A 42,869-nucleotide genomic window follows, 5' to 3' on the forward strand; every position below is an offset into this window, starting at 1 on the left:
GCGACCGCGAGATGATCGTGCCCGCCGAAAAGGGTGATCCCGACGCCGATCCCGCCGAGACCGAGTTCGTGACCATCAGCCGGGCCGGACCCCGGGCGGCCTGGATGGCCCTGCGCCCGCACACCGGCCGGACCCACCAACTCCGCGCTCACATGAAGGCCATGGGTCACCCGATCCTGGGGGATCCGAAATATGGCGATGAGCCCTCGGCTCAGCTCTCAGGTCAGTTGAAGTTGCAATTGCACGCCCGGCGGCTGACCCTGCCGCATCCCTCCAGCGGCATGCTGATCCTTGAGGCGCCGCTCAGCCCGGAGATGAAGGCGGGCTTTGCGCGGTTCGGCTTCGACGAGCATGAGGCCGATCCCGAGCCCTTTGGCCGCAAACGCCGTTAGACCATGCCCAAAATGGGCGCCGCGGCGGCGCTGTCTGGGAAGACGGCGGTGTCCAGCGCCCGACGATCCACGCCCATATGCTCGGCCAGGACACCCTTGAACAGGCTGCGCAAATCGGTGGTCGGGGCGAGATCGCGGTTCTCGAACAGGCGCTCGGCGCGGAGGGTCGGCCAGTCCCCGATGATCCCGCCGGGCTTCAGGGCGCCCCCCAGCACGAGTGCTGTGGCGGCGGTTCCATGGTCGGTGCCAAGAGTGCCGTTGATCCGCGCGGTGCGACCGAACTCTGTCACCACCAGGACCACCGTGTCGCGCCAGCCCGCACCGAGACCCTCCTCAAGGCCGCCGACCAGGGCGTCCAGATAGGCCAGCCGCCGAGTCAGGGCGCCTGACTGGTTAGCGTGGGTGTCGAAGCCATCAAGAGATATGGCGACCATGTCCGCGCCACCGGCGCTCTGCATGAATCCCGCCACTGTGGCCCCCAGGCGGCCGGCGGCTTCGCGGCTGTCGCCCATCAGGGTCCGGGTGAGCCGGGCGGTCTCGGCTGGGCTGAGATCGCCGCTTTCGTCCTGCGCGAGACGGGCAAGATTGGCCTGCGCCAAAATCTCGGTCTTCAGGCCGCGGCCCAGCGCGGCGCTCAGCACGGGATCATTGGCATAGAGATCCTGTATCAGCATCGGCAGGCGGGCCTGGGTTTCAACCGCTCGACCAGGCGACCAGGAGGCGGTGGTGAGCGGGCCGCGCATGACCAGGGGCGCCACAGGCCCGACGGAGAGCCCTTCCACCGGAGTCCGGGCCGACAGGCTGGTCATGGCCCGATTGAGCCAGCCAGAGCTCACATCGCCGCCGGCGGCGGCCTCCAGACGGTCCTGGGCCGCGAAATGTGACCGGCTGGCCGCAGGCATGGCGACGGCCGGCGCAATCCGTCCCTGGCCCGCGGCTATCAGGCGGTGGACGGACTTGAGCTCCGGATGCAGGCCGAAGTCGCGATCGATCCTCAGCGCCTCATCAGTGATCGCCAGGTCCCGGCGCAGGCCGACATAGTCGCGATCGCCGATCGGCGGGCTGATCGACAGCCCATCGGCGGCGCCACGCAGAATCACCAGAACGAACTTCCTCTGCGCCTGCGCGGCGAAGGCCGCTGTCCCGATGAACTGCAGGCCCAGACCCAGCCCCGCGCCTGCCCCCAGCAGGCGGCGGCGGGACAGGGCGAGGGGAACGGGGGCATGTGCGCGGGTCATCGGCGTTGAAACTCCGGGCTCATCAATAGAAGGGCGAGGCCTTCGCCCCGGGACTCTGACCCGGCGATCGCCCGCGCGGTGACGGCGGACAACCGCGCGCCCAGGGCCTGGGCGGCGACCTCGGAGGGATCGCGATCGCCGATCGCCCGGGGTGCAAAGGCTTCGGTCCAGACCAGGCGCTTGATCAGCCCGTCGGGGGTGGCCCAGGCCGCCTCGTCCTCCGGCCAGCCCTCCGGGGAGGGGGCGTAGAAGGGCCGCTGGCCCATGGCGGTCAGCATGGAAAGGTCGCCAGGGGTCCGAGGCGCGGCGCCCGCCGCCCGCCAGCTGGAGATCATGAACTCGTAGGGCGTCTTGAACTTGGTCGGCGCCGGCGCCCAGGCCTCTGGAGCCTCGATCAGGGCCAGGGCCACCTGATCCAGGGCGCCGTCGGACCCCAGCCAGGCCTTTTCCAGGCGGGCGACGAGGGCCGGGGGCGGGGTGTCTGCGACGAAATGGCGGGCGATCTTGTGCGAAATGAAGCGCGCGGTCTGCGGCCGCCGGGCCAGGTCGCGTAGGATCGCCATGGCCTGATCTTCGCCCTGGACCTCGTAGCGGACGCCCATCACCGTCCGGGGCCCCGGCTCGTGGGCGATCTGCCGGAAATAGGTTTCGCCCACCTGCTCGGTGGGGGAATTGAACCCCCGAAAGGTCAGGCCGGTGAGGGCGCGGGCGAACTCGATGACATCGGCCTGGGTGTAGCCGCCGTCCACGCCCACCGTATGCAACTCCAGGATTTCCCGGGCCAGGTTCTCATTGAGGCCCGATCGCCCGGTCGCGTCCTTGCGCCGGGCCATCTGTTGGGCGAGGGGGCTGCCTGGCCCCACAGACCCGTTCTGGTCGAGATAGAGCAGCATGGCCGGGTGGGTCTCGGCGGCCACCAGGAGATCGGTGAAGGCGCCAAAGACATGGGGGCGGATGGCGGCCGCCTCATAGGGTCCGATGGTCGCGGTGCGAACGAAATTGCCCGCTCCCACCGTGAAATGGTTGGCCCAGAACAACGCCCACCGCTCGGCGAAGCCGTGATCGGTGGTCGCGCCGTGGGACGCCCGTTGTAGAAGGTCGGCGTTGATCTCCTCCCGCAGAGCTCGCCGCTGGGTGACCACTTCGGGGCGCAAGTCTTGAGCCTCACGGCTCTGACGGCGATTGGCGCGGAGGAAGGCCGACTGCGCCTGCCGGAAGCTCTGCAAGGCCTCGGCCCGCGCCAGGGGCAGGGCGCGGGTTGGGGCGGGCGTCGCCGCGACGGTCTGCTCGGCGAGAAATCCCCGAGGATCGCTGCGCGCTGCGGCGATTTCGCCGGGCCGGGCGCCGAGGCCAAAGCGCGTGGCCGCAATTGCGGCCTGGAGATCACGGTCGGGCAGGGCCATAAGGCGCCTCCTTGCGCGCGGTGGGGTGATCCCCCATTCCACGATTATCCGCCCCATCTCCGTCGCATCCAATGGAGTCTGTTTTGAGACGTGGATTTCAAGAGGCCACCGACCGGCCACGGCGTTTTTACAAGACGGTGTCCATCAGGCAGGCCGAGGACGGCTTTGCGGTCCTGCTGGATGAGCGCCAAGTGCGCGGCCCCCGGGGCGGGCGGCTGGTGACCCCCACACGGGCTCTGGCGGAGATCATCGCCGCCGAGTGGGCCGGGCAGGGCGAGAGCCTCGACATTGTCGGCATGCACGCCACCCGCCTGGCCAACACCGCCATCGAATCCATTCCCCAGGCTCGCGCTGCCACGGCGCAGTCGGTCGCCGACTACGCCAGCTCCGACCTGCTCTGCTATTTCGCCGAAGAGCCCCAGGCTCTGGTGGCGAGACAGACCGCCCAGTGGGAGCCCGTTCTGCAGCGGGCCGAGTCGGAACTGGGCCTTAGCTTCGTCCGCGCAGCCGGGATCATTCATTGCGCCCAACCCGAGGCGACCCTGAGCCAGGTTCGAGACCTGGCCCTCGCGCTCGACGACTTCCGCCTGGCCGGGGTGGCGTTCGGCGCGTCCCTCTATGGCTCTGGCGTGCTGGCGCTCGCCCTTCAGCGGGGGTGGTTGGATGGGGGGCAGGCGCTCGCCCTGTCGCGGCTGGATGAAATCTTCCAGGAGGAGGCCTGGGGGATCGATGAGGAGGCCGCTGAACGGGTCGCCCGCCTGTCGATCGAGTCGGCCATGCTGGACGCCTGGTTTCGCGCCCTGGACGGGGTGTGAGGGCCAATTCTGCTGACGCCGCGTGAACTTGCGCGGCCCTTCGGCGCCCATTACGGCTGAGGCCCTCAGTGGTCGTCAGGGAGGGGTGTCGGCGTGAAGCAGATCCTCAAAGAGCTCGAAGCCAAGCGGGAAACCGCCCGCCAGGGGGGCGGCGCCCGGCGGATCGAAGCCCAGCACGCCAAGGGCAAGCTGACGGCCCGCGAGCGGGTCGACCTGCTGCTCGACGAAGGCTCCTTCGAGGAGTTCGACATGTTCGTCGAGCACCGGGCCACTGACTTCGGCATGGCCGAACAGAAGGTGCCCGGCGACGGGGTGGTCACCGGCTGGGGCACGATCAACGGCCGCACCGTCTTCGTCTTTTCCAAGGATTTCACCGTCTTCGGCGGATCTCTGTCCAGCGCGCATGCGCAGAAGATTCTCAAGGTCCAACGGCAGGCCCTGAAGATGGGCGCCCCGATCATCGGCCTGTTCGACGCCGGCGGCGCCCGGATCCAGGAGGGCGTGGACTCGCTCGCCGGCTATGCCGACATCTTCCTGGAGAACACCCTGGCCTCAGGCGTCATCCCGCAGATCGCCGTGATCATGGGGCCCTGCGCCGGGGGCGACGTCTATTCGCCGGCCATCATGGACTTCATCTTCATGGTGAAGGACACGAGCTACATGTACGTGACCGGCCCCGATGTGGTGAAGACGGTCACCCACGAGGACGTCTCCCATGAGGACCTGGGGGGCTACCGGGTCCACGCCATGAAGTCCGGGGTCGCCGACGGCGCCTTTGAGAATGATCTGGAGGCGATGACCCAGGTCCGCCGGCTGGTGGACTTCCTGCCCACCTCCAACCGCGAGCGCCCGCCGGTGCGGGTGAGCTTCGATGAGGCCGAGCGGGAGGAGCCCAGCCTCGACACCCTGGTCCCGGCCAATCCCAACAAGCCCTACGACATGAAGGAGCTGATCCTTAAGGTCGTGGACGAGGCCGATTTCTTCGAGATTTCCCCGGACTTCGCCAAGAACATCATCTGTGGCTTCGCCCGCATGGACGGTCAGCCCGTGGGCGTCGTCGCCAACCAGCCGCAGGTGCTGGCGGGCGTGCTGGACATCGACGCCAGCCGCAAGGCCGCCCGCTTCGTGCGTTTCTGCGACGCCTTCGAAATCCCGCTGGTGACCTTTGTAGACGTCCCGGGCTTCATGCCGGGCACCCGGCAGGAGCAGGGCGGCCTGATCCGCCACGGCGCCAAGCTTCTGTTCGCCTATGCCGAGGCCACGGTGCCCAAGATCACCATCATCACCCGCAAGGCCTATGGCGGCGCCTACGACGTGATGAGATCCAAGCACATCCGGGGCGACCACAACTATGCCTGGCCCACCGCCGAGATCGCGGTGATGGGCTCCAAGGGCGCGGTGGAGATCATCTTCCGCAACCAGACGGCCGAGGAACTGGTCGCCCGGGAGGCGGAGTACAAGGACCGCTTCGCCAACCCCTTCGTGGCCGCCGCCCGTGGCTATATCGACGACGTGATCATGCCGCACGGCACCCGTCGCCGCATTGTGCGGGGCCTGCGCTCCCTCAAGGGCAAGGTCCTGACCAACCCCTGGAAGAAACACGACAATATCCCCCTCTGAGGCGTCCGCCGCCCGGCGGCGTCTCGGAACAAGGTCGGCCCTAACCTGTTGTCTTTGGAGAGCGCAGACGCGCTCCCAGTCAACAACGGGAGAACGAGCCATGGCCGACAGGTGGACCGAAGATCAGGAATATGAGCGCATCCGCGCCATGCGCGGCGATCAGGACCGACGCGCCGGCGGCTATGGGCAGCGGGACGAAGAGGCCCGCAGCTTTTCCCCGCAGCAGGCTTCTCGCGGCCCCGTGTTCGGGGAGCGCGAGAGCGGCGCCGCCTATGGCCGCGACGCCGAAGGCCGGACAATGTCCCGCGAGGTCAGAGCCCAGCCCGACCGCGACCGGATCTATGGCGAAGGCTATTTCGGTCAGGAAGGCTACGCCATGGAGCAAGGGGGCTTCGGCGGCCCCGCGGCGCCTCCGCGGGCCTCGACCCGCGACGCCTACGCCCGGGTCTATGGCGGCCACGAACGGCGTATCGATCGCGGGGAGGACCGCGGCTTCTGGGACCGGACCACCGACGAGGTCGCGTCCTGGTTCGGGGATGATGAGGCCGAACGCCGCCGTGACCGCGACCACGCCCGCAGCCATCGTGGCCGCGGACCCAAGGGCTATGTCCGCCCCGATGACCGCATCAGCGACGATGTTCACCACCACCTGACCGACGATCCCTGGATCGACGCCTCGGAGATTCAGGTCCAGGTGAAGGACGGCGAAGTGACCCTGAGCGGCACGGTGGATGATCGTCGCGCCAAGCACCGGGCCGAACACTGTGTCGAGGACATCCACGGTGTGAAGCACGTGCAGAACAATCTGCGGGTCCAGCCCCGGGTGGACCAGGCCTTAGCCACGGGCCAACCGGCTCGGATGGCCGCCAACACCACCCTCGCCAAGGTCTCTGACGGCGAGGAATAGACCAGATTGCTCGCGGCGCCGCAGCCAGCCTAGGCTTGGGCGATGGGCGCTGATCTGAACGACTTTGAACCCTGGCTCGCCCTCTGGGACCTCGTCCCGGAGGGCGATGTCATGTCCATGCCCGTGACGCGTTCACGTCTGCTGCCGGTCCGCGCCGGGACCCAAGCGGCCATGCTCAAACTGGCCCATAGCGTCGACGAGCGGCGCGGCGGAACCATCATGGCGTGGTGGAGTGGGGAAGGCGCGGCCCCTGTTCTCGCTGTCCAGGATGAGGCGCTGCTGATGGTCCGCGCGCCGGGCGACAGCCTGGTCCCGATGGTCCGCGAGGGTCGGGATGAGGCGGCCACGGCGATCCTGTGCCAGGTGGTCGCCCGGCTGCATGCGCCGCGGCGACCGCCGCCTCCAGCCGCCCCGCCTCTGAGCAAGCTGTTCTCCGCCCTGAACCAGTCGGCCGACCCGACCCTGGCGCGCGCCCGCCAGGTGGCCTCTGGCCTGCTTGAGAGCCCCCGCGATCAGGTGCTGCTGCACGGAGATATCCACCATGGCAATGTGCTGAACTTCGGCGCCGACGGCTGGCTGGCCATCGATCCATGGGGACTTGTGGGCGAGCGAGCCTATGACTACGCCAACATCTTTCCCAACCCAGACCTGGCCTTTGTCACTGCCGCTCGCTTCGCCGCGCAGCTGGCTCAGGTTGCGCGAGCGGCCGGTCTGGAGCCGGCCAGGCTGCGGGCCTGGGCCCACGCCCATGCCGGTCTCTCCGCCGCCTGGCACGCCCAGGACGGCAGCGACCCGGCCAAGGCCAGGGCGCTGCTCGCCATCCTTGAGGCGGCGGGTTAGCCGGCGCCCCGTTGGGCGTTATCGCCGCGGCCCAGGGGATCGCGCAATGGCTCCCCATGGGGCACGAACTCCAGCGAGACCGAGTTGATGCAATAGCGCAGGCCCGTCGGCGGCGGGCCGTCGGGAAACACGTGACCCTGATGGCTGCCGCAGCGGGCGCAGCGGGTCTCGACCCTAACCATGCCATGGCTGACGTCCCGGACGCCGATCACATGGGCCTCATTCAAGGGGGCGAAGAAGCTGGGCCAGCCGGTGCCGCTCTCAAACTTGGTGTGGGCCCGGAACAGGGGCAGGCCGCAGAGGCGGCAGCAATAGTCCCCGTCCTCCTTGTTATCCAGCAGGCCGCCGCAGAACGGGGCTTCGGTTCCATGTCGCAGCAGGACATCGGCCTCTTCCAGGGTCAGGTGAGCTTCGAGGGCCTTGCGTTCCGCAGGGTCGGGCGGCGACAGATCAAAAGCGGTCGTCGGGGAGTCGGCTGGCTTGGTCATGGTCACCAATCTAAGGTCGCCCCCGACAGATCGGAAGGACCCCCTGTCAACAAGGGGGCGAAGTCGGGAGAGCCCAGGAATGATCACCGCCACCACCCCGAGCATCGCCGAGCGCGAGATCACCAGGACCCTTGGGGTCGTCACCGGCGAGGCGATCATTGGCGCCCATATCTTCCGGGACATCTTCGCTGGCATCACCAACATCATCGGCGGCCGGGCTGGGGGATATGAGAAGGCTCTGGGCGAGGCGCGGACCATCGCCCTGCGCGAAATGTGCGCTGAGGCCAGCGGTCTGGGCGCGGATGCGGTGGTCGGCGTCGACCTCGACTATGAGACCCTGGGGGCCGAGAACGGGATGCTGATGGTCAGCGCCTCGGGTACGGCGGTGAAGCTGCGTTGAGTTCGGTGGCCATGTTTTCCAAGATCCTGATCGCCAATCGCGGCGAAATCGCTGTTCGTATCATCAAGACCTGCCGCCGGATGGGGATCGCCACGGTGGTGGTCTATTCCGAGGCTGACGCCGACTCCATGGCGGTGGAGATGGCCGACGAGGCGGTCTTCATCGGCCCCGCGCCCGCCTCGGAAAGCTATCTGGTGGCCGACAAGATTGTGGCGGCCTGTCGCGAGACCGGGGCGCAAGCCGTGCATCCGGGCTTTGGCTTCCTGTCGGAAAACGCCGGCTTCGCCCGGCGGCTGGCCGAGGAGGGGATCGTTTTCATCGGCCCCAACCCTGAGGCCATCGCGGCCATGGGCGACAAGATCGAGAGCAAGAAGGCCGCCGGCCGGGCCGGCGTCTCCACGGTGCCGGGCCATGTAGGCGAGATCTCCGACACCGCCCACGCTGTCCAGATCGCCGAGGAGATCGGCTATCCGGTGATGATCAAGGCCTCGGCCGGGGGCGGCGGCAAGGGCATCCGGGTGGCCTGGACCCGCCAGGACGTGGAGGAGGGCTTTCCCGCCGTCCAGGCGGAGGCCAAGTCGAGCTTCGGCGATGATCGCATCTTCATCGAGAAGTTCATCGAGAGCCCGCGCCATATCGAGATCCAGGTGCTGGGCGACAAGCACGGCCACGTGGTCCACCTGTTCGAGCGGGAATGCTCGATCCAGCGCCGCAATCAGAAGGTCATCGAGGAGGCGCCCAGCCCGCTGCTGGATGAGGCCACCCGCAAAGCCATGGGCGACCAGGCCATCGCCCTGGCCAAAGCCGTCGGCTATGACAGCGCCGGCACGGTGGAGTTCGTGGCCGGCCAGGACCGCAGCTTCTTTTTCCTGGAGATGAACACCCGCCTGCAGGTGGAGCATCCGGTCACCGAGCTGATCACCGGCGTCGATCTGGTCGAGCAGATGATCCGATCGGCCGCCGGCGAACCCCTGGCGTTTGCGCAAGACGATCTGAAGATCAACGGCTGGGCCATCGAGAGCCGCATCTACGCCGAGGATCCCTATCGTGGCTTCCTGCCCTCGATCGGCCGACTGGTGCGCTACCGGCCGCCGGCTGAGCTCGATAGCGCGTCGTTGCAGGTGCGCAACGACGCCGGCGTTCGCGAGGGCGACGAGATCTCGATGTTCTATGACCCGATGATCTCCAAGCTGTCGACCTGGGCGCCCACGCGCCTGTCCGCCGTCGACGCCATGGGCGAGGCCCTGGAGAATTTTCATATCGAGGGGCTGGGGCACAACATCCCCTTCCTGGCCGCCGTGATGGATCAGGACCGGTTCCGGTCGGGCCAGATCTCCACCAACTACATCAAGGACGAGTTCCCCGAGGGCTTTCACGGAACCGAACCGACGCCGCGCCAGACCGATATCCAGATCGCCGCGGCCTGCGCCATGCATCAGGTGCTGAGCGAGCGGGCCTGGCCCGGGCGGGGGCGTCACGACTGGGTGGTCAATCTGGGCGGCGTCGACCATCCGGTGCGGCTGAGCCTGGACGGGGATGCGGTGAGCGCGGAGCTGACCGAGGCGGGGCGAAGTCTGGTGCTGACCGACATCGACTGGCGGCCGGGCCAGCCGGTGTTCGCCGCCAACCTGGAGGGGGCGAGATTCTCGGTTCAGGTGCGCCCGGCGGCCGAGGGCTTCGTCATCCGCCATCGGGCCGCCGAGGCCCGGGTGCTGGTGCTCACGCCGGTTTCGGCCCTGCTGCACAAGCGCCTGCCGGCCAAACAGGCCGCCGACACCGCCAAGCTGGTGCTGTCGCCCATGCCGGGCCTGGTGGTCAGCCTCAGCGTCGTTGAGGGCCAGGAGGTCAAGGCCGGTGAGATCGTGGCCATCATCGAAGCCATGAAGATGCAGAACATCATCCGCGCCGAGCGGGATGGGACGGTGAAGATGGTCGGCCCGAAGGCCGGTGACTCGGTGGCCGCCGATGAGGTGCTCGCCGAATTCGCCTGATCAGCGATCTCGAGCTTCGCCGTCGGAACGGAGGCGCCTGTGGTGGGTTCCCTTGAGGCAATTCACCCCAAGAGGAGCCTGACATGGCCAACGATCCCGCCGACCGCACCGACATGCGCCTGATCGCCGCCGACAAGGTCGAAGGCGTCAGCGTCTACAACCCCCAGGGCGAAAAGCTGGGCACGGTGGAGAACATCTTCATCGACAAGCGTTCCGGCAAGGCCGAGTTCGCCACCATGGCCTTCGGCGGCCTGCTCGGCATGGGCGAGAAGCACTATCCGCTGCCCTGGTCGGTCCTGACCTATGACACTGAGCAGGACGGCTTTGTGGTCGCCCTCGAGAAGGAAACCCTGGAAGGCGCGCCGGGCTATGACAAGTCCCGCCTCAGCACCACCGACTATGGCTGGCGCGACGAGGTCACGGGCTATTACGGCGCCACCGCCTAGCTGTGAGCTCAGGGGAGGGGCGGGGGTCCAGCCTCCGCGCTCGCCCCGAACACGGATTCGAAGCCGGCGCGCAAAGCCGCGTCGGCTTCATCCATGCTGATGGGCAGGCCGAGGTCCACCAGACTGGTCACCCCGTGCTCAGTGACCCCGCAGGGCACGATGCCCGTGAAATGACTGAGATCCGGCTCCACGTTCAGGGCGATCCCGTGGAATGAGACCCAGCGGCGGAGCTTGACGCCGATGGCGGCGATCTTGTCCTCCTGTGGCGGAACGCCCGGCGCCCTGCGCTCCACCCATACCCCGACCCGCCCAGGTCGGACGGCGCCCTCCACATTGAAGCGCGCAAGGGCCTCGATCACCCAGGCCTCCAAAGCCGCGACAAAGGCCCGCACGTCTCGCCGCCGGGCCGTCAGATCAAGCATCACATAGGCCACCCGCTGGCCGGGGCCATGATAGGTGAACTGTCCGCCGCGCCCGCTCTGAAACACCGGGAAGCGGTCGGGGGTCAGCAGGTCCTGCGGCCGCGCCGAAACCCCTGCGGTATAGAGGGGGGGATGCTCCAGCAGCCAGACCAACTCGCCGGCCCGGCCCTCGGCGATGGCGGCGGCGCGGGCCTCCATGGCGGCGACGGCGGCCTCATAGTCCACCAATCCCCGGGACACCGCCCACCCGACGGGGATCCCGTCGGGGCGATGAAAGTTTGTCCCGGAGGGCTCTGGGTTTAACGCGCGGTCAAGCATGGCAGGCGCAATGTGGGGCTTCGGACCGCCGGCTGCAAAGCCGCAGTTGAGGCGGCGTGTAGGGGTGCGGGTTTGTCCAGTCAGGTCGAGGCGGTCAATGTGGAGATATCGGTCGTGCTTGGCCGAGCCTCCCTGCCGATGCAGCAGCTTCTGCGCATGGGCCGGGGTGCGGTGATTCCCCTCGACGCCACCGTCAACGAAGAAGTCTGGATCCTCGCCAACAACCACCCCGTCGCCCGGGGCGAAATCCAGATCAGCGACGACAAGATCGCCATCGCCGTCACCCGCGGAGCCAATGTGTTCGACTACATGGCCGGCGGCAGCTAAGGCGCAAACTCTCCCTTCACAAAGCAGCGGCGGTTTGCTACGCCCCGCGGCTCACCACGGGCGGTCGTGGCGGAATTGGTAGACGCGCAGCGTTGAGGTCGCTGTGGGGCAACCCGTGGAAGTTCGAGTCTTCTCGACCGCACCAGTGAACCAGGAACAGCAGAGCCGGTAGATTTCGAAACGTAGCGCAGGGGAGGTCGACGTGAGTCGTGAACAGGCCGACCCTGCCGCCGATATCGAGATTGAGCGCGAAGAGGACCTGGAGGATCTCGCCCTAGGCGAGGACTATGCGCTTAATCCGCAATTCGTCTCCATGGTGGTGGACGCCGCCGATCGCGGCGATTCCGACCGCCTCCGGGAGCTGCTGAGCGCCCTTCATCCCGCCGACGTGGCCGACCTGATCGGCTTCCTTGCCGCGGAGGACCGCAAGGAAATCCTCCCTCACCTGAATCCCGAAGCCCTGGCCGAGATCCTGTCGGAGCTGGACTACGAGATTCGTGAGGAAATCCTCGAGGCTGTCGCCCCTGAAACCCTGGCGCGGGCCCTGGGTGAGCTGGACTCCGACGACGCCGCCGACGTGGTCGAGGACCTGGAGATCCACAAGCGCGCCGAGGTGTTGGCCGCTCTGCCGGAGGGCGAACGCGCGGCTATCGAAAGCGCCCTGTCCTATGGCGAGGAGACCGCCGGCCGACTGATGCAGCGCGAGGTGGTCGCCGCCCCGCAGTTCTGGACGGTCGGCCAGGCCATCGACCACTTCCGCCGGGAAGGTGACGACCTGCCCGAGCTGTTCTTCGACGTCTATGTGGTTGACCCCACCTACCGGCCCGTCGGTGCGGTGCCAGTGAGCACCCTGTTGCGAAGCAAGCGGGATGTGCCGCTGGCGCAGATCATGGAGTCCCTGTCCGAAATCCCGGTCGATATGGACCAGGAGGAGGTGGCCTACATCTTCGACAAGTACCACCTGATCTCCGCCCCGGTGGTCGAGCCGGGCGGCCGCCTGGTGGGTCAGATCACCGTCGATGACATTGTCGGCGTCATCCATGAGGAGAGCCGCGAGGATATCCTCGCCTTGGCCGGGGTTTCCGACAGCGGTCGCCATGGGCGGATTTGGGACATGGTCGCCTCGCGTCTGCCCTGGCTGTTGCTCAACACCCTGACCGCCGCCCTGGCCGTCAGCGTGATCCAGGGATTTGAGGCTCAGATCGCCGAGGTTGTGACCCTGGCCGTTCTGATGCCCATCGTCGCCTCCCTGGGGGGCAACGGGGCGACCCAGACCTTGACCGTGGCCGTGCGCGCCTTGGCCAGCCGGGAGCTCTCGGCGGTCAACGCGATGCGGACCGTCAGCCGCGAGATGGTGGTCGGGCTCGTCAATGGCGTGGTCCTGGCCGCGGTGACGGGGGTGGCCATCTATCTGGTGTTCGGCGACGTAAGGCTCTGTATCGCCTTCGCCGCGGCCCTCGTGATCAACATGTTTGTCGCGGCCGCCGCCGGCGCCCTCGTGCCGCTTGCGCTGGAACGCATGGGGCGCGACCCTGCGGTGTCGTCTGCCGTGTTTGTGACCTTCGTCACCGACTTCACAGGATTTTTCGCCTTCCTGGGCATCGCAGCGCTGATCCTGTTGTAACCGGCCCCTATCTTGCGGCTGGAGACCCAGACCCCGTGTTTGTGTCTCAACATGGATCAGGACGGCCATGAAACCGCGTCACCAGATCTCCCGCGCTGCGATCGAACTGATCGAACGCTTCGAAGGCTACCGATCCAAGGCTGCGCGTCTTGCTGATGGGCGCTGGACCATCGGCTATGGCCACACCCTGACGGCCCGCGAGGGGGCGGAGGTCTCGGAAGAGGACGCCGAGGCCCTGCTGCTCTACGACCTGATCGCCGTCGCCCATGTGGTCAATGAGTCCACCTATGCGCCGCTGACCCAGAACCAGTTCGACGCTTTGTGCTGCTTTGCGTTCAATATCGGCATCGACAATTTCCGCCGCTCGACCGTTCTGCGACGGATCAATGAGGGCCAGCTGCTACAGGCCGCCTGCGCCATGGAGCTTTGGCGCAAGGCCGACTTCGAGGGCGAGCGGATCGTCATCGACGCGCTGGTGCGCCGCCGGGCTGCTGAGAAGACCCTGTTCCTGACGCCCATGGACGGCTGGGTGCCCGCGCCGTCCCCGGTGCTGCGGCCCAATATTGACGCCGACATCGCCGGGATTGTGCCGCGCCAGACCCCATTGGCCGTCCGCGCGGTCCTCGATGGCCTGGACGCCGTCGCCGAGCGGGACCCCACCACCGCCACCCTGCAGCCCGCGCCGCCGGAAGAGGACGCAGCGCCCAGTCCGGCCCAGGCCGCCGCGGCGGCCGTAAGCTACCGACTGCAGGCCATCTTCCGCGACCCCGAGCCTTCATCCGAGGTCTCGCCGCAAGAGACCATGGCCGATACGGCCGGGGAGGGCCCCACCGCGGAGTCCGAGGCGGCGCCTGTTGAGCCCGCTGTCGCGGGCGAGCAGGAGGCTTCGCCCGAGTCCGTCCCTGATGAGCGACTTTCACCCTCCGCCGACGACACTTCGTCCTCGCTGACCGACAATCTGCCCTCGCCCCCTGATGGGGCCTCAGAATCCGAGCCGGCGAAGCCTGCGACCTCGACAGCCTCGTGGGCGCCTGCCGTGGGCCTGATGAGCGGCGGCGCTGAGCGCGCCTTTGTCCTGACCCCTTCGGATGAGGACGACGATGAATCTGCGCCCGAGGTCCGTTCCCCTGAGGTTCGCAACCTGCCTGGCCCGATGCTGGCGGCCAATGATCCGCTGGAAGCTCCGGCCGCGCCGCCGGAGGTCGAGGCTCCCGCCGATGATCCGCCGCGGCTGCTGATTGACGATACGGCGCCTGAGCCCTCAACCATGACCTTCGAGCCCATGCCCAAGGCCGTGAACCGGGCGGATCTTGGGGCGCTGCTGACCCTGGCGGGCTTGGGTCTGGCCCTGTTCGCCGGCGGGCTGTTCTGGGCGTTCAACGCCCGGATCACCGAAGGCGGCCTGATCAACCCCCTGACGGTCGGCTGGATCGCGGGCATCACCGGGGTCGGCTTCTTCGGTGTCGCGGCCTATCAGGTCTTGCAGCGCCTCAGCGGCGACGATGGCCTGGAAGACCTGGACGACCATCCGAACTGACGGGCGGCGTCCGATCCTGAGGCAGGGCCTGCCGGTCACGGCGGGAATTTGGGGGTGAATTGTCCCCTCGCGGCGCCGTTTCCCCCGTGATAGGCCCTAGGCATGATGACGACCTCTGGCCCCGCCCTCGAATTTGGCCTTGGCGAGTCCGCCGACGCCATCCGTGAGACCACCGCACGCTTCGCCGCGGGCGAAATCGCCCCCAGGGCGGCGGAGATAGACGCCTCCAACACCTTTCCCCGGGACCTGTGGCGGCCGATGGGCGCCCTTGGCCTGCACGGGATCACCGTCGAGGAAGCCTATGGGGGCCTCGGCCTCGGCTATCTGGAACATGTGGTGGCCATGGAGGAGGTCAGCCGGGCCTCGGCTTCGGTGGGCCTGTCCTACGGCGCCCACTCCAACCTCTGCGTGAACCAGATCCGCCGCTGGGGCTCTGAGGCGCAGAAGCAGCGCTACCTGCCGCGCCTGATCAGCGGCGAGCATGTGGGCGCCCTGGCCATGAGCGAAGCCGGCGCCGGTTCCGACGTGGTGTCCATGCGCCTTCGCGCCGAGCCTCATGGCGATCGATACGTGCTGAACGGGACCAAGTTCTGGATCACCAATGCGCCGCACGCCGATGTGCTGGTGGTCTATGCCAAGACCGATCCGGAGGTCACCGGCCGGGCGATCACCGCCTTCCTGATCGAGAAGGACTTCAAGGGTTTCAGCTGCGCCCAGAAGCTGGACAAGCTGGGCATGCGTGGCTCCGACACCGGCGAGCTGGTGTTTGAGGACTGCGAAGTGCCGCAGGAGAATGTGCTGGGCCCGCTGAACGGCGGGGTTGGCGTCCTGATGAGCGGCCTGGACTATGAGCGCGCCGTGCTGGCCGGCGGACCGTTGGGCATCATGCAGGCCTGCCTGGACGCCGTGCTGCCCTATGTGCGCGAACGCAAGCAATTCGGCGCCCCTATCGGTTCCTTCCAGCTGATGCAGGCCAAGGTCGCCGACATGTATGTCGCCCTCAACTCGGCCCGGGCCTATGTCTATGCCGTGGCCAGGGCCTGTGATGCGGGACTCACCACCCGCTTCGACGCCGCCGGCGCCATCCTGATGGCCTCGGAAAGCGCCGTGAAATGCTCGCTGGAGGCGATCCAGGCCCTGGGCGGCGCGGGCTACACCAAGGACTATCCGGTGGAGCGCCTGCTGCGGGACGCCAAGCTCTACGACATTGGCGCCGGCACCAACGAGATCCGCCGCTTCCTGATCGGCCGGGAGCTGATCGGCGGTTAGGTCCCGTGTTGATATAGTATAACGCCTCGCTATGCTCCGCCCAGCTTGGCGGAGAGACGAAGATGCGGCGCCTGACAGCCCTGGTTTTGATCTCGGTGATGGCGGCCGCAGGGCCGGCCCTGGCGCAACACGGTCATGGCGCCACCGAGCGGTCAGCCGCCATGAACCGGACCTGGAGTGAAGAGGTCGCCTCGGTGGCCGAGACGGCGGCCCGATTCGAATCCCCGGAACGCGAGGTCATCGCCCTGCGGCCGGCCATCGTCGCATCTCTGGACCTGAGGCCGGGGATGGTCGTGGCCGATGTGGGCGCCGGGACGGGGGCCTATCTCAAGCCGCTGGCCGAGGCTGTCGGCGCCGACGGTCACGTCTATGCCGTCGATATCTCAGCGCCCTTCGCCGCCTACATGCGTGATCGGGTGGAACGGGAAGGCCTGGGCAATGTGTCGGTGGTCCTGTCGCGCGTCGACAGCCCGACCCTGCCGCCGAACGCCGTCGACGCCATCCTGGTGGTCAACACCTTCCACCATTTCGAGGCGCCCGAGGCCATGCTGGCCCATTTCAAGGCCGCTCTGAAACCTGGCGGTCAGCTGGCCATCGTGGATTTCGACCTGGCCCACGGCCATGCCGGCCATCAGGAGGTGGTCGCTCTGGACCGGGCCGGCCATGTCGGTCTGATCCAGGCCCACGGTTTTGATCTGGTCGAGGACGTCAGGATCGACGGGATGCGGGAGAACTTCGTCCTGCGATTCGTCCGCCGCTGAAGCGTCGATTCAGGGGAACCCATGGGCGGTCCTACGCCTTCCTTTTTGAGGAAACCCAAGGAGCCCCCCCATGCGTAAGACCCTGATCGTGATGCCCATCGCCTTTTCCGCCCTGGCCCTGGCGGCCTGCGGCACCACTGTGACCGAGCGGGCCGCCACCGGCGCCCTGGGCGGCGCCGCCGTCGGCGGCGCCGTCAGCGGCGACCTCGGCGGGGCTGCGGCCGGCGCAGCGATCGGCGGCGTCGCCGGCGCGGCGACCACCCCCCGCCGTAACTAGACCTTGGCGCGACCTGACCCAGTCGTCAGGCTGCACAAGGCTGGATCGAGATACAAAAAAGGGCCGGCCCATTGTCGGGGCCGGCCCTTCCATTGTCGGACCGCAAGCGCGGCGGCCCGCAACCTTAGCAGCGCTTAAGCGCGAACCTCGTGGGAGGCCCAGGCTACGGTCACCGACTGCGACAAGTGACAATGAGACACTGGATCACCTCCTTTCAGTTGTTGAAGACTGATCTGAATATGGGGCGGGATTCTCAAATTGGCAAACCCAAGTGTTTGTGATCGTCCGGCCTGTCTGAAACCCCCTCAGCGCCAGCCCCGCTTGGGGCCTTCCTCGCTCAGGGGCGTGCGGCGCCGCATTTCGGTGACTGGTGTGGTCATCGCCTCTAGCGCCTGGCCCATGGCCAGGTAGCCCGCGGAAACGGCGGGGTCATAGGCTTCCCAGTTGCGAATCTCCACGCCGGTCATGTCCGGGGTGACCAGCAGGTCGACGCTTTCGCGGGCCGCCCGCAGGTCGCGCCCGGTGGGCACGGTGGCGGCGCGCATCAGAAGCGAGACGATGGGCGGCCCCTGTCGCCAGGCGCCCGACGCGATCCAGCGGAGAACCGATTCCGGACGGGCCACATCCTTGGCGGTGATGCTGCGGCCGCGGGTGACATCCACCCCGACCACCGGCCCCAGGTGCAAGGCGCTCATCACATCGGCCGGGAAATTGTTCAGCACGGCCCCATCGACGAGCACCTCATCCCCCTGGGTGGCCGGCGGCATGACGCCGGGGAGGGCGATGGTGGCGCGCAGGGCGTCGACCAGCCGTCCGCTCCGGTGAATCTGATAGGCGCCGGTGGTCAGGTTCGAGGAGACGGCGAAAAAGGGCAGCCAGAGATCGGAAATGCTGGTGTCGCCAAAATGCTCATAGAGGCGGGCGCGCACCTTCTCCCCCCGGGTCATGGCCACAAGGGGGAAGGCGATGTCGTCCAGGGGGCTGGAGGCGACAAAGGCGTCGCGGATGCGGCGGTCGGCCTCCTCATCGGACCAGCCCATGCCCAGCCCCGCGGCGACAATGGCCCCCATGGAGGCTCCGCCGATGAAGTCGATAGGCACGTCCCGTTCCCGCAGGGCGCGGATCGCCCCCACATGGGCATAGGCCCTGGCGCCGCCGCCGGACAGCACCAGCCCTACCGACTGGCCGGTCAGCACCCGGGCCAGACGGGCGGCGTCGGCCTCATCGTCCCGGCGCATATGGAACAGGCGGGCCGGCTGTGCGGCCTTGACCCAGGCCTCGGAGGTCCGCGGCGCCGGGCTCTGTCGGGGATGCATGAGGATCAGGTCCACCAGCTGGTGAGCCTGAAGAGGTTGGGCCGGATGCAGGATGATATTGGCCGGCGGTGAGGCCGCGGCCTTGCCGATCCGAAACAGTCGGTCGACCTGCCGGGCCACCACGGCGCGCCAGCCCAGATCCTCGCCCTCGGCGGCGTAGAGGACAAAGTCGTGGGTCCGCTCGACCTCGGAATACCACTCCGTCGGCGCCATGGCCGCCTCGGCCCCGACGACGGTGACGCTGTAGCCCTGGCGCATGATGTGGCGGGCGATGCGGTCGACGACGGGACGCACGGCGACCGGCTCGCCCACGGTGACGAACCCATAGACCGACGGTTCGGCGCCGGTGGAGCGGTGAACCTGCCGTCGACTGCGTCGGACCACCAGCTGGGCCAGTTCCAGCATGACCCCGGGATCACTCTCGGCGGCCTCCAGGAACAGATCGCGGGGCAGGGCGAAGACCTCGGAATCCCGGAGCGCCACCACTCGGGCGGTGTGCGGCGTGCCCGACAGCAGGGACATCTCGCCGGCCGGCTCTCCGGGACGGATCACCCCCAGGAACTCCGGCTCCTGCCCCTCGTCGCGACGGAAGGCGCCCAGTCGCCCGGCGCGGAGGAAGTAGAGGTGATCGGCCGCCTCACCGGGCTCGAACAGCACCCCGCCGCCAGGCAGCGAGAACCATGTCGCATCGCCCTCCACCCGTTCATTGAAGAACAGCTGGGCGAGTGCGCTGTCACTGGGGAGTTCCGGCAGGCGAGCCACGTGGGGAGCCTAGCGCGCAACGGCTCGCCCGGCTATGCCATGCATATGACGAGGCTAACTTCCTCCATCGACCCGGCTTCCGAGGCATTTCAGACCCAGGCGCAGCTGAATCGCGGCCTGGTTGACCAACTTCGTGGCCATGTGGCGCAAGCTGGTCTTGGCGGCCCAGAGGCCTCCCGCGTGCGGCACGAATCGCGGGGCAAGCTTCTGCCGCGCGAACGGGTGATGCGGCTGCTTGACCCTGGCGCGCCGTTCCTTGAGGTCGGCGCCCTGGCGGCCCACGGACTCTATGACGATGAGGCGCCCGGCGCCGGTCTGATTACGGGGGTGGGCCGGGTGTCGGGCCGAGAGGTGATGATCGTCGCCAATGACGCGACGGTGAAGGGCGGCGCCTACTTCCCGATGACGGTGAAGAAGCACCTGCGGGCCCAGGAGATCGCCCTGCAGAACCGGCTGCCCTGCGTCTATCTGGTGGACTCCGGCGGCGCCAATCTGCCCCACCAGGCCGAGGTGTTTCCCGATCGCGATCATTTCGGACGCATCTTCTTCAACCAGGCCCAGATGAGCGCGGCGGGCGTCGCCCAGATCGCCTGTGTCATGGGCTCCTGCACCGCCGGCGGCGCCTATGTGCCGGCCATGGCCGACGAGACGGTGATTGTCCGCGATCAGGGCACCATCTTCCTGGGCGGGCCGCCCCTGGTGAAGGCCGCCACCGGCGAGGTGATCAGCGCCGAGGAGCTGGGCGGCGCCGACACCCATGGTCGTCGCTCCGGCGTGGTCGACCATGTGGCCAATGACGACGAACACGCCCTGTCGATCGTCCGCGCCATCGTCGCCAATCTCAACACCACCAAGACCCACGACATGGCCCTGGCCGAGCCGCGGCCGCCGGCCTTTGATCCTGAAGAACTCTACGGCCTCATCCCCGGCGATGTGCGGGCGCCCTATGATGTGCGCGAGGTGATCGCCCGCATTGTCGATGGTTCGGACTTCGACGAGTTTAAGGCGCTGTACGGCACGACCCTGGTCTGTGGCTTCGCCCGCATCTGGGGCTATCCCGTCGCTATTCTGGCCAATAACGGGGTGCTGTTCTCCGAAAGCGCCGTTAAGGGCGCCCACTTCATTGAACTGGCCTGTAAGCGCAGGATTCCCCTGGTCTTCCTGCAGAACATCTCCGGCTTCATGGTCGGCGGACGCTATGAGGCCGGCGGCATCGCCAAGGATGGGGCCAAGCTGGTGATGGCGGTGGCTTGCGCCGAGGTCCCCAAGTTCACCGTCCTGATCGGCGGTTCCTTCGGGGCCGGCAACTACGGCATGTGCGGCCGGGCCTATTCCCCGCGCTTCCTGTGGACCTGGCCCAACAGCCGGATCAGCGTCATGGGCGGCGAGCAGGCCGCCAGCGTGCTGGCCACCATCCGCCGCGATGGTCTCGAGGCCCGCGGCGAAACCTGGCCCCTTGAGGACGAGGCGGCCTTCAAGGCGCCGGTCAAGGCGCGCTATGAGGCCGAGGGCGACCCCTATTTCGCCACCGCACGCCTGTGGGATGATGGGATCATCGATCCGGCCCAGACCCGCGACGTGCTTGGACTGTCGATTTCTGCGGCGCTCAATGCGCCTGTGCCGGAGACGCGCTTTGGCGTCTTCCGAATGTGAGAGAGCCAAGACCATGAGCAACCCGATCGCCGATCCGCTGGTGGAAGGCCTCGACACCGACGCCACCTCGCCCCTGGTGCGCCTGGAGGCCACGGTCGAGGGCGTGGCCATCGTCACCCTCAACCGGCCTGAGCGCCGCAACGCCTTTGACGCTGACCTGATCGCGGCCCTGTCAGAGACCTTCGAGACCCTGCATGGCGCTGAGCATGTGCGGGTGGTCTTCCTGCGCGGGGCCGGCGGAACGTTCAGCGCCGGCGCCGACCTCGACTGGATGCGGGCCGCCGCCCGGCACACCGAGGACGACAATCGCGAAGACGCCATGGCCATGGCCCGGATGCTGAAACTCCTGTGGGATATCCCGGCCCTGACGGTCGCCCTGGTCCAGGGGGGCGCCTATGGCGGCGGGGCGGGTCTGGCGGCGGCCTGCGACATGGCCATCGCCACCGCTGACGCACAGTTCAGCTTCGCCGAGGTCAAGCTGGGCCTCGTGGCCGCCACCATCAGCCCCTATGTGGTCGCCGCCGTTGGCCCCCGCACGGCCCGGGGCCTGTTCGCCACCGGCCGCACCTTTGACGCCGCCCATGCGGAGAAGATCGGCCTGATCACCAAGCTGGTGGAGGATGACGCCGCCCTCGAAGCGGCCATGACCAGCCTCTCCGCTGAGATGATGGCCTGCGGTCCCATGGCGGTCATCGAGTCCAAGAGGATTGTCGAGCACGTGGCCTATCAGGAGATCGACCACGGCCTGATGGAGGACACCGCCAAGGTCATCGCCCGGGTGCGGGTCAGTGAAGAAGGTCAGGAAGGGGTCATCGCCTTCCTGGAGAAGCGTAAGCCCCGCTGGGCCGAATGATCACCACCCTCCTGGTCGCCAATCGTGGGGAGATCGCCCGGCGGATTTTCCGCACCGCCCGGGCGATGGGCCTTGCCACCGTCGCGGTCTACTCCGACGCCGATGCTGACGCCCCCCATGTGCGCGAGGCCGACCAGACCGTGCGCCTGGGGCCGGCCGCGGCCCGGGAGAGCTATCTGAACGTCGAGGCCGTGCTGGCCGCCGCCCGGGCCACGGGCGCCGACGCCATCCATCCCGGCTATGGCTTCCTGTCGGAGAACGTCGCCTTCGCCGAGGCGGTGATAGCTGCGGGCCTGACCTGGGTCGGCCCGCCCCCTGCGGCCATTCGCGCCATGGGCCTCAAGGATGCGGCCAAGGCTTTGATGATCGCGGCCGGCGTGCCGGTGACCCCGGGCTATCACGGCGAGAGCCAGGACCCCGCCCATCTGGCGCGGGAGGCAGGTTCCATCGGCTATCCGATCCTGATCAAGGCGGTGGCCGGCGGCGGCGGCAAGGGCATGCGCAAGGTCGAGCGCCCGGCGGACTTCACCGAGGCCCTGGGCGCGGCCAAGCGGGAGGCGGCCGCGGCCTTCGGCGACGACCGGGTGCTGCTGGAGACCTATGTCGCCAGGCCACGTCATATCGAGGTGCAGGTGTTCGGCGACGCCCACGGCCAGGTGGTTCACCTGTTCGAGCGCGACTGCTCCCTCCAGCGTCGCCATCAGAAGGTGATTGAAGAAGCCCCGGCGCCGGGCATGAGCGACGAGGTCCGCCAGGCGGTCTGCGCCGCCGCCGTCCGCGCCGCCCGGGCGGTGGACTATGTGGGCGCCGGCACGGTGGAGTTCATCGCCGACGCCAGCGACGGCCTGCGGGCCGACCGCATCTGGTTCATGGAGATGAACACCCGCCTGCAGGTGGAGCATCCGGTCACCGAGGCCGTCACCGGCCAGGACCTGGTGGAGTGGCAGCTGCGGGTGGCCGGCGGCGAGCCCCTGCCGCTCACCCAGGGCCAGATCACCCTGAACGGCTGGGCCATGGAGGCCAGGCTCTATGCCGAAAACCCGGCTGCTGGCTTCCTGCCGTCTATCGGCGAGCTGGAGCATTTCGTCCTGCCCGAGTCGGTCCGCGTCGACACGGGCGTGGAGGCCGGCGGCGCCGTCAGCCCGCACTATGATCCAATGATCGCCAAGCTGATCGCCCACGGCCCCAGCCGGCGGGTCGCCGCCCACCGCCTGGCCGCCGCCTGCGCCCAGGTCCAGGTCTGGCCGGTGCGGACCAACGCCGGCTTCCTGGCGCGCTGCCTGGAGGACGCCGACTTCCTGCAGGGCGAGGTCGACACCGGCTTCATCGCCGCCCGCCTGGACGCGCTGGCCGGCGCCCGCGCGCCCAGCGACCAGGTCCTGGCGGCTGCGGCCCAAGGGTTGCTCTCACAGACCCCGGTCCCCGCCGCCGAGCCGCAGGGTCCCTGGAGCGCCTTGACCGGTTTCCGGATCAATGGGCCGCGCCAGGGCCAGGTTCGCCTCTACCGGGATGGCCAGGCCGTCACCGCCCCCCTGGTCGACGGCCCCCTGAGCGCTGACGTCCTGCTGGATCAGGCCGGGGCCATCGTGGTGTTCGAGGCGGGCGAGGCTTTCGCCTTCACCGGGACTCCGCCGCAGGCGATCACCGGGGAGGGGCCGGCCGGCGATGGGGTCGTCATCGCGCCCATGCCAGGCAAGGTGGTCGCCGTCGCCGTGAGCGCTGGCGACAAGGTCCTCAAAGGCCAGACCCTGGTCACCCTGGAGGCCATGAAGATGGAGCACGCCCTGACCGCCGCCTTCGAGGGGGTGGTCGAGACGATTTCGGTCGCCGTCGGTGATCAGCTCAGCGAAGGCGTGGTGCTGGCGCGGCTGACGCCGTCGGCCTAGACCCCCCCCATGACCGTGCATCTGATCAAGCTCGTCGTCGGCTGCGACACCGTGGAGGATCTGCTGGACTGGCGCGCGCCCCAGGCCCAGGCCGGAGAGCCCTGGATTCTGCGGACCCGCCAGACGCCCAAGCGTGCGGCTGAGCTCATCGACGGCGGCTCCCTCTACCGGGTCTATAAGGGCGCCATCCTCACGCGGCAGCGGATCCTGGACGTGACCACGGTGGGCGAGGGGCCCAACGCCCGTTGCGAGATGCGGCTGGACGAGGTCCTGGTGCGGGTCGCCCCGACCCCCCGGAGGGCCTTTCAGGGCTGGCGCTACCTGGAGGCCAGGGACGCTCCGGCCGACCTGGCGGGCGAGGGCGGAGAGGATGTTCCCGTGGAACTCGCCCGGCAATTGCGCGGAGCGGGTCTCTGGTAGGGCCTCAGACCGCCATATTGTCGATCAGCCGGGTCTTGCCCAGAAAGGCCGCCGCCAGCACCCGACCAGGACCGCTCAGAATGTCAGGTCCAGGGTGGGACAGGTCCGAGGCGTTGCGGACCTCGAAATAGTCGATCCGCTCAAAGCCCTGGCGTTCCAGGGCCGCGCGCCCGGTGGCCTCCACCTTGGCGACTGGGTCGCCGGTCTTCAGTCGCACAACCGCGTCGGCCAGGACGACATTGAGCCGTCCCGCAATGATCCGCTGCTCGGGGGTGAGGTAGGCGTTGCGCGAGGACAGGGCCAGGCCGTCCTCAGCCCGGGCGGTGGGCGCGCCGATGATCTCCACCGGCAGGTCGAGGTCCAGGACCAGCCGGCGGATCAACTGAAGCTGCGGGTAGTACTTCTCGCCGAAAACCGCCACGTCGGGCTGCGCCTGATTGAGCAGCTTGGTCACCACCGTCGCAACTCCGTCGAAGTGACCGGGCCGCGCGGCTCCGTCCAGGGGCTCGCTGACCCCAGATACGCTGACCTTGGTGGAGAATCCCGCCGGATAGATCTGGCTGACATCGGGCGCATAGAGCAGGTCGCAGCCCGCGCTGGCCAACAGGGCAGCATCACCGGCCTCGTTGCGCGGATAGCGCTCGAAGTCCTCTCCTGGCCCAAACTGGGTCGGATTGACGAACAGGCTCGCCACCACCCGTCGGGCGCGGGTTCGGGCCAGCCGCACCAGGGAGAGATGGCCCTCATGCAGGGCCCCCATGGTGGGCGTCATGGCCACGGTCTCCCCCTTGCCCCGCCAGGCGCGGACCTGCGCCCTCAGCTCGGCCACGGTGCGGACGACAGGTAGAAAATCAGCAGACATGGGGTCTCGACCGGCTCTCAAAGGGACGGCTTGGCTTATGGCTGATGGGCAGGGGGTGCGTCCATCCGTCCACAGGCCGCAGGGCCTGCCAAGTTGACGTGAGGGTCGGCATAAGCGTCTCGTTAACCTATAGGCCCGCCTGGCCGAATCGATGGAGCTGGACTCATGTCCCAACCCCGCGTGATCGTCGTCGGAAATGAGAAGGGCGGCGCTGGAAAATCGACCATCGCCCTCCACCTCGCCGTGGCCCTGATGTACGGCGGCGCCAAGGTGGCCGTGCTGGATCTGGACCTGCGCCAACAGTCCATGGCCCACTTCTTCGCCAGCCGCCGAGCCTGGCTGGCGGCCAATGAGGTCGAGGCGCCATTGCCTCTGGAATATCCGTTGAGCGCCGATCTGGCCGTGGCGACGGACGGGGAGGCGCTCGCCGCCTTCCACCAGGCCTTCGAGGCGGCCAACGCCGAGGCGGACTTCGTCCTCATCGACACCCCCGGCGGCGACACGGCGATCTCCCGCGCCGCCCATGGCTTGGCCGACCTGATCGTCACCCCGATGAATGACAGCTTCGTCGATTTCGACATGCTGGGGGTGGTCGATCCGGTCTCCCTGGATCTCAAGCGGCCCGGCCTTTACTCGGTCACCGTCTGGGACAGCCGCAAGGCGCGCGCTGTGGCCGACGGCCGCTCCATTGACTGGGTGGTGCTGCGCAACCGTCTGGCGCCCACCGAGGCGCGCAACCGCCGCCGCCTGGACGAACGGGTCAAGGCCCTGTCCCGCCGGGTCGGCTTCCGCGTTGGGCCAGGCCTGCGCGACCGGGTCATCTATCGCGAGCTCTATCCCTTCGGCCTGACCATCGCCGACCTGTCGCCCGCCATCCGCCCGGTGTCGATCTCGCTCCAGCACGTGGCCGCCCGTCAGGAACTGCGCGCCCTGATCGGCGCCCTGGGTCTTGGCGAGGTGACCGGGCAGACCCTGATGGCGGCCGAATAGGCCCATGCTCTATCTCGCGCTGGGGTGCGCCGCCCTGGCCTTCTTCGTCTGGATGGGTCGCAAGGGCCGACCCATGTTCCAGCGCCGGGAGTGGCGCATCCTCTCAGGACTGGCGGCGGTGGCGGCCTTCGCGGCGGCGGCCTTCCTGGCGGCGCGCGGCGGCTGGATGTTCGCTCCCGTGCTGGTGGTCATCGGGCTATGGCTGGCCATGAGCACCCGCACCCACGGCGCCGCGCCGGGGCAGGGTCCTGGGTCAAGGTCGAGGACTGAGACGATGAGCGAGCGCCAGGCCCGGGAAATCCTTGGGGTCAGCGCCGAGGCCGGTCCCGACGAAATCCAGGCCGCCTATACGCGGCTGATGCGCCGGACCCATCCTGACGCTGGCGGCTCAGCCGGTCTGGCGGCCCAGATCAATGCCGCCCGGGACCGTCTGCTGCGGCGCTGAAGCCAGCCTCCTCAGGTCGGGCTGATCACCATGCAGGCCTGGTTTTTCGCCTTGAGAGCCTCACAGGCCGCCTTGGCGCGGCTCTCGGTCAATCCGGAAAAGCGGGCGCGGTAGAAGCCGGCGCTCGGATCGGTGACCAGGGTGTCGGCGCCGGTGAAGGCCTCGCCAAAGCGCCGCCTTGTCAGCTTCAGCTGTTCCTGGGCCAGGGCCTTGGATTTGAAGGCGCCGACCTGGACCTGCCACCGGCCGGCAGGCGCGGACTGGGCCGCCGCGCGGCTGGGCGCCGGCGGGGGCGGGGCCGTGGCCAGAACGATCTTCAAGCCGTCCTGATCGCCGTCGCCCTGCTCGCGGGAGGGCCGCATGATGGGCCCCGTGGGTTCGGGCTCGAACAGGTTCTGAGCCACGGTGATGCGCTCGCCCCGGCTGCGACGGTCGGCGACGTCGAAGCCGGTGAGCAGCAGGTCCTGGGCGTGATTGTCCCGGGCCGCCGTCGAGGCCCCGCCGAGCACCACCACGATCAGGCGGCGGTTATTCTTCACCCCGGAAATGGCGATGTTGTAGCCCGAGGCGTTGGTGTAGCCGGTCTTCAGCCCGTCCACGCCCAGTTCGCGGCGCAGCAGGCTGTTATGGCCGCGGATCTGGGTCCCGCGGAAGTTGAACTCCGGCGTGCTGAACAGGGTGTAGTACTGCGGGAAGTCCCGCATGATGGCGCGCGACAGCACCGCCAGGTCCCGGGCCGACGACAGCTGCCGGCTGTCGGGCAGGCCCGAGGCGTTGACGAAGGTCGTGGAGTCCATGCCGAGCTCTCGGGCCCGCAGGGTCATCAATGCCGCGAACCGCGCCTCGCTGCCCCCCAGCTTCTCGGCCACGGCCACGGCCACGTCGTTGGCCGAGCGGATGGCCAGGGCGTGCATGGCCTCTTCCACCGTGATGGAATCGCCCGCCTTGACGAACAGCTTGGTGGGCGGCGCCGCCGCCGCTCGCGGGGAGAAGACGACCCGGTCGTTCAGCGTCATCTCGCCGGCGGCCAGCTGCTCAAACATCAGATAAAGGGTCATCACCTTGGTGATTGAGGCCGGGTAGCGCGCGCTGTCAGCCCGCTTGCCATAAAGGACCTCGCCGGTTTCGGCGTCGACCACGATGGAGGCGTATTTCGGCTGTTGGGCGGGCAGCTGCAGATAGGGAATCTGCGCCTGGGCGACCGGCGCAGCGACGCCGAGGGCGGTCGCCACAGCGAGCAGGCCGACAAGAAGCTGGCGGCGGGCGTGTTTAAGCATCGCGTCGTCCGTCACGTCTGGGGTTTATGACGCGTCCCCCCGAAGGGCCGCGCCAAGGATCAAACGCTAACATGACATGCCCCGCCTTGCGCGAGGGTAAACACCTGTTGAGGAATACAATTGGTCGCAGCCGCCACCTTACAGGCGAGCCGCAACGGCGTTGTGCAGTGCACAAAAACAAGGTTGACTGCTGCGGTGCAACATGAGATGTTGCGGGTGCGTAAAGCATAGCCTCCCGAGACCAAGTTCAAGTGCGGCCGTCGCCGCGCTTCCTGACTTCTCCCCAGCGCGGCCGCCGCCGCGCGTTCTGACTTCAATAGGAGCTCAGCCATGGCCGCCGCCGCTGAAACCGTCAAGACCGCCAAAACCGCCGCCGAGGAAATGTCCCTGGCCGGCAACCACGCCTTCAAGGAAGCCATGGAAAAGTCCATGACCGCCCTGGCCGAAACCAGCACCCATTCCAAGAAGAACCTCGAGGCCATGATGGCTTCCGCCACGGCCGCCGCCAAGGGCGCCGAGGCTGTCAGCGCCGAGGCGATGGCCTACACCAAGAAGAGCGTCGAAGAGCAGATGGCCGCCGCCAAGGCCCTCGCCGCCGCCAAGAGCCTGCAGGAAGCGGTCGAGCTCCAGACCGCTTTCACCAAGAAGGCGATGGAATCCTACATGGCCGAGATGACCCGCATGTCGGAGATCTTCACCGCCTCGATGAAGGACTCCATGAAGCCGATCAACGAGCGCGTCACCGCGACCGTCGAGCGTCTGCAAGCCGCCCGCTAGGCGGGGTGGCGCCCCTGGGCGCCGCACGATCTCTTGAAAGCCCGGTCCGGCGACGGACCGGGCTTTTCTTATGGACTGAACTCTCAGGTTTGGCCGCGCCTTGCCGGCAAAACCGGGTTCCACTTTTGTGGAACGCGCTCTAGAGACTAGGGCATGTCCACCGTTGAAGAACGCTTGGCCGCGCTTGGCGTCCGCCTGCCCGAGCCCTCCGCCCCGGTCGCCAACTACGTGCCCTTCGTCCGGGCCGGCCGCCTGCTGCACATTTCTGGACAGGTGTCCCGGGACGCCCAGGGGGGCGTGACCGGCGTCGTCGGCCAGGACGTGGATCTGGAAACGGCGCGGCACGCCGCGCGCCTGTGCGCGATCAACCTCATCGCCCAGATGAAGGCGGCTTGCGGGGGCGACCTGCGCAAGGTTGTCCGCGTGGTCAAGCTCGGCGGCTTCGTGCAGGCCGGCCCCGACTTCTTCGACATTCCCCAGGTGGTGAACGGGGCCTCTGACCTGATGGTCGACGCCTTTGGCGAGATCGGCCGCCACGCCCGCTCGGCGGTCGGGGTCTATCGGCTGCCGATGAACTTCGCCGTCGAAGTGGATGCGGTGGTGGAGGTCTCGTGAGGGAACGTTTCGGCGAGGCCTGGGACCTCCTGTTCCACCCGCCGGTGGCCCATCGCGGCCTGTGGACGCCAGATGGCGCGCCGGAAAACTCGCTGGGCGCCTTCCAGGCCGCCTGCGCCGCCGGCTACGGCATCGAACTGGATGTCCACCTGTCGGCCGATGGCGAGGCGATGGTCTTTCATGACAACACCCTGTCCCGGATGACGGGGGTCGAGGGGCGGTTGCGAGACCACACGGCCGCCGAGCTGGGGGAGATGTCCCTCAAGGGCACGGACGAGACCATTCCGACCCTGCTGGAGACCCTGGCCCTGATCGGCCACCGGGCCATGGTGCATATCGAGCTCAAGACTCACTGGGGCGAGGTGGGGCCCCTGGAGCGCAGGGTCCACGAGATCATCATCGACCACGCCGGCCCCCTCTGCATCATCGGCTTCAATCCCTATTCCCACGCCTGGTTCGCCGAGCACTATCCGGGCGTCCTGCGGGGCCTGGACTCCTTCAGCTACAAGGATGTGAAGCATCTGAGCGAGGACCAGCGTCAGGCCTATGCTCGCCTGGAGCAGGTGGAGATCGCCCGCCCGCACTTCCTGGCCCTTGGCCTCGACATGCTTCCCGATGCGCGGGCCGACGCCTATCGGGCCCAGGGCATGCCGGTGGTGGCCTGGACCGTCCGTCAGCCCGAACAGTGGGAGGCGGTCAAGGACCACTGTGACAACCTGATCTTTGAGGGCTTCCACCCGTGAGCCTGAAGCCGGCGGTCCGTGTGAACCGCCGCATCGCCGACATCGGCAGGACGGCCTGGGACGCCTGCGCCGCGCCCAGCGGCAACCCCTTCGTCGCCTATGACTTTCTCGACGTGCTCGAACAGGCCGGCTGCGCGGTGGAGCGCACCGGCTGGGGGCCTCAGCACCTGGCCATCGAGGATGGGGCCGGCGAGGTGGGGGCGGTCATGCCCCTCTATCTGAAGTCCCACAGCCAGGGCGAATACATCTTCGACCACAGCTGGGCCGACGCCTATGAGCGGGCTGGCGGGCGATATTATCCCAAGCTCCTGTCGGCTGCGCCCTTCACCCCGGCCACGGGTTCCAGGCTGCTGGTGCGCCCCGACGTTCCCGTCGAGGCCGGCTACGAGATGCTGCTTGGAGGCGCCCTGACCCTCTGCCAGCAGATGGGCGTCTCCTCGGTTCACATCAATTTCCCGCCGCAGGCGGAATGGGACTGGCTGGGCGCCCAGGGGCTCGCCCAGCGTCAGGGCCAGCAGTACCACTGGTTCAACCGGGGCTACGGGACCTTTGACGAGTTCCTGGCCGACCTATCCTCAGGCCGGCGCAAGACCATCCGCCGGGAGCGCCGCGACGCCCAGGCGGGGCTGGAGATCGCCTGCCTCACCGGGGCCGACCTCACCGAGGACGCCTGGGACGCCTTCTACGGCTTCTACATGGACACCGGTTCGCGGAAATGGGGCCAGCCCTATCTGAACCGGCGGTTCTTTTCCCTGCTCGGCGAGCGGATGGCCGACAGGGTGTTGCTGATCATGGCCCGGCGCCACGGCCGCTGGATCGCCGGCGCCCTGAATCTCGTCGGGGACGACGCCCTCTACGGCCGCAACTGGGGCTGCGTCGAGGACGTGCCCTTCCTGCATTTCGAGCTCTGCTACTATCAGGCCATCGATTGGGCCATCAGCCGCGGCCTGGCCCGGGTCGAGGCCGGCGCTCAAGGCCAGCACAAGATCGCCCGGGGCTATCTGCCGACGCCGGTCTATTCGGCCCATTACATCGCCGATCCCGTCCTGCGCGGTCCCGTGGAGGACTTCGTCGCCCGGGAGAAGGCCGCCGTTGACGGCGAGATGGAGTGGCTGGCCGAGGAATACTCCCCCTTCCGCCAGGGCTGAGGTCGTCGCAGGCCCGCCGGTGATTTGCTAGACACGACCCATCAACGTCAGACGGAGCGCGCCATGAGCCTGGACGGGACCTACGACCCCAACAATATCTTCGCCAAGATCCTGCGCGGCGAGGCGCCCTGCGCCCGGGTGTTCGAGGACGATCACGTTCTGTCGTTCATGGATGTCTTTCCGCAGGTGAAGGGTCACACCCTGGTGATCCCCAAGCACTCCACCGCCCGCAACCTGCTGGAGGAGGAACCGCAGGTGCTCGGCCCGCTGATTCTCGGGGTACAGCGGGTGGCGCGCGCCGTGCGCGCGGCGTTCTCGCCCGACGGCGTGGTAATCACCCAGTTCAATGGGACCGCCGCCGGCCAGACCGTCTTCCATCCCCACTTCCACATCCTGCCCCGCTGGGATGGGGCGGCGGTGGGCCGCCATGCGTCCGGCGGCATGGCCGATCCTGCTGAACTGAAGGTCCTGGCCGAGCAGATCGCCGCCCAGATCGTCTGATCCAAATGGCCACCTACGAAAAAGCCCCGGCCGATCGGCCGGGGCTTTGACGTTTCAGCGGTGGAGACTGACCTAGTCGGCCAGTTCGGCGGCCGCATCCTTGGACGGGTTCTCGATGGTCGGCGCGCCCGGCTCGCGGGAGTCGCCTTCGATCTCGAAGTCCAGCTTGCCGTCCTTGAGCACCACGCGGACGTGGCCGCCCTTGACCAGTCGGCCAAACAGGATCTCGTCGGCCAGGGGCTTCTTGATGTGCTCCTGGATGACCCGGGCCAGCGGCCGGGCGCCATAGAGCTCGTCGAAGCCATTGTCGGCCAGCCAGCCGGCCGCCTCGTCGGTGGTCTCGATGGTGACGTGGCGATCAGCCAGCTGGGCTTCCAGCTGCATGACGAACTTCTGCACCACCTGGCGGATGATCGACTGATCCAGCGGACGGAAGGCCACCACCGCATCGAGGCGGTTGCGGAATTCCGGGGTGAAGACCCGCTTGATCGCCTCTTCGGCCTCGTGGTCAGCCTTGCCCCGGCCAAAGCCGATGGTGTTGCGCTGAGAGTCGGCCGCGCCGGCATTGGTGGTCATGATGAGCACCACATTGCGGAAGTCGATCTTCTTGCCGTTGGAGTCGGTCAGCACCCCGTGGTCCATGACCTGCAGCAGGATGTTGTAGACGTCCGGGTGGGCCTTCTCGATCTCGTCCAGCAGGACAACCGCGTGGGGATGCTGGTCGACGGCGTCGGTCAGCAGGCCCCCCTGGTCGAAGCCCACATAGCCCGGAGGCGCGCCGATCAGGCGGCTGACCGTGTGCCGCTCCATATACTCCGACATGTCGAAGCGCAGGAGCTCGATGCCCAGTGTCGAGGCCAGCTGCCGAGCGGTCTCGGTCTTGCCGGTGCCGGTGGGGCCCGAGAAGAGGTAGCAGCCGATCGGCTTGTTGGGATCGCGCAGGCCGGCCCGGGCCATCTTCATGGCCGCAGACAGCTGGTCGATCGCCTCGTCCTGGCCGTAGACCGCCCGCTTCAGGTCGGTCTCCAGCTGCTTCAGCGCCTCGGTGTCGGACTTGGAGACCGACTTGGGCGGGATGCGGGCGATCTTGGCCACCACGGCCTCGATCTCCTTGACCCCGATGGTCTTCTTCCGACGGCTCTCGGGCAGCAGCATCTGGCTGGCGCCGGCCTCGTCGATCAGGTCAATCGCCTTGTCCGGCAGCTTGCGGTCATTGATGTACTTGGCCGACAGCTCGACGGCGGCCTTCAGGGCGTCGTTGGTGTAGCGGAGCTTGTGGAACTCCTCGTAATAGGTCTTCAGGCCCTTCAGGATCTTGATCGTGTCCTCGAGCGTGGGCTCGTTGACGTCGATCTTCTGGAAGCGCCGGACCAGCGCCCGGTCCTTCTCGAAGTGCTGACGGAACTCCTTGTAAGTGGTCGAGCCCATGCACCGCAGGGCGCCCGAGGCCAGGGCCGGCTTCAAGAGGTTGGAGGCGTCCATGGCCCCGCCGCTGGTGGCGCCGGCGCCGATCACCGTGTGGATCTCGTCGATGAACAGGATGGCGTCGGGGTGGTTCTCCAGCTCCTTGACCACCTGCTTGACCCGCTCCTCGAAGTCCCCGCGATAGCGGGTGCCGGCCAGCAGCGCCCCCATGTCGAGGGAGAAGATGGTCGCGCCAGCAAGCACTTCAGGCACCTGCTTGTTGACGATCTTGCGGGCCAGACCCTCGGCGATGGCGGTCTTGCCGACTCCGGGATCGCCCACCAGCAGCGGGTTGTTCTTGGTGCGCCGGCACAGGATCTGGATGCAGCGCTCGACCTCGGCGGCGCGACCGATCAGGGGATCGACCTTGCCCTCCTTGGCCTTCTCGTTGAGGTCGACGCAATAGGCCTCCAGGGCCTCGCCGCCGGTCTTCACCGAAGGCTTCTCCTCGTCGTCGGCGCCCTTGACGGGCTTGCCCTCGACGGTGGCGCCGGCCTTCTTGGCGATGCCGTGGGCGATGTAGTTGACCGCGTCGTACCGCGTCATGTCCTGCTCCTGCAGGAAGTAGGCGGCGTGGCTCTCGCGCTCGGAGAAGATGGCCACCAGCACATTGGCGCCGGTGACGTCCTCCCGTCCGGACGACTGGACATGGATGACCGCGCGCTGGATGACGCGCTGGAAGCCCGCCGTCGGCTTGGCGTCCTCCCCGTCATCGACCACCAGCGAGCGGAGCTCATTGTCCACATAGCCGGTGAGGGTGGCCCGCAGGGCGCCCAGGTCGACGTCGCAGGCGCGCATGACGGCTGCGGCTTCCTCATCGTCGATCAGCGCCAGAAGCAGGTGCTCCAGGGTCGCGTATTCGTGCTTTCGCTCATTGGCGTAAGCGACCGCGCGATGCAGTGATTCTTCGAGTGGGCGTGAAAACGAGGGCAATATGAGCCTCTCAATCCTTTTCCATGGTGCATTGAAGCGGGTGTTGATGCCGCCTGGCGGTATCTACGACCTGTGCGACTTTGGTCTCGGCCACCTCGAAGGTGAAGACACCGCAAACGCCCACGCCATACTGATGTACGTGCAGCATGATCCTCGTCGCTTCTTCGCGCGACTTGTTAAAGTACTGCTCCAGGACATAAACGACGAACTCCATAGGCGTGTAGTCGTCGTTCAGCAGCAGGACGCGATACATGGACGGCTTCTGCGTCTTCGGCTTGGTCTGGGTGATGACCGCCGATTTGACGCCCGTCGACACATCACCTTGCTTGCGCTCGGCCATCGAAAACGTCTCCTGGCGGGAGTCTGGTTCCCGCCGCTAAGGGATTAGATATGGAAAAGGGTCGCGTTTGAAAGGGTTGAAATCGTCGAAGCCCGACCCCAAGCAGCCGACGCCCATCTTTTTATCGCTGCGCCTATAGGCGTTTTCGCCCCTGCTCAATCCCGATCGGAGGGTTTTAACCGCAGGGCGCGCCCTGTTGTCAGGGCCTGGGGGCCGAACCTCGCCCTTATGGCGTCGGCGGTCTGTTCCTCCGCCAGAATCCTCTGCTCATCGCCGCCGAACAGGTCGCCGCCCCCTTGCGCGGCGGGCGAAAGCTCGCCCAGGCCCACGCCAATCAGGCGGAAGGTGCGACCATCGGCCTCGCGACGCAGGAGTTCGCGGGCGGCGGCGAACAGGGTCTTGGCCGTCTGAGTCGGTTCGGCCAGGGCGCGGCGGCGGGTCAGCAGCCGAAAATCTGTGGTCTTCAGCTTCAGGGTGGCGATCTGCCCGGTGACGCCTGCGCTTCGCGCCTGCCGGGCGACTCGGTCGCACAGGGGCGCCAGCCGGTCCTCCAGGGCGCCATAGTCCGACAGATCGCTGTTGAAGGTCGTTTCGGCGCTGATTCCCTTGCGGACCTGATCGGGGTCCACCGGGCGGGTGTCGCGCCCGTGGGCGAGGTCGAACAGCCGCAGGCCGTGCGCCCCGAAACGGCTGGCCAGGAATTTCTGGTCCTGCCGGGCCAGATCGCCAATGGTCCTCAGGCCCGCGGCCTCCAGGGTCTTCACCATGGCCGGCCCCACGCCGGGCAGCAGACCCACCGGTCGCGGGGCCAGGAAGCCCTTGGCCTCAGCCGCGCCGATCACCGAAAAGCCCCGGGGTTTGTCCAGATCCGAGGCGATCTTGGCCAGGAACTTGTTGGGGGCCAGACCGATGGAGACGGTGAGGCCGGTCTGCGCCTCGATGGCCGCCTGCGCCCGGGCCAGGGTCACGGCAGGCGGGGCGCCATGCAGGCGCTCGGTGCCGGCCAGGTCCATCCAGGCCTCGTCCAGGGACAGGGGCTGGACCAGGGGCGTCAGCTCCGCCAGCAGCCCCATGATGATCTTGCTCTGCGCCTTGTACTTGGCGAAGTCCGGCTTGATCACCACGGCCTGCGGGCAGGCGGCCAGGGCCTTGAACATCGGCATGGCCGAGCGCACCCCATAGACCCGGGCCATATAGCAGCAGGTGGTGACCACCCCGCGGACCCCGCCGCCGACGATCACCGGCAGGTCGCGCAGTTCGGGCCGGTCACGCTTCTCCACCGAGGCGTAGAAGGCGTCGCAGTCCATATGCGCCATGCACAGGTCGAACAGCTCGTCATGCGCCACCAGCCGGGGCGAGCCGCAGGATGGGCAGCGCCGGGCGGTCGGCCCGTCGCCGGTCCACAGACAGTCGCGGCACAGGGCCTTCATGGCGCCTCAGGGGGCCAGAGCCAGGCCGCGCCCCGCACGCCTGAGGAGTCGCCGTGGACGGCCGCGCGAACGGGGGTGTCGAAGCCGTCGGCGAACACATGCGGCGCGATGGCCGCGGGCAGCTGCTCATAGAGCTCGGCCACATTGGACATCCCCCCGCCCAGGACAATGACGTCGGGATCGATCAGGTCCGCCACCACGGCCAGGGCGCGGCCCAGACGGTCGACGTAACGCTGCAGGCTCGCCAGCGCCCCTGGCGCCCCCTGGCGGGCCTGGGCGATGATCTCCGGCGCGGCCAGGCCCGTCCCGTGGTCGGCGGCCAGGGCGGGGCCCGATATCCAGGTCTCCAGACAGCCCCGGCGTCCGCACCAGCAGGCCGGCCCGGGGTGCTCTTGCGCGGTGGGCCAGGGGAGGGGGGTGTGACCCCACTCGCCGGCCACCCCGTTGCGGCCCTCCAGGAGCCTCCCGTCCACCACCACGCCGCCGCCGCAGCCGGTGCCCAGGATGGCGGCGAACACCACGCTGGCGCCCGCGCCCGCCCCATCGGCGGCCTCCGACAGGGCCAGGCAGTTGGCGTCATTGGCCAGGCGCACGGGGCGGGCGAGGGCCGCCTCCAGGTCCTGGCCAAATCGCTCGCCGTTCAGCCAGACGGAGTTGGCGTTGCGGATCAGCCCCGTGGTGGGAGAGATCGAGCCCGGCATGCCGACCCCGATCCGCGCCGCCCGCCCGCCGGCCTCCGCCTCCACGGCGGCCACCAGTTCGGCGACCACCGAGAGGGCCGGTTCATAGGCCCCCGGATTGGGCCTGCGCAGGCGGGCGACGATGGCCCCGCCCGCGTCCAGGGCCGCGGCCTCGATCTTGGTGCCGCCGAAATCGACCCCGATGCGGATCATCGTCTTTGCGGCGTCAGGAGATCGAGTCGGCGATGGCGATGCGCAGGGCGTCCCAGTCGTCGATTCGGGTGTGCCGGTCGGGCGCGGCCGGGGCCAGGGGCCGCAGGCGCGGATCGGCCACATGCTGGAAGCGCGCCACCTTGGGCGCGGTCTCGGCCACGGAGTCCAGATTGGGCAGCAGATCGTCGATGAAGGCGGCGGGCCCCTTCACCTGTTCAGCCAGGGCGCCGGCCAGCGGTCCCTTGGGGCCCGTATTGAGCAGCAGGGGATAGTCCAGGTCGTTGCGCCCCAGCCAGCGGGCCCGCGCCAGCCGGCCTTGGCCCGGCGCATTGGTCAGGATGACCACCCCGGCCTGCTCGGCCAGGCGGCGCAGGGCTTCGGCCGCGCCCTCGGCCACCCGCATCTCGCCAGAGCCATAGCGGAAGAAGTCGTCATAGTGCCGGCGGCCCTCCTCGATCTCCAGGTGCGCCGTCTCGCCGGGGCGATAGATGTTCTGAAACAGGGCGAACCGTTCGACCCGGAACTCCAGGCCCCGTTCCGCCAGGAAGGCGCCGAACCCCTCCATGAAGTGACCCAGCACCTCGTCCACATCGACGATCACCAGGGGGCGGCCGGGATCAAGGCCGAGACTCTCCACCTGCGGCGCCCGCGGAGCGGACCGCGCGGAGACCACGGTGTCGGCGGGCGATGGGGAAGGGTGCGGCGTGTCGACCACTGGCTCTCTCGTGCGGCTAACGCCAGTTTAAGGATATCCGTGGGATCAATGGAAACAAAGGTGGGGTCGGCGGCAGATTCGCTGGCCGACAAGAGCATCGTCGGGATGACCATGGCCAAGAAGGTCCTCATCGTCGAGGATAACGAGCTGAACATGAAGCTGTTTCATGATCTGCTCGACGCGCAAGGGTACGAGACCCTGCAGACCCGCGAAGGCCTGCAAGCCCTCTCTTTGGCCCGTGAGCACCGTCCCGACCTGATTCTCATGGACATCCAGTTGCCGGAGATTTCCGGGCTGGAGGTCACCAAATGGCTGAAGGAAGACGATGAGCTGGCCCATATCCCCGTGGTCGCCGTCACCGCCTTCGCCATGAAGGGCGATGAGGAGCGCATCCGCGAGGGCGGCTGCGAGGCCTACATCTCCAAGCCGATTTCCGTGTCGCACTTCCTCGACACCATTCGCCGACTCCTGGAGTAGGCCGCCATGTCAGCACGCATCCTGGTCGTGGACGATATCGAGGCCAATGTCCGCCTGCTCGAGGCCAAGCTGAGCGCTGAGTACTATGAGGTGCTGACGGCCTATGACGGCCCGACCGCGCTCGCCATGGCCGCGGCAGAACAGCCCGACATCGTGCTGCTGGACGTGATGATGCCCGGCATGGACGGCTTTCAGGTCTGCCGGCGCCTGAAGGACGATCCCGAGACCCGCCACGTGCCGGTGGTGCTGGTCACCGCTCTCGACGGCCGCGCCGATCGGATCGCCGGCCTGGAGGCCGGCGCCGATGAATTCCTCACCAAGCCCATTGACGACGTCATGCTGTTCGCCCGGGTGCGCAGCCTGACCCGCCTGAAGACCGTCATCGACGAGCTGCGGGTGCGCGAGGCCTCGGGCCGCCGCATCGGCGTCATCGCCGGGGCGGGCTCGCGCCTGGGCGGCACGGGCGGCCGGGTGCTGATCGTCGATGATCACGAGCGTCAGGCCCAGCGGGTCGCCGCCGAGCTCTCCATTGAACACCGCCCGGTCATCGAATCCGAGCCCGACAAGGCTCTGCTGACGGCCCGGGGCCCTGTGGACCTGGTGATCGTCAATGTCACCGCCCGCAGCTTCGATGGCCTGCGCTTCTGCGCCCAGCTGCGCTCGGACGAGGCCACCCGCCACCTGCCGATCCTGGCCATTGTCGACTTCGACGAGCGGCCCCGGCTGATGAAGGCCCTGGACATCGGGGTCAACGACCTGCTGTCCAAGCCCATCGACCCCCAGGAACTGTCGGCTCGCGCGCGGACCCAGATCCGCCGCAAGCGCTACACCGACTATCTGCGGGACAATCTCGACCATTCCCTGGAGCTGGCGGTCACCGACCAGCTCACCGGCCTGCACAATCGCCGCTACATGTCCGGCCAGCTGGAAGCCCTGGTCAAGCGCGCCGCCCATGGGGGCGAGCCGGTGGCGGCCCTGCTGATCGACATCGACCATTTCAAGAAAATCAATGACGGCTACGGCCACGATGTGGGCGACGAGGTGCTGCGGGAATTCGCGGTGCGCCTGGCCTCCAACGTCCGGGCCGTGGACCTGCCCTGCCGCTATGGCGGCGAGGAATTCGTGGTGGTCATGCCCGGCACCCGCATCGAGGACGCCGAGCGCATCGCCGAACGCATCCGCCTGCATGTGGCCGGCGCGCCCTTCCGCGTCGCCCACGGGACCGAGCTCCTGACCGCCACCATCTCCATCGGGGTCGCCGCCACCATCGGCCCCGACGACACCCCTGACACCCTGCTCAAGCGGGCAGACGAGGGCCTCTATGAGGCCAAGTCCTCCGGCCGCAACAAGGTCATATCCCGGGCGGCGTAAGCCGTAGTCAAGGTTCCGTTGCAGGTATAGCCTCGACCCCAAAACAACCTGGGGAGGCGCCTATGATCGCCGTATCAGCGTGGCTTGCCATTGCGTTCGGAACGCTCGGAGCGATCCTAGAAGTCCTGCGAAACTGGCCTGACTGGCAGTGGTGGCCCTTCTGGGTCGTCGACTACGTCGCCGCTGGCCTGCTGATCGTTGGTGGCGTCAGCGCGCTACGGCGTCGCGGTGAACGCGTGCTAGCGGGCGGGTGGGGCTTCGCCTGCGCCATGTTCTGGATGTCGTTCTTCAGCCACCTGGGCGGCCTTCGCGCAGCCGTAGAGGTCAGCGCCCGTGAACAGCGTCTGACCCTCATCATCGGCGTCATGTTCGCGGTGACGGTGTGCGGGCTGATGCTGACCTTGCTCGGCCAGTCGCGGCGACGATAGGCCAAAACGCAAAACGCCCGGCTGATCCAGCCGGGCGTTTCCTTGTTCGGGTGCGCGGAAAGCGATCCTACTTGATCTTGCCTTCGCGGAATTCCACGTGCTTGCGCACGACGGGGTCGTACTTCTTCATGACCAGCTTGTCGGTCTTGGTGCGGGCGTTCTTCTTGGTCACGTAGAAAAAGCCGGTGTCCGCCGAGGAGTTCAGGCGGATCTTGATGGAAGCTGGCTTCGCCATGGTCGGTCCTCGCGGGGCCGGTCAAGCGCGCTTACCCCGGCAGTCATTTCGAATGAGCCGCGGACAATACGAATCCGCAGACCAAAGTCAATGCGGGGACGCCCTGGGGCTTAATCTAGGCGCCCGCCGTCGTCAGCCGCCCCGTCTGGTAGTCCATGAACGCCTGGCGGATCTCGTCGACGGTGTTCATCACGAAGGGGCCGTGGGCGACCACGGGTTCGTCGATGACGGGGGCGGCGTAGAAGAGGGCTCGGACGGGTGTCTGGGCCTTTACGGGCAGAACGTCGTCGGCGTCCGCAGCATGGGTCCAGGCGTGCTGGTCGGCGCGGACGGGGGTTGTTGAGCCCTCGCCCACCTGGGCCTCGCCCTCCAGCACGAGCAGGAAGCCCCGCCAGCCGGCCTTCAGAGGCAGGGCCAGGGTCGCGCCGGCGTCCAGGCGCAGGTCCATCAGGGCCAGGGGCCAGAGGCTGCCGTGGGGCCGGCTCTCCCCGCCCAGCTCGCCGGCATAGAGCCTGGCCTCATAGCCCTCACCGGTGACGAGGGCCGCCTCGCTCGCCCGCTGATCGCCATAGCGGGCGGGCGTCATCTTCTGGGCCGCCGGCAGGTTGAGCCACAGCTGCAGGGAATGGACGCCCCGCGGTCCCGGCATCTCCGAATGCATCACCCCGCCGCCGGCGGTCATGAACTGGACGTCGCCGGGCTCCAGCTCGCCATGGGCGCCGGTATGGTCCTCGTGCAGCATCTGGCCTTCCAGGACGAAGGTCACCGTCTCCATGCCCCGGTGCGGATGGGTCGGGAAGCCGGCGGGCGGGGCGAACCAGTCCTCGGCCAGGAACAGGAAGGGGCTGTAGGGGCGGTGGTCCTGCGGCGCGATGATCAGGCGGTTCTGATGGCGGGGACCCAGCACATTGCGCGGGCCGGCGGTCTCGACGCGGTCGATGGAAAGCGCCATGGGCTCTAGCCGCCCACCTTGGCGATCCAGGCGGCGAACTTGTCGCCCCAGCCCTCGATGACGGCGACGAACTTGGGTTCGGCAAAGCCGCCGTCGGCCGTGAACTGCTCGTCCCGATGGGTGAAATAGATCTGCGGCATGCCCATCACCGCCACATTGATGGCGGTCAGCACATTGCGCAGGTCGACCTGGGCCGCGGCCGTGCCCACGGCGCCCGGGGTTGAGCCGGCGATGGCCGCAGGCTTGCCCGACCACACCCCCTGGCCCGGCGGGCGCGAGGCCCAGTCGATGGCGTTCTTCAGCACGCCGGGCATGCCGCGGTTGTATTCCGGCGTCACGAACAGCACGGCGTCGGCCGCCTTGATGGCGTCCTTGAAGGCGATGACGGCGGCCGGCAGCTCGGCCTCGTGGTCCTGGTTGTAGAGCGGCACATCGGCATAATCGACGATCTGCAGGTCGAGCTTCCCCGCGACGGTCTTGGCGATGGCCTGGGCCAGACGCCGGTTCACGGACTGGGCGCGAAGACTGCCGATGATGACGGCGACCTTGGGTCGATCGGACATGCGGACTCCTAAGTGGGTTTCTAGAGGTGGCCGAGCCTATGGCCCTTCACCCCGAAACGCATATAGGGGGACGGACGCTCCGGATCCTCCAGGCGCAGCACCGCTTCCTTGATCATGGTTCGCGTCACCATGGGCAGCTCCAGGCCCAGCGCATCGTCGAAATCCACCCAGGCGATCTCCTCCAACTCCCCGCAATCGGGCTGGCGGTCCAAGCTGATCAGGCGCTCGGCGTCGGCCATCAGGAACCAGGTGTCGAACCGCTTGGCCAGCATGGGCGGGGTGACCGCCCGGGCGATGATCTCCATGGCTTCCAGGTCGGGCAGGGCGCCCTGGGCCAGGAACTCCCGCCAGGGGCCGACGCCGGGCCGTGGCGGGGCCTGCTTGGCCAGCAACAGGCCTGCCTCCTCGAAGGTCTCGCGGATGGCCGCCAGCGCCAGAGCGCGGCCGCGGCCGAGCTTGATGTGACGGTCGAACTTGGCCGCCACCTCGGGGCGCAGGTCGGTGGCGTGGGGGGCGCGGAAGTCGGCCCGGTCGATCCGCCCGCCCGGAAACACCCACAGATTGGGCATGAAGTCATGGCCGCTGTTGCGCTTGCCCATCAGGACGCGGGGCTTGGCGGCGTCCCGGCGGACCAGGATGATGGTGGCGGCGTCCCGGGGCTTCACGGCCCGGGCGCCTTCGGGGCGCATGCGGCCGCCCTCAGGGCGGCGGGGAATCTCAGCTTCGCTCATGAAACAACTGTATGACTGACGCCGGACCCTTAGGAAGGCTGACCTTAGGTCAAGGCCGCGCGACTCACCGCCGCCGGTGCTTGCCGCCCTGCCGGGGCAGGGGCGGGCGGCCGGCCTTGCGGCGGATGCCCAGGCGTGGCCGCGGGGCGGTGGGATCGGGCGCAGCCGGCTCGCTCAACATCTCGAACAGCAGGCCGCCGGTGATCGGGGTGGCTTCCCGCAACCGCACCTCGACGCTCATGCCGAGCGGCCAGCGGGCGCCGGAGCGCTCGCCGATCAGGGCGTGCATCTTCTCGTCGTGGACGAAGAACTCGTCCCCCAGATTGGAGATCGGGATCAGGCCGTCGGCGCCGGTCTCGGCCAGGCGGATGAACAGGCCGAATCTCGTGACGCCGGTGATGCGGCCGAAGAAGGTCGCGCCCACCTTGTCGGAGAGGAAGGCGGCCACATAGCGGTCGGTCGCGTCGCGCTCGGCGGCCATGGCCCGGCGCTCGGCGTGGGTGATCTCCTCGGCGGTGGCCTTCATGTGGGAGATGTCCCAGTCGCTCAATCCGTCGGGTCCGCCGGGCAGGTTGAGGCCGAGCGCGCTGATCAGGCCCCGGTGGACGATGAGGTCGGCGTACCGGCGAATAGGCGACGTAAAGTGCGCATAACGGGCCAGATTCAGGCCGAAATGGCCGATATTGTCGGTGGAATAATGGGCCTGCATCTGGGTGCGCAGGACCACCTCGTTGACGATCTCCGCATGCGGTCCCTCTCGCGTGAGGTCCAGCAGGCGGTTGAACCGGTCGGTGCGGGCGGCCTCGCCCTTGGACCAGTTGACCGAAATCGAGCCTAAGAATTCCGCAAGCGAATCAAGCTTCTCCGGGCTCGGCGCATCGTGGATCCGGTAGATCAGCGACGTGCGCTTGGCCTCCAGGGTCTCGGCGGCGCAGACATAGGCCTGGATCATCAGCTCCTCGATCAGCTTGTGCGCTTCGAGGGACGGCCGCGGCGTGATCGAGGCGACCTTGC

45 protein-coding genes and 1 tRNA gene are annotated in these 42,869 nt (G+C 67.9%); 29 read left to right on the forward strand and 17 right to left on the reverse strand.

Annotated elements, in window-relative coordinates:
• Positions 1–392: pseudouridine synthase (locus Q7V15_RS16225; RefSeq protein WP_304756889.1), on the forward strand; the 392-nt coding region annotated here is incomplete at its 5' end.
• On the opposite strand, the gene Q7V15_RS16230 is transcribed toward Q7V15_RS16225, so the two are convergent.
• Together Q7V15_RS16230 and Q7V15_RS16235 are read right to left on the reverse strand one after the other, a co-directional pair.
• Entirely contained in the window at positions 389–1,630 is a 1,242-nt protein-coding gene (locus Q7V15_RS16230; protein ID WP_304756890.1) for a DUF1501 domain-containing protein, read from the reverse strand. The genes Q7V15_RS16225 and Q7V15_RS16230 overlap by 4 nt on opposite strands.
• A complete protein-coding gene (locus Q7V15_RS16235) occupies positions 1,627–3,033 on the reverse strand; it encodes a DUF1800 family protein (RefSeq protein ID WP_304756891.1) in 1,407 nt (468 codons plus the stop codon). The genes Q7V15_RS16230 and Q7V15_RS16235 overlap by 4 nt, the downstream gene beginning before the upstream one ends.
• Before the next feature lie 83 nt (positions 3,034–3,116).
• Between Q7V15_RS16235 and Q7V15_RS16240 the strand changes: the two genes are divergently transcribed.
• The 4 genes from Q7V15_RS16240 to Q7V15_RS16255 all read left to right on the forward strand — a co-directional run bounded on the left by Q7V15_RS16240 (position 3,117) and on the right by Q7V15_RS16255 (position 7,215).
• Positions 3,117–3,848: an ATP12 family chaperone protein gene (locus Q7V15_RS16240; RefSeq protein WP_304756892.1), complete on the forward strand. Its 732-nt coding sequence runs from the start codon at positions 3,117–3,119 to the stop codon at positions 3,846–3,848.
• Between the two features lie 93 nt (positions 3,849–3,941).
• Positions 3,942–5,468 carry an acyl-CoA carboxylase subunit beta gene (locus Q7V15_RS16245; RefSeq protein WP_304756894.1) on the forward strand — a complete coding sequence of 509 codons (1,527 nt, stop codon included), beginning with the start codon at positions 3,942–3,944 and terminating at the stop codon, positions 5,466–5,468.
• A gap of 100 nt (positions 5,469–5,568) precedes the next feature.
• Positions 5,569–6,375, forward strand: coding sequence for a BON domain-containing protein (locus Q7V15_RS16250; RefSeq protein ID WP_304756897.1), 807 nt, complete (start codon positions 5,569–5,571; stop codon positions 6,373–6,375).
• A 42-nt stretch (positions 6,376–6,417) separates the two neighbouring features.
• Positions 6,418–7,215: an aminoglycoside phosphotransferase family protein gene (locus Q7V15_RS16255; RefSeq protein WP_304756899.1), complete on the forward strand. Its 798-nt coding sequence runs from the start codon at positions 6,418–6,420 to the stop codon at positions 7,213–7,215.
• On the opposite strand, the gene msrB is transcribed toward Q7V15_RS16255, so the two are convergent.
• Positions 7,212–7,703, reverse strand: a complete 492-nt coding sequence (gene msrB, locus Q7V15_RS16260) for a peptide-methionine (R)-S-oxide reductase MsrB (protein ID WP_304756900.1) — start codon at positions 7,701–7,703, stop codon at positions 7,212–7,214. The two genes, Q7V15_RS16255 and msrB, sit on opposite strands and share 4 nt — an antisense overlap.
• Before the next feature lie 79 nt (positions 7,704–7,782).
• On the opposite strand from msrB, the gene Q7V15_RS16265 reads away from it, so the two are divergent.
• From Q7V15_RS16265 to Q7V15_RS16275, 3 genes are all read left to right on the forward strand, one after another.
• On the forward strand, positions 7,783–8,103 hold the full coding sequence (locus tag Q7V15_RS16265; protein WP_304756902.1) for a heavy metal-binding domain-containing protein: 321 nt from the start codon (positions 7,783–7,785) through the stop codon (positions 8,101–8,103).
• 11 nt (positions 8,104–8,114) lie between these two features.
• The gene (locus tag Q7V15_RS16270) at positions 8,115–10,094 is read left to right on the forward strand and encodes an acetyl/propionyl/methylcrotonyl-CoA carboxylase subunit alpha (RefSeq protein ID WP_304756903.1); all 1,980 of its coding nucleotides are present in this window, start codon (positions 8,115–8,117) and stop codon (positions 10,092–10,094) included.
• A gap of 83 nt (positions 10,095–10,177) precedes the next feature.
• The gene (locus Q7V15_RS16275) at positions 10,178–10,540 is read left to right on the forward strand and encodes a PRC-barrel domain-containing protein (RefSeq protein ID WP_304756904.1); all 363 of its coding nucleotides are present in this window, start codon (positions 10,178–10,180) and stop codon (positions 10,538–10,540) included.
• A gap of 8 nt (positions 10,541–10,548) precedes the next feature.
• Here Q7V15_RS16275 and lipB read toward each other — a convergent pair whose 3' ends face one another.
• Positions 10,549–11,280, reverse strand: a complete 732-nt coding sequence (gene lipB, locus Q7V15_RS16280) for a lipoyl(octanoyl) transferase LipB (protein ID WP_304756906.1) — start codon at positions 11,278–11,280, stop codon at positions 10,549–10,551.
• 72 nt (positions 11,281–11,352) lie between these two features.
• On the opposite strand from lipB, the gene Q7V15_RS16285 reads away from it, so the two are divergent.
• From Q7V15_RS16285 to Q7V15_RS16315, 7 genes are all read left to right on the forward strand, one after another.
• A complete protein-coding gene (locus Q7V15_RS16285; RefSeq protein ID WP_304756907.1) occupies positions 11,353–11,607 on the forward strand; it encodes a FliM/FliN family flagellar motor switch protein in 255 nt (84 codons plus the stop codon).
• Positions 11,608–11,667: 60 nt separating this feature from the next.
• A tRNA-Leu gene (locus Q7V15_RS16290) sits at positions 11,668–11,752 on the forward strand.
• A 57-nt stretch (positions 11,753–11,809) separates the two neighbouring features.
• Positions 11,810–13,231: a magnesium transporter gene (gene mgtE / locus Q7V15_RS16295; protein ID WP_304756908.1), complete on the forward strand. Its 1,422-nt coding sequence runs from the start codon at positions 11,810–11,812 to the stop codon at positions 13,229–13,231.
• A 67-nt stretch (positions 13,232–13,298) separates the two neighbouring features.
• On the forward strand, positions 13,299–14,768 hold the full coding sequence (locus Q7V15_RS16300; RefSeq protein WP_304756910.1) for a lysozyme: 1,470 nt from the start codon (positions 13,299–13,301) through the stop codon (positions 14,766–14,768).
• 102 nt (positions 14,769–14,870) lie between these two features.
• On the forward strand, positions 14,871–16,037 hold the full coding sequence (locus tag Q7V15_RS16305) for an isovaleryl-CoA dehydrogenase (RefSeq protein ID WP_304756912.1): 1,167 nt from the start codon (positions 14,871–14,873) through the stop codon (positions 16,035–16,037).
• A 62-nt stretch (positions 16,038–16,099) separates the two neighbouring features.
• Positions 16,100–16,798 carry a class I SAM-dependent methyltransferase gene (locus Q7V15_RS16310; RefSeq protein ID WP_304756913.1) on the forward strand — a complete coding sequence of 233 codons (699 nt, stop codon included), beginning with the start codon at positions 16,100–16,102 and terminating at the stop codon, positions 16,796–16,798.
• Positions 16,799–16,868: 70 nt separating this feature from the next.
• Positions 16,869–17,075, forward strand: a complete 207-nt coding sequence (locus tag Q7V15_RS16315; protein WP_304756914.1) for a hypothetical protein — start codon at positions 16,869–16,871, stop codon at positions 17,073–17,075.
• Positions 17,076–17,380: 305 nt separating this feature from the next.
• Here the strand turns inward: Q7V15_RS16315 and Q7V15_RS16320 are convergent, their stop codons facing one another.
• Complete coding sequence (locus Q7V15_RS16320) at positions 17,381–19,153, reverse strand: patatin-like phospholipase family protein (RefSeq protein ID WP_304756915.1); 1,773 nt, start codon at positions 19,151–19,153, stop codon at positions 17,381–17,383.
• Between the two features lie 45 nt (positions 19,154–19,198).
• Between Q7V15_RS16320 and Q7V15_RS16325 the strand changes: the two genes are divergently transcribed.
• Genes Q7V15_RS16325 through Q7V15_RS16340 form a run of 4 tightly spaced genes read left to right on the forward strand, consistent with a single transcriptional unit; the run spans position 19,199 to position 23,965 of the window.
• A complete protein-coding gene (locus tag Q7V15_RS16325; protein ID WP_304756916.1) occupies positions 19,199–20,806 on the forward strand; it encodes a carboxyl transferase domain-containing protein in 1,608 nt (535 codons plus the stop codon).
• 13 nt (positions 20,807–20,819) lie between these two features.
• A complete protein-coding gene (locus Q7V15_RS16330) occupies positions 20,820–21,659 on the forward strand; it encodes an enoyl-CoA hydratase-related protein (protein WP_304756917.1) in 840 nt (279 codons plus the stop codon).
• Positions 21,656–23,545 (forward strand): biotin carboxylase N-terminal domain-containing protein, encoded by a 1,890-nt coding sequence (locus tag Q7V15_RS16335; protein ID WP_304756919.1) that lies wholly within the window; start codon positions 21,656–21,658, stop codon positions 23,543–23,545. The genes Q7V15_RS16330 and Q7V15_RS16335 overlap by 4 nt, the downstream gene beginning before the upstream one ends.
• 9 nt (positions 23,546–23,554) lie before the next feature.
• Positions 23,555–23,965 carry a DUF1489 family protein gene (locus Q7V15_RS16340; RefSeq protein ID WP_304756921.1) on the forward strand — a complete coding sequence of 137 codons (411 nt, stop codon included), beginning with the start codon at positions 23,555–23,557 and terminating at the stop codon, positions 23,963–23,965.
• Positions 23,966–23,969: 4 nt separating this feature from the next.
• Here the strand turns inward: Q7V15_RS16340 and panC are convergent, their stop codons facing one another.
• Positions 23,970–24,827: a pantoate--beta-alanine ligase gene (gene panC, locus Q7V15_RS16345; RefSeq protein ID WP_304756922.1), complete on the reverse strand. Its 858-nt coding sequence runs from the start codon at positions 24,825–24,827 to the stop codon at positions 23,970–23,972.
• A 165-nt stretch (positions 24,828–24,992) separates the two neighbouring features.
• On the opposite strand from panC, the gene Q7V15_RS16350 reads away from it, so the two are divergent.
• Positions 24,993–25,817 carry a division plane positioning ATPase MipZ gene (locus tag Q7V15_RS16350; protein ID WP_304756925.1) on the forward strand — a complete coding sequence of 275 codons (825 nt, stop codon included), beginning with the start codon at positions 24,993–24,995 and terminating at the stop codon, positions 25,815–25,817.
• Between the two features lie 4 nt (positions 25,818–25,821).
• Positions 25,822–26,262: a molecular chaperone DnaJ gene (locus Q7V15_RS16355; protein ID WP_304756926.1), complete on the forward strand. Its 441-nt coding sequence runs from the start codon at positions 25,822–25,824 to the stop codon at positions 26,260–26,262.
• Positions 26,263–26,273: 11 nt separating this feature from the next.
• Here the strand turns inward: Q7V15_RS16355 and Q7V15_RS16360 are convergent, their stop codons facing one another.
• On the reverse strand, positions 26,274–27,539 hold the full coding sequence (locus tag Q7V15_RS16360; protein ID WP_304756927.1) for a D-alanyl-D-alanine carboxypeptidase: 1,266 nt from the start codon (positions 27,537–27,539) through the stop codon (positions 26,274–26,276).
• Between the two features lie 330 nt (positions 27,540–27,869).
• On the opposite strand from Q7V15_RS16360, the gene phaP reads away from it, so the two are divergent.
• The 5 genes from phaP (at position 27,870) to Q7V15_RS16385 (ending at position 31,323) form a co-directional block, all read left to right on the forward strand.
• Entirely contained in the window at positions 27,870–28,316 is a 447-nt protein-coding gene (phaP, locus tag Q7V15_RS16365) for a TIGR01841 family phasin (RefSeq protein ID WP_304756928.1), read from the forward strand.
• A 153-nt stretch (positions 28,317–28,469) separates the two neighbouring features.
• Positions 28,470–28,931 carry a RidA family protein gene (locus Q7V15_RS16370; protein WP_304756930.1) on the forward strand — a complete coding sequence of 154 codons (462 nt, stop codon included), beginning with the start codon at positions 28,470–28,472 and terminating at the stop codon, positions 28,929–28,931.
• A complete protein-coding gene (locus Q7V15_RS16375; protein WP_304756931.1) occupies positions 28,928–29,674 on the forward strand; it encodes a glycerophosphodiester phosphodiesterase in 747 nt (248 codons plus the stop codon). The genes Q7V15_RS16370 and Q7V15_RS16375 overlap by 4 nt, the downstream gene beginning before the upstream one ends.
• The gene (locus Q7V15_RS16380; RefSeq protein ID WP_304756933.1) at positions 29,671–30,822 is read left to right on the forward strand and encodes a GNAT family N-acetyltransferase; all 1,152 of its coding nucleotides are present in this window, start codon (positions 29,671–29,673) and stop codon (positions 30,820–30,822) included. The genes Q7V15_RS16375 and Q7V15_RS16380 overlap by 4 nt, the downstream gene beginning before the upstream one ends.
• 63 nt (positions 30,823–30,885) lie before the next feature.
• Positions 30,886–31,323, forward strand: a complete 438-nt coding sequence (locus Q7V15_RS16385; protein ID WP_304756935.1) for an HIT family protein — start codon at positions 30,886–30,888, stop codon at positions 31,321–31,323.
• Positions 31,324–31,395: 72 nt separating this feature from the next.
• Here Q7V15_RS16385 and clpA read toward each other — a convergent pair whose 3' ends face one another.
• The 5 genes from clpA to Q7V15_RS16410 all read right to left on the reverse strand — a co-directional run bounded on the left by clpA (position 31,396) and on the right by Q7V15_RS16410 (position 37,098).
• Complete coding sequence (gene clpA, locus Q7V15_RS16390; protein ID WP_304756937.1) at positions 31,396–33,720, reverse strand: ATP-dependent Clp protease ATP-binding subunit ClpA; 2,325 nt, start codon at positions 33,718–33,720, stop codon at positions 31,396–31,398.
• Between the two features lie 10 nt (positions 33,721–33,730).
• Positions 33,731–34,060 (reverse strand): ATP-dependent Clp protease adapter ClpS, encoded by a 330-nt coding sequence (gene clpS / locus Q7V15_RS16395; RefSeq protein WP_304756939.1) that lies wholly within the window; start codon positions 34,058–34,060, stop codon positions 33,731–33,733.
• Positions 34,061–34,215: 155 nt separating this feature from the next.
• Positions 34,216–35,490 carry a DNA polymerase IV gene (locus tag Q7V15_RS16400; RefSeq protein WP_304756941.1) on the reverse strand — a complete coding sequence of 425 codons (1,275 nt, stop codon included), beginning with the start codon at positions 35,488–35,490 and terminating at the stop codon, positions 34,216–34,218.
• Positions 35,487–36,383, reverse strand: coding sequence for an ROK family protein (locus tag Q7V15_RS16405; RefSeq protein ID WP_304756944.1), 897 nt, complete (start codon positions 36,381–36,383; stop codon positions 35,487–35,489). Before Q7V15_RS16405 ends, Q7V15_RS16400 begins: the two co-directional genes overlap by 4 nt.
• Before the next feature lie 13 nt (positions 36,384–36,396).
• Positions 36,397–37,098: a hypothetical protein gene (locus tag Q7V15_RS16410; protein ID WP_370689835.1), complete on the reverse strand. Its 702-nt coding sequence runs from the start codon at positions 37,096–37,098 to the stop codon at positions 36,397–36,399.
• A gap of 111 nt (positions 37,099–37,209) precedes the next feature.
• On the opposite strand from Q7V15_RS16410, the gene Q7V15_RS16415 reads away from it, so the two are divergent.
• The 3 genes from Q7V15_RS16415 (at position 37,210) to Q7V15_RS16425 (ending at position 39,374) form a co-directional block, all read left to right on the forward strand.
• Positions 37,210–37,575, forward strand: coding sequence for a response regulator (locus Q7V15_RS16415; protein WP_304756957.1), 366 nt, complete (start codon positions 37,210–37,212; stop codon positions 37,573–37,575).
• 6 nt (positions 37,576–37,581) lie between these two features.
• Entirely contained in the window at positions 37,582–38,946 is a 1,365-nt protein-coding gene (locus Q7V15_RS16420) for a PleD family two-component system response regulator (protein ID WP_304756946.1), read from the forward strand.
• Between the two features lie 62 nt (positions 38,947–39,008).
• Positions 39,009–39,374, forward strand: a complete 366-nt coding sequence (locus Q7V15_RS16425) for a hypothetical protein (protein ID WP_304756947.1) — start codon at positions 39,009–39,011, stop codon at positions 39,372–39,374.
• A 67-nt stretch (positions 39,375–39,441) separates the two neighbouring features.
• Here Q7V15_RS16425 and rpmG read toward each other — a convergent pair whose 3' ends face one another.
• From rpmG to Q7V15_RS16450, 5 genes are all read right to left on the reverse strand, one after another.
• Positions 39,442–39,609, reverse strand: a complete 168-nt coding sequence (rpmG, locus tag Q7V15_RS16430; protein WP_111458827.1) for a 50S ribosomal protein L33 — start codon at positions 39,607–39,609, stop codon at positions 39,442–39,444.
• 115 nt (positions 39,610–39,724) lie between these two features.
• Positions 39,725–40,561 carry a pirin family protein gene (locus Q7V15_RS16435; RefSeq protein WP_304756949.1) on the reverse strand — a complete coding sequence of 279 codons (837 nt, stop codon included), beginning with the start codon at positions 40,559–40,561 and terminating at the stop codon, positions 39,725–39,727.
• Between the two features lie 5 nt (positions 40,562–40,566).
• Positions 40,567–41,124: an NADPH-dependent FMN reductase gene (locus Q7V15_RS16440; protein WP_304756951.1), complete on the reverse strand. Its 558-nt coding sequence runs from the start codon at positions 41,122–41,124 to the stop codon at positions 40,567–40,569.
• A gap of 20 nt (positions 41,125–41,144) precedes the next feature.
• Positions 41,145–41,855, reverse strand: coding sequence for an NUDIX domain-containing protein (locus tag Q7V15_RS16445; protein WP_304756953.1), 711 nt, complete (start codon positions 41,853–41,855; stop codon positions 41,145–41,147).
• Between the two features lie 64 nt (positions 41,856–41,919).
• On the reverse strand, positions 41,920–42,869 hold a 950-nt coding region (locus Q7V15_RS16450), incomplete at its 5' end, for an RNB domain-containing ribonuclease (RefSeq protein ID WP_304756955.1).

The sequence above is a fragment of the Phenylobacterium sp. genome (assembly GCF_030651755.1).
Taxonomy (GTDB): domain Bacteria; phylum Pseudomonadota; class Alphaproteobacteria; order Caulobacterales; family Caulobacteraceae; genus Phenylobacterium.

Excerpts from the sequence above, each read along its gene's own strand:
- Q7V15_RS16265 (WP_304756902.1), top strand. The coding sequence starts at position 7,783 with ATGATCACCGCCACCACCCCGAGCATCGCCGAGCGCGAGATCACCAGG.
- Q7V15_RS16315 (WP_304756914.1), top strand. The coding sequence starts at position 16,869 with ATGCGTAAGACCCTGATCGTGATGCCCATCGCCTTTTCCGCCCTGGCC.
- Q7V15_RS16305 (WP_304756912.1), top strand. The coding sequence starts at position 14,871 with ATGATGACGACCTCTGGCCCCGCCCTCGAATTTGGCCTTGGCGAGTCC.
- Q7V15_RS16400 (WP_304756941.1), bottom strand. The coding sequence starts at position 35,490 with ATGAAGGCCCTGTGCCGCGACTGTCTGTGGACCGGCGACGGGCCGACC.
- Q7V15_RS16370 (WP_304756930.1), top strand. The coding sequence starts at position 28,470 with ATGTCCACCGTTGAAGAACGCTTGGCCGCGCTTGGCGTCCGCCTGCCC.
- rpmG (WP_111458827.1), bottom strand. The coding sequence starts at position 39,609 with ATGGCGAAGCCAGCTTCCATCAAGATCCGCCTGAACTCCTCGGCGGAC.
- clpS (WP_304756939.1), bottom strand. The coding sequence starts at position 34,060 with ATGGCCGAGCGCAAGCAAGGTGATGTGTCGACGGGCGTCAAATCGGCG.
- Q7V15_RS16435 (WP_304756949.1), bottom strand. The coding sequence starts at position 40,561 with ATGGCGCTTTCCATCGACCGCGTCGAGACCGCCGGCCCGCGCAATGTG.
- Q7V15_RS16415 (WP_304756957.1), top strand. The coding sequence starts at position 37,210 with ATGGCCAAGAAGGTCCTCATCGTCGAGGATAACGAGCTGAACATGAAG.
- msrB (WP_304756900.1), bottom strand. The coding sequence starts at position 7,703 with ATGACCAAGCCAGCCGACTCCCCGACGACCGCTTTTGATCTGTCGCCG.
- Q7V15_RS16330 (WP_304756917.1), top strand. The coding sequence starts at position 20,820 with ATGAGCAACCCGATCGCCGATCCGCTGGTGGAAGGCCTCGACACCGAC.
- Q7V15_RS16355 (WP_304756926.1), top strand. The coding sequence starts at position 25,822 with ATGCTCTATCTCGCGCTGGGGTGCGCCGCCCTGGCCTTCTTCGTCTGG.
- lipB (WP_304756906.1), bottom strand. The coding sequence starts at position 11,280 with ATGCTTGACCGCGCGTTAAACCCAGAGCCCTCCGGGACAAACTTTCAT.
- Q7V15_RS16270 (WP_304756903.1), top strand. The coding sequence starts at position 8,115 with ATGTTTTCCAAGATCCTGATCGCCAATCGCGGCGAAATCGCTGTTCGT.
- Q7V15_RS16385 (WP_304756935.1), top strand. The coding sequence starts at position 30,886 with ATGAGCCTGGACGGGACCTACGACCCCAACAATATCTTCGCCAAGATC.
- Q7V15_RS16340 (WP_304756921.1), top strand. The coding sequence starts at position 23,555 with ATGACCGTGCATCTGATCAAGCTCGTCGTCGGCTGCGACACCGTGGAG.
- Q7V15_RS16300 (WP_304756910.1), top strand. The coding sequence starts at position 13,299 with ATGAAACCGCGTCACCAGATCTCCCGCGCTGCGATCGAACTGATCGAA.
- Q7V15_RS16235 (WP_304756891.1), bottom strand. The coding sequence starts at position 3,033 with ATGGCCCTGCCCGACCGTGATCTCCAGGCCGCAATTGCGGCCACGCGC.
- Q7V15_RS16425 (WP_304756947.1), top strand. The coding sequence starts at position 39,009 with ATGATCGCCGTATCAGCGTGGCTTGCCATTGCGTTCGGAACGCTCGGA.
- Q7V15_RS16255 (WP_304756899.1), top strand. The coding sequence starts at position 6,418 with ATGGGCGCTGATCTGAACGACTTTGAACCCTGGCTCGCCCTCTGGGAC.
- Q7V15_RS16275 (WP_304756904.1), top strand. The coding sequence starts at position 10,178 with ATGGCCAACGATCCCGCCGACCGCACCGACATGCGCCTGATCGCCGCC.
- Q7V15_RS16360 (WP_304756927.1), bottom strand. The coding sequence starts at position 27,539 with ATGCTTAAACACGCCCGCCGCCAGCTTCTTGTCGGCCTGCTCGCTGTG.
- panC (WP_304756922.1), bottom strand. The coding sequence starts at position 24,827 with ATGTCTGCTGATTTTCTACCTGTCGTCCGCACCGTGGCCGAGCTGAGG.
- Q7V15_RS16230 (WP_304756890.1), bottom strand. The coding sequence starts at position 1,630 with ATGACCCGCGCACATGCCCCCGTTCCCCTCGCCCTGTCCCGCCGCCGC.
- Q7V15_RS16440 (WP_304756951.1), bottom strand. The coding sequence starts at position 41,124 with ATGTCCGATCGACCCAAGGTCGCCGTCATCATCGGCAGTCTTCGCGCC.
- Q7V15_RS16335 (WP_304756919.1), top strand. The coding sequence starts at position 21,656 with ATGATCACCACCCTCCTGGTCGCCAATCGTGGGGAGATCGCCCGGCGG.
- Q7V15_RS16310 (WP_304756913.1), top strand. The coding sequence starts at position 16,100 with ATGCGGCGCCTGACAGCCCTGGTTTTGATCTCGGTGATGGCGGCCGCA.
- phaP (WP_304756928.1), top strand. The coding sequence starts at position 27,870 with ATGGCCGCCGCCGCTGAAACCGTCAAGACCGCCAAAACCGCCGCCGAG.
- Q7V15_RS16325 (WP_304756916.1), top strand. The coding sequence starts at position 19,199 with ATGACGAGGCTAACTTCCTCCATCGACCCGGCTTCCGAGGCATTTCAG.
- Q7V15_RS16405 (WP_304756944.1), bottom strand. The coding sequence starts at position 36,383 with ATGATCCGCATCGGGGTCGATTTCGGCGGCACCAAGATCGAGGCCGCG.
- Q7V15_RS16445 (WP_304756953.1), bottom strand. The coding sequence starts at position 41,855 with ATGAGCGAAGCTGAGATTCCCCGCCGCCCTGAGGGCGGCCGCATGCGC.
- Q7V15_RS16420 (WP_304756946.1), top strand. The coding sequence starts at position 37,582 with ATGTCAGCACGCATCCTGGTCGTGGACGATATCGAGGCCAATGTCCGC.
- Q7V15_RS16250 (WP_304756897.1), top strand. The coding sequence starts at position 5,569 with ATGGCCGACAGGTGGACCGAAGATCAGGAATATGAGCGCATCCGCGCC.
- Q7V15_RS16350 (WP_304756925.1), top strand. The coding sequence starts at position 24,993 with ATGTCCCAACCCCGCGTGATCGTCGTCGGAAATGAGAAGGGCGGCGCT.